Raw genomic sequence first — 55188 nt, 5'->3', positions numbered from 1 at the left:
GAATTGCGCAAAAGGCGCGGGCGGCCGGTATCCACCTGATTCTGGCCACGCAGCGCCCCTCGGTCGACGTCATCACCGGTCTGATCAAGGCGAACGTGCCTACGCGGATGGCCTTCCAGGTGTCGTCGAAGATCGATTCGCGCACGATTCTCGACCAGCAGGGCGCGGAATCGCTGCTCGGCATGGGCGACATGCTCTATTTGCCGCCCGGCAGCGGTTTGCCAGTGCGGGTACACGGCGCGTTCGTGTCCGATGAAGAAGTGCACCGCGTCGTTGAAAAGCTCAGGGAGCAGGGCGAGCCGAACTACATCGAGGGCATCCTCGAGGGCGGCGTCACCGGCGACGGCGACGAAGGTTCTGCGGGCGCCGAGGGAACCGGAGCCGCTGGCGGCGAGTCGGACCCTCTATACGATCAGGCGGTGGAAGTCGTCATCAAGAACCGCCGCGCGTCGATTTCACTGGTGCAGCGGCATTTGCGGATCGGCTACAACCGCGCCGCGCGTCTGCTCGAGCAAATGGAGCAATCCGGGCTCGTGTCGGCGATGTCGTCGAACGGCAATCGCGAAATTCTCACGCCCGCGCGTGAGACCGATTGAGCGGCTCACACCCTTCGCCTCGACAGGCGGTAACGCTCAACCCGCGTTCTACCGCCTGCGTGCCCGGTCCGATTCAATCCACGGAGAATGATATGCAGCAATACGCCGGGCACAGTGCCCATCCTGGCCGCCTCGGTCATCTGGTTCGCGCGCTCGCGCGCGGGATCGGCAGCGTGGCGATCGGCGCGTCGTTGCTGGTCGCGCAACAGGCGTTTGCGAGCGGCACCGAGCAACTGAAGGCGTTCGTCGCCCAGGTGCATTCGGCGCGTGGCGATTTCGTGCAGCAGGAATTGCGGGCGCCCAGCAAAGCGCAGCAGGCCGCGAGCGACACCGCGCAGGTCATGCCGAAAAACGCCACGTCGAGCGGCACGTTCGTGTTTGCGCGTCCGGGCAAGTTTATCTGGTCGTACGAGAAACCTTATGAACAGATCCTGCAGGCCGACGGCGACAAGCTTTACGTCTACGACAAGGACCTGAACCAGGTGACCGTGCGGGCGCTAGGTGGCGCGCTCGGCGCAAGTCCGGCGGCGATCCTGTTCGGCAGCAACGATCTGGACAAGAACTTCACCCTGCACGATGCGGGTGTGAAGGCCGGCATCGACTGGCTCGAACTGATCCCAAAGGCGAAAGACACGCAGTTTCAAAGCGTGGGTATTGGCTTCAAGGACGGCAATCTGCAAGCCATGGAATTGCACGACGTGTTCGGCAACGTGACCTTGCTGACGTTCTCGAACATCCAGAAGAACCCGCCGCTGCCGGCGGATGCATTCAAGTTCACGTTGCCGAAGGGCGCGGATGTGATCAACGGCTAGGCGCGTACCGCGCTGGACGTTGCACAAGGCCACGCAGACTTTGCGTGGCTTTTTTGTTGGGCGCGTTAGTCGTGCGCCTCGACGCCGAACGAAGGATGCGCGGCCTTCATATCGTCGATGAACGCCTCGACGATCTCAGTGCGGTGCTGACGCGCGCGCGTGACCATGTGGAACGCCACGCGGTACTTCATCCGAGCAGGATTGAGCGCCGCCAGGAGACCTTCCTTGACGTACGGCGCGGCGAAATGTCCGGGCAGATAGCCGAGGTGATGGCCCGACAAAACCAGCATCGCGACCGCTTCCATGTTGTCGGCAACGGCGGTTACGTTGTGCGGTGTCGTCGAACTTTCGGCCTCGGGGAGCGGGTAGCTGCGCCAGGCCCATTCGAATTGCGCCGCGTCAGCAGGGGCGATTTCGCCAGCCTGCTCGAACAAGGGGTGGCCCTTCGCGCAATAGGCGAATTGCTCCTCGGCGAACACCTCGGTGTATTCGAGCGACGGCACCCGATGCCAGAAGTAGCCTATGCCCACCTGAATGCGCCCATTCAGCAGCAATTCTTCCAGCTCGCCCGGCGAGCGGACCAGAACTGAAAACCGCACCGATTGATCGCGGGTGCGAAACCGCCCGATCGCGCTGCTGATGCGCGCACTTGCCGACACCGGCGTGTGCCCGATCATGCCGATATCGAGCGTGCCGACCAGCTTGCGGCCGACGTTGCGCGCCTGCATGCCGAAGGTATCGACGGCGGCCAGCAGCGCGCGGGCCGCTTCGATGAACTGCTCGCCGCGTGCGGTCAGGCTGAAGCCGCTGCGGCCGCGTTCGCACAGCCGGTAGCCGAGGCGCGTTTCCAGCGTGGCGAGCTGGGTGCTGATGGTCGATTGCCCGACATTGAGCGTCGCCTGAGCGGGCGAAACGCCGCCAGCATCGACGATCGCGAGGAAAACGCGGATCAGGCGCAGGTCGAGATCGGTAAGTTGCGAGAACATGGTGAAGAATACATCGCTTGGTATCGATGTGAAGTTTATTCCGTCGGCATTTTATATTGATACGAACTGCTCAAAAATGGGAATAAGTCCTGCAAACCCGGCAAGTCTTTGCGCGGTTTGCCCGCATTTTTATTTCATTGCTGAGCCACGATGAATACCTCTTCCTTTATTTCCCCCGACCTCGCCGATCGCCTCCAGCCCCTGTCAGGCAATGCGATGCCTCGCTGTGGCGGCATTGCCACGATGATGCGCTTGCCGAATGTGGACTCCGCCGCAGGGCTCGACGCCTGTTTCGTGGGCGTGCCATTCGATCTGGGTACGTCGAACCGGACCGGTGCGCGCTTCGGGCCGCGCCAGATTCGCAGTGAATCGGTGCTGCTGCGCCCCTACAACATGGCCACGCGTGCTGCGCCGTTCGATTCGCTGCGGGTGGCGGACATTGGCGACGTCGCGATCAATCCGTACAACCTGCTCGATTCGATTAGCCGCATCGAAACCGCTTACGACGAGATCCTGCAGCACGGCACCAAGCCAATTACGCTCGGCGGCGATCACACCATCGCCCTGCCGATTCTGCGCGCGATTCACCGCAAGTACGGCAAGGTTGGCCTGATTCACGTCGACGCGCACGCGGACGTCAACGACACCATGATGGGCGAGAAGATCGCGCACGGCACGCCGTTCCGCCGCGCGGTGGAAGAGGGCTTGCTGGACTGCGAGCGCGTGGTGCAGATCGGTTTGCGCGGTACGGGCTACGAGGCCGAAGACTTCGACTGGTGCCGCGACCAGGGGTTCGAAGTGGTGCAGGCCGAGGCGTGCTGGAACCAGTCGCTCGCGCCGCTGATGCAACGCGTGCGCGAACGGATGGGCGATGGCCCGGTGTACATCACGTTCGATATCGACGGGATCGATCCCGCGTTTGCGCCGGGCACCGGCACGCCGGAAATTGCGGGGCTGACTGTGCCACAGGCGCTGGAGATTATTCGCGGCTCACGCGGCCTGAATATTGTGGGCTGTGATCTGGTTGAGGTCGCGCCGCCCTATGATCCCTTCGGTACAACGGCCTTGCTGGGGGCGAACCTGGCGTTCGAACTGCTGTGTGTGCTGCCGAGCGTGGAATATCGGCCTGCCACGCGCTGAGGACTCAGGCAACGAGGTTTTCGAGCTGGCGGTTGATCTGCGGCTCGAGTTCGCGCGCTTCTTTCGCGAGGTTGACCTGCTTGGCCGATTTCGCTACTTCGAGGACGTTGGACTGGATGTCGTAGCCGCCACGCGTGTCCAACCACGCGAGAACGTCCCACAGGTGCCAGACCGACGGGTTGCCCTCGTGGACCGGAATCGGGAAATCGGCGGCGTGACTGAGCATGAGTTTGCGCATGTTCTGGCGCGACACGCCGGCGACGTCCGCTACATCTGTGAGGCCGACGAAGTCCGGTGCGGCTTCGACGAGACGTGCGCCCGGCAATGCGCGCTTCACGTCTTCGAGCGCGCTCATGAGCGCGGCAAGTGCCGTTGCGCCTTCGCGGGCAAAGACGAGCGCGATGCGCCCCGGTTGCCCGACGCCGATGGTGGCGTCGTCGCATCCTGCTTCAGCCAGGCGTTCGACGATCTCGTCGTGGTCGCTGTCGTCTGCTGCAAGCTGGTATTTCAGCGTGAATTCGTATTCCATACGTTACTCCTGCGTTTCGGCCTGCGGGTTCGCGCCTTGAGGCGCGCGCTTTTGCCGATGTGTCGTGCAATTGTCGACCACCCCCTTGAGCAGCCGCGCGTGATTCCCCGGATTCCTGGGCGTACTCAAGACACTGGTGATGCAGAACTCTCCGCAGCGGCATTCCGAGTCGTTGTACGGACAGTACATTTTTCCCCAGGCGTGCCCTTTGCCGCCGCTTCTGATGCGCCAGCCGGATGCTTCGGCATAGGCCAGCGCGTCTTCCCCTTCCTTCTTTGAATGCGTCCCTCGAATCCTCAATGAGCTCATGTTAAGTTCGTTGATTATGGTTGTCAATTGACAACCTGTTGCGATCAAGGCACGCACCGAGTGCGTTAGCGATTCGTTTTTCGAAGTAAGGGGGTGAGAGAAAATCTATCTCGCAAAAGTGCGTGCCAGATAGTGACTACATCATGGGGTGGGGTCTTCTGCAATGGAAAATACTTCGGCAGAAGTCATAGGAAAAACGGAATATCGGTGCGTGGCCGAATGGCAGAGTGCAGCATGCGGCGCCCCGACGAACCAGCAGGCAAACGGCCCGCGTTGCACGGGCCGTCGAATCCTCGCAGCTTAGGCGTAGGCGGTCTTGCGGGACGACACCATGAGGTAGTAGCAGAGGGCGCCGACAGCCAACGCCGGCAGCGTCGCACCCAGATTCGGCAACCATTGATTGATGACCTGGTACGCGGCGATCCCGATTGCCCATGAGATGAAAGCGCTCAAATGCCATCCGCCCGAGAAGCCGTATCGGCCTTGCAGGTCGGCGAGGGCAGCCGCTTCGATGCGGCGCTTGCGCAGGATGAAGTGATCCACCAGGACGACGCCGAACAGTGGCGCGAATACCGAGCCGATCAGGAGCAGGAAGTTCTGATACTTCGCCATCGGCACGAGCAGGGCGATCGCCGTGCACAGCGCGCCGAATGCCGCCGACAGCATCGGTACCGTGGCCCGCGTCCAGAAGGTGCCGGTCGAGACAGCTGCGGAGTGGATATCGGCGAAGGCGTTGTCCACTTCGTCGATCAGGATCAGCAGCAGCGCGAAGCCGCCGCCCGCTTGCGCGAGCGCGCCGGTCAGGAGCGCATCCCCGCCGCCTGCCGCGAGGCCGTAGATCGCACCGAGCGCGTAGAACCAGATGTTGGCGATGCCATAGCCGAGCAGCGTGCCGCGGAACGACTCGCCGGCGCGGCGGCCGAAGCGCGTGTAGTCGGCGATCAGCGGCAGCCACGACAAAGGCATGGCGACGACCAGGTCGATGGCGCCGCCGAACGACATATCGCCGGTCCCGGGGCGTCGCATCAGCGCGCCCAGATCGTGCCTGGCCAGCAGGTTCCACGACAGCCACGCCGCGCCCGCCAGCAGCAGCCAGATGCCCCAGGTCCGCAGGAAGCGGCGCACGAACGACAGCGGGCCGCTGATCGCGAGCAGCGTCGCCAGCAGGCCGAAGACGATCGTCCAGATGAGCGGAATCGACAGACCGAAGGCCTGCTTGGCGAGGGCGTCGGCGGAGTCGCGCATCACGATCACTTCGAACGAGCCCCAGCCGACCAGTTGCACGGCATTGAGCACCGCGGGCACCGAGGCGCCCCGCACGCCCAGCGTGGGCCGCAACGACGACATGGCCGCAAGCCCCGTATCCGTGCCGATCACACCGGCAAGCGCGAGCAGCACCACGCCGATCACGCTGCCGATGCCGATCGCCGCCAGCGCATGCGGCAGCGACAGACCCGGCACCAGCAACGCGCCCGCCTGGGCGACCAGCAGGCCGATGCCGAGCGAGAACCACAGCGCGAAGGCGTCGCCGGTGCGGAACGCGCGGCGCCCGTCAGGCACCGGCGTGAGCGGGGCGTAGGTAGAACCGGCGTCGCCGGCGAGTGGATCTTGTGCCATCTGGTGGTATCCCTTGTTTTGTAATCTGTACACGCTCGCGGGTCGTCGCGGCGCGGTCACTGTCATAATGCAGCACCGGGCCGCAGACTGCGCGCCGGCTCTTTCGCTGGCCGGGCGCGTGTCGTGCTGGGTTCGCGTGATGAGCCGAGCCACGCCTGGAAAGCCGAGATTATCCACAAAACATCATGTTTGAAGAAACCCGTGCCAATGTCCCGCTCGCCGAGCGACTGCGCCCCCGCAACATCGACGAAGTAATCGGCCAGAAGCATCTGCTGGGTCCGAACAAGCCGCTGCGGGTCGCTTTCGAGTCGGGCGAGGCCCATTCCATGATCCTCTGGGGGCCGCCGGGCGTCGGCAAGACCACGCTCGCGCGGCTCATGGCGGATGCCTTCCACGCTGAATTCATCGCGCTGTCGGCGGTGCTTTCGGGCGTCAAGGATATCCGCGAAGCCGTCGAGACCGCGCAAGTGCATCGCGCGCATGGGCATCAGACACTGGTGTTCGTCGACGAAGTGCACCGCTTCAACAAGAGTCAGCAGGACGCGTTTCTTCCGCACGTCGAATCGGGACTGTTCGTGTTCGTCGGTGCGACGACCGAGAACCCGTCGTTCGAAGTGAACAGCGCGTTGCTGTCGCGAGCCGCGGTGTATGTGCTGAAGAGTCTCGACGACGACGAGCAGCGTGAACTGCTCGAGCGGGCGCAGCGGGAACTCGGCGGCCTGACCTTCACCGACGAAGCGCGCGACGCGCTAATCGGTTCCGCCGATGGCGACGGCCGCAAGCTGCTCAACAACCTGGAAATCGTCGCGCGGGCGGCGGCGCAGCAAAAGACCACGGAGATCGACGGCGCGCTGCTGGGCAGTGCGCTCGCCGAAAACCTGCGCCGCTTCGATAAGGGCGGCGACGCGTTCTACGACCAGATCAGCGCGCTGCACAAGTCCGTACGCGGCAGCAATCCGGACGGCGCGCTGTACTGGTTCTGCCGCATGCTCGACGGCGGCGCGGACGCGCGCTATCTCGCGCGCCGCATCGTGCGGATGGCGTGGGAAGACATTGGACTTGCCGACCCGCGCGCCGCGCGCATCGCACTCGACGCCGCCGAAACCTACGAGCGGCTCGGCACGCCGGAAGGCGAACTGGCGCTGGCGCAGGCCATCATCTATCTGGCGGTGGCGCCCAAGTCGAACGCCGGCTACATGGCGTACAACGAGGCGCGGCGTTTTGTCAGCAAGGATCAGTCGCGCGGGGTGCCGGTGCATCTACGCAATGCGCCGACCAAGTTGATGAAGGAACTCGGCTACGGTCACGAATATCGCTACGCGCACGATGAACCGGACGCGTACGCGGCGGGCGAGACCTATTTGCCCGACGGCATGCGTGAGCCGCACTGGTACGCACCCACGCCGCGCGGACTCGAAGGCAAAATCGGCGAGAAGCTGGCGCGGCTTGCCGACCTCGACGCGCAATGGCGCAACGAGAACAAGGCAAAAAAGAACTGAGCGCCCAATGCGCCGGTGGCCCACGCGGGTGCGTTAAAATCCCAGCTTCACACAACGAATACCCGCCCCATCCCATGCTCGACATCCAGTTGCTGCGCAAAGACCTCGACGGCGTCGCGAAACGCCTCGCCGACCGCGGCTATACCCTCGACGTGGCGGTGTTCACCGCCCTCGAAGCGGAACGCCGTGCCGTTCAAACCCGCACCGAAGACCTGCAGGCGCGCCGCAACACCCTCTCGAAGCAGATCGGCGCAATGAAAGGGCGCGGCGAGGACACCTCGGCGGTGATGGCCGAAGTGGGCGGTATCGGCGACGAGATGAAGGCGTCAGCGGTTCAGCTCGAAGAGATCCAGAACCGGCTGTCCGATCTGATGCTCGGCATGCCGAACCTGCCGCACGAAAGTGTGCCGGCCGGCAAGAGCGAGGCCGATAACGTCGAAGTGCGCCGCTGGGGCGCGCCGCGCCAGTTCGATTTCGAAGTGAAGGATCACGTGGATGTCGGCACGCCGCTCGGCCTCGATTTCGAGACGGGCGCGAAGCTCTCCGGTGCGCGCTTCACCATGCTGCGCGGACAGATTGCGCGGCTGCATCGTGCGCTGGCGCAATTCATGATCGACACGCACACGCTGCAACACGGCTACACGGAAATCTATACGCCGTACATCGTCAATCCGGAGATCCTGTACGGCACCAGCCAGTTGCCGAAGTTCGCCGACGACATGTTCCGCGTGGAGAAGGGCGGCGGCGAAAATACGGTGACGCAGTATCTGATCTCCACTTCGGAAATTTCGCTGACCAACACGGTGCGCGAGAGCATTGTCGAAGCAGACACGCTGCCGATCAGGCTGACCGCGCACTCGCCGTGCTTCCGCTCGGAAGCGGGCACGTATGGGCGCGATACGCGCGGGATGATTCGCCAGCATCAGTTCGACAAGGTCGAGATGGTGCAGATCGTCGCGCCGGAAACCTCGTACGACGTGCTCGAGCAGATGGTCGGCCATGCCGAGGCGATCCTGCAGAAGCTCGAATTGCCGTATCGCGTCATTACACTGTGCACGGGCGACATGGGCTTCTCTGCCACGAAGACCTATGACCTCGAGGTCTGGTTGCCGGCGCAGAACACCTATCGTGAAATCTCGAGCTGCTCGAATACCGAGACGTTCCAGGCGCGTCGGATGCAGGCGCGTTATCGCAATGCGCAGGGCAAGCCGGAACTCGTGCATACGCTGAATGGCTCGGGGCTGGCAGTGGGCCGTACGCTTGTCGCCGTGCTGGAGAATTTCCAGAATGCGGACGGCTCGGTGACGGTGCCTGAAGCGCTGCGCCCGTACATGGGTGGCGTGGCTCGTCTCGAAGCGGCGTCCTGACCGGCACCTCGTTGCCGCTCGGGCGATTTGAATTTTCCGGGCCTCGAATTTGTTCGTGGGAGGGCTTGTAAAATTCAAAAAATGTTCTATAATCTTCGCTTCTCCGGTTGCCGACCAATGCCGGAGAAGTCGTAAAAATGCAGTATCCCGGAGAGGTGGCAGAGTGGTCGAATGTACCTGACTCGAAATCAGGCGTACGGTTTCCCCGTACCGTGGGTTCGAATCCCACCCTCTCCGCCAAGATTCTAAAAAGCCCCGCAGAAGAAATTCCGCGGGGCTTTTTGCTTTGCGCGACGTTTTTCCTTGACCGGAAATCGACCCCGCTTGCTGTGTACGCACCGGAGTAAAATTAACGGGTCAGTAACCCGCAACCACTCATCTGGTGCTGCAATGAAAACCCATCCCACCGACCAGCATCCGCGCAAGCAGCCCTCAAAGCTCACGCTGACTATCCTGACGTGGCTCGTTGCGATCGCGACACTCGGCGCGGGCATCGGTTGGCTGGTCTATCGCTACTACGTGGATATGGAAGTGCCTTACTTCGCGATCCCGCTGGTGCTGTGCGTGCCGGTCATCGTAGCGGTGGCCTTTCGGAACATGTGGGACTAGCGCTTGGTCAGATCCCGCCCGTGACCTTCTCGATCTCCTTAGCCGCACAGAGCGTTTTCTCTTCTTTCTGATCCTTCCCGAAACCGCCTGACCCCCGGCATGGCGGTGTTCGTCCCGGGCGCTGCCCGTACGGCCGCGTTAGCAATCCCCCGCCCTGCATCCGATCCCGCACTTGCTGCGTATTTCGAACATGGGCGCGCAATCCAACCCATCCTGAACTCACGCGCGCCCGGTTCATCCCGGAGACGCAGCCATGAGTCACGCCGCTTCGAATCCCCAGCCACGCGGTCAACGGATCGCCGTCGTCGGCGCCGGTATCTCGGGACTGGCGAGCGCCTACCTGCTGTCGAAGCACCATCACGTGACGCTGTTCGAGGCCGGCTCTTACCCCGGCGGGCACACCAACACGGTCGATGTAAAGCTCGAAGGGCACAGCCATCCCGTCGATACCGGCTTCCTCGTCTTCAACGATCGCACCTACCCGAACCTGATCGCCCTGTTCGCTGAGCTGGGCGTAGAGGCGCATCCGAGCGAGATGACGTTTTCCGTGTCGCTCGACGAAGGGCGTCTCGAATGGGCGGGCACCAACCTCAACACCGTCTTCGCGCAACGCCGCAACATGTTCTCGCCGAGCTTCATTGGCATGCTGCGCGACATCATGCGTTTTAACGGCAGCGCCGAGCGCAATCTGGACGTCGCGGTGCAAACCGGCGGCTCGATGGGCGACCTGCTGAGCGCCGGCGGCTACGGCGGCGCGTTTCAGCAGCACTACCTGCTGCCGATGGCCGCCGCGATCTGGTCGAGCGCGACCGCCGACGTTCTGAGCTTCCCCGCGACGACGTTCCTGCGCTTCTGTCTGAACCACGCGCTGCTGCAGGTCAACCGGCGTCCTCAATGGAAGACGGTGATTGGCGGTGGCCGCGAGTACGTGCGAAAAATTGTCAATACGCTCGACGACGTCCGCATCGGGACACCCGTGCGCGGCGTGCGGCGCGACGCGGATGGCGTCGACGTATTGACTGATCACGGCCCGCAGCGCTTCGACGCGCTGGTGCTGGCCACCCACGCGCCCGACACGCTGGCCATGCTCGACGACGCGGACGCCGCCGAACGCAGCGTGTTGCGCGCCGTGCGCTATCAGCCGAATGTCGCGGTACTGCATACCGATACGAATCTATTACCGCGCCGCCGCCGGGTCTGGTCGGCCTGGAATTACCTGGGCGGTCGTCATCTCGACGGGACGCGGCCGGTCTGCGTCAGCTATCTGGTCAATCAGTTGCAGCCGCTGCCGTTCGACACGCCGGTCGTCGTCACGCTGAATCCAGTGGTCGCGCCGTCGCCGGGCACCGAACTGCGCCGCTTCGTCTACGATCATCCGCTGTTCGATCTGGCCGCCATCGACGCTCAACGTCGTTTGCCCTCGCTGCAAGGGCGGCGTCGAACGTGGTTTGCGGGCGCATGGACCGGCTATGGTTTCCACGAGGACGGCCTGAAATCGGCGTTGCGCGTCGCGGCGGATTTCGACGCACTGCCGCAATGGGCCGCACGATGAACCGGGCGCCACTCGAACTGGCGGATAGCGCGGCATGGCTGATGGTGGGTCGCGTGATGCACGAACGGCTGCGGCCGCGTCATCATCGCTTCGCCTATCCGGTGTTCTACGTGCGCTGCAACCTGGCGCGCCTCGCCACGCTCGACAGCTGGTGGTTCGGTATCGACCGCTGGGGGCCGCTCAGTCTTTTCGCGCGCGACCACGGCCCGTGCGACGGCAGCGATCTCGACACATGGATGCGCGCGCAACTAACCGAAGCGGGTCTGCCCGCCGACGGTGAAATCTGGCTGCAGGCCTTTCCTCGTGTGTTCGGCTACGCGTTCAATCCGGTCAGCTTCTGGTTTTGTCACGATCGTGACAGCGCGTTGCGCGCGTTGCTGGCCGAGGTGCGCAACACGTTTGGCGCACGTCACAGCTATCTGTTGACTGCCCCAAACGGCGCGCCGATCGAGGCATCGACCGAGCTGGCTTGCCGCAAGGTGCTGCATGTGTCGCCCTTTTGCCAGGTTGAAGGCGGCTACCGCTTCCGGCTGCGCGAGACGCATGCAGCGTCGTCCGTGGCACTCGACTATCACGATGCCGACGGCCTGCTGATCCGCACGGTGCTCGGCGGCCGGCTGTATCCGTTGACACGCGCCGCGGCGCTAGGCGCGCTGGCGCGGCAGCCGTTGCTCACGCTCGGCGTGGTGGTTCGCATCCACTGGCAGGCGCTGCGGCTCTTCATCAAACACGTGCCGTTTTACGGCAAGCATCCTGCGCCGGGTCGCGCTGCCCACGTCCCGGACCCTCTTCATGAAGCCGATTCTGAAGCCGATTCTGAAGCCGCTTTTGAAGCCAACCACGCACACCATTCTTCGTCGATTGAGGAGATTCAGCCATGACGCTTTCAAGGACCCTGAGCGGACCTCAAGGCGCCCCTGCGTCGGGCCGTCTGTTTTTGTCGTTGCTCGAACGGATTCGCGTCGGACACCTGGTGCTCATCACGCCTGATGGCCAGCCGCGCGTGTTCGGTGATCCGCACGCCGCGCCCGGCGCGCGCCTGGAGTTGCGAGACTGGCGCGCATGCGGGGCGATTCTGCGCAAGGGCGATATCGGCTTTGCCGACGCATGGCGGCAACGCTGGGTCGATACGCCGGATCTCGCCGCACTCCTGCGCGTGGCGATCCGTAACGAGCGTGCCTTGCAACGCACCGTCTACGGCGGCTGGCTCGCGCAGATCTGGTACGGCATGCGGCACCGCCTGCGTCGCAATACGCGCTCCGGCAGCCGGCGCAACATCCACGCCCACTACGACATCGGCAATGCGTTCTACGCGCAGTGGCTGGACCAGAGCTTTACGTATTCGAGCGCCGTGTTCGACGGACACTTCGAGGCCTCGCTCGAAGAGGCGCAGGACGCGAAATACCAGCGGATCATCGATACGCTCGGACTGCGTGCCGGCATGCGGGTCCTCGAGATCGGCTGCGGATGGGGCGGCTTCGCGATTTACGCGGCGCGCCAAGGGATTCACGTGCACGGCGTGACCATTTCGCTCGCGCAGCTCGAATTCGCTTTGCAGCGCGTGTATGAACAGCGCCTCTCCGATTGCGTCAAGCTCGAACTGCGCGACTATCGCACGCTGACCGGCCAGTACGACGGCATCGTCTCGATCGAGATGTTCGAAGCCGTCGGCGAGAAATTCTGGCCTGCTTACTTTCGCATCCTGCGTGAGCGGCTCGTGCCAGGCGGCCGGGCGCTGGTGCAGACCATCACGATCGACGATTCGCACTTCGCCGCCTATCGCGCCACCAGCGACTTCATCCGCGAATATATTTTCCCGGGCGGCATGCTGCCGAGCCCGCAGCGCTTCCTTGCGGTGGCGCAGCGCGCGAAGCTCGCGGGTCAGGTGTCGCTTGCGTTTGGCGGCGACTATGCGGAGACGCTGCGCCGTTGGCGCCATGCTTTCGAGACCCAACTCGAGGCCATCCGCGCGCAAGGCTTCGACGAAACCTTCGTGCGGACCTGGCGTCTGTATCTCGCGTATTGCGAGGCCGGCTTCGACGAAGGTCGTACCGACGTGATGCAGTTCGTACTCGCACCGGCCGAGCGGGACTGAAATGCGTACGTTCGCCGCCTTGCTGCTGCTGGTGTGGGCCGTGTCGGCGAACGCCGGCTGGCACAGCGACGTCGAGTCGGCGCGGCTCGTCGGCGAGGGCGATTTCAGCGTGTTCGGTTTCACGCTGTACCGCGCGCAGTTGTGGAGCGAGCGCGAGCCGGTCGACTACGAAGAGCGTTTCGCGCTGCGTCTGACCTACCTGCGTAGCATCAAAGGCAAGCGGCTCGCCGATACCGGTCTGGAGGAAATCAGGCGCCAGGCGAGCGCACCCATTCCGCCTGAGACGCTCGAACGCTGGCGCGACAACATGTTGCGCGCCTTCGGCGATGTCGAGCCCGGCGATCAGCTAAGCGCCGTGTTTCTGCCGGGCAAGGGCGTGCGGTTTTATTCAGGTGAGCAGGAGACCGGCGAGTTCGACGACCCGGCGTTCGCGCGGGCGTTTTTCGGCATCTGGCTCGATCCGTCCACGCGCGCACCGTCGTTGCGCAAGCACTTGCTGGGTGAAGCGGACTGATGCGCAGCCGTTTGCGCGTCGATGAAGCGTGCGCTATCCGCCAGCACCGGTGCAAGCGCACGTAGCGGCGCAGCGAGCGCCGCGGCCAGCAGCACATGTCCCACCAACGGATAGTGTTTCACCTCGACGCTGTCACCGGCCGCCCGCAGCTTCGCAGCGAGGCGGTCGGTATTGCCCGGGTCGACCGTGGTGTCGCGCTTGCCGACGGCGAGAAACATCGGCGGCTCGTCGCCACTCACGAAGTTGATTGGCTGGCTCGCCGCGCGCACGGACAGCGGGAAGATTTCCTCGAGAACCGGGTCGGTGAGTGGCAAAAAGTCATACGGTCCCGCGAGCCCGATGACGCCGCTCAGATCCCGCTTGCTCATCTGTTGTGCGCCGAGATACTGGCCGTCGGTGGCCAGCAGCACGGCAATGTGCGCGCCAGCAGAATGTCCCATCAGGAAAACGCGGGTCGGATCGCCGCCGAACTCAGCGGCGTGATCGCGCGCCCAGCGCACGGCTGCGGCGGCGTCCTCCATGAAGCTGGGGAAGCGGACCTCCGGCCAGGTTCGATAATCGGGCAGGACCGCGACATAGCCGCGCGAGGCCAACGCTTCGCCGACGAACCGATAGTCGCCGCGCTTGCCGTTCTGCCAGCTGCCGCCATAGAAAAACACCACAACGGGCCGGCCACGCTGAGCCGTTGGGTTAGCGGCGCCGGGCGGTTCGTACACATCGAGTTTCTGGCGCGCATCGCGGCCATACGGAATCGCTGTGCTGATCCGAAACGTGTGATTCGGCGTGACGGCGTTCAGTAAAGCGGTCCCGCTGCAGCCGCCGAGCGTGGTAAGGGCGAGTGCGGTGGTCACGGCAAACAGGTGTCGAGGCATGGGTGAGGGCATCGGTCCGAAGGAAAGGTGTCATCCTGTTTACGCGCAGCGGCCGCCAGCGGATGCAAGCGAACGCGCGGAGGGTGTCTCCATCATCCGGATTCCCATCTAGAACGAGAACCCCACGGTCTGCAGCAACAGCACGACATTCAGCGCCAGCACGGCAAGGGTGCCCGCCACCGCGGCGAGGTTCGTCAGGCGACGGTTTCGGTACACGCCCATCAGGTCGCCCCGCGACGTGAACCACACCAGCGCGATCATCGGCACAGGCAACGCGATACTCAGGACAACCTGGCTCAACACCAGGGCGTGGGTCGCATCGACGCCCCAGGCCACCACCCCGAAGGCGGGCGCCATGGTGACGAGGCGGCGCACACCGACCGGAACGCGAAAACCGACGAAGCCCTGCATGATCATCTGGCCCGCCATGGTACCCACCACCGAGCTCGAGATTCCGGACGCAATCAATGCAGCAAGAAATAGCCCTGCCGCGGCGCTGCCGAGCAAGGGCGTCAGCGTATGCCAGGCGGTTTCGATGCTGGCGATTTCCGGGTGAGCCTGATGAAACGCACTGGACGCCATGATGACCATCGCCATATTGATCAGGCCCGCGGCACCGAGCGCGACGACGACTTCGATGTTGGAAAACTTCAGCAGCCTCGCTCGATCCCGCTCGTTGCGCGGCGTGACGCGATTTTGCGTGAGGCCGGAATGCAGAAACAGCACATGAGGCATCACGGTAGCGCCGATGATGCCCACGCAAATGGTGAGCGCGTTGCGATCGGGGATGTCCGGTTTGACGGTATGCAGAAACACCGCAGGCCAGTGCACGAGCGCGATCAGCAGTTCGGCCAGATACGACAGGCCGATTACCCCCACGAGTGCGGCGATCACCAGTTCCAGCGGGCGGAAGCCTTTTTTCTCGAACTGCAGCAGTCCATAGGTCACCACTCCCGTGACGACCATGCTCGCCATCATGGGCAGATGCAGCAGCAACGAGACGCCGACGGCGCCGCCGACGAACTCGGCCAGGTCGGTGGCCATCGCGGCGATCTCGCTCATGCCCCACATGGTGTACACATAGCGGCGCGGCAGCGCATCGCGGCACAGTTCGGCGAGGTTGCGTCCGGTGACGAGACCGAGCTTGGCGGACAACGACTGAAACAGCATGGCGATGATATTCGCCACGGCCACCACCCACAGCAGCGTATAACCGTATCCGGCGCCCGCCTGGATGTTGGTCGCGAAGTTGCCCGGGTCCATGTAAGCAATCGAGGCGACGATCGCGGGCCCGGCAAATGACAGCATTACGCGTGCTCCGCGGCGCCGGCCGGCGAGCGCTTCGCGCACGTGGAAGCAGGTCTGCTCGGTCAGGGTCTGCGGCACGACCGCCTGACGCATGGCTTCGTTCATGACATCTCCTGTCCGTCGTCAACCGGGGTCAAGCGCTAGGATGAGAGGGGTTCGGCCAACGGAATCGCAAGCACCGTTCCTGCGATCCGTTGCCGGCCTTTTCTGCAGATACGCCTCAGGCGCTCATGTTGAGCACGCCGTTCACGCCGTTCGGGAAGAAGCCGCCCTTGACCGCCGCCGTACTGGTCAGATAGACGATGTTGAGCACGTCGGAATACGAGCGCCCGAACGCGAGGCCGTTGCTGTCGAGCGGCACGATGTTGGACGTGCCCGCAGTGGCGCCGCTGATGCCCTGGTCGTCGTTGCCGACCTGATCGAGGCTGTCGCGCGCGGCGGAGATCGCGTTGGCCGCGGTGATCAGGCTCGCCGTGTCGAGGCCTTTCGCATACAACGTCGTGCGTACGAGACCCGCGTGATACGCCTCGGCCGCAAGAATGCCTGCGGCGGCGGTGAGGAAGGTCTTGCTCGCGAGCAGCGGCGCGGCGCCCTTATAGGCGGTCACGCCGACGTCCTCGAAGATAAACGCGCCGAGCAGAAAGTTGTTGTCGCTCGCATATGGGTCGAACGCGACGCCTGCTGCAACCAGACCCGCCGCGCGTGCCGCGACGGAAAACGCGCCATTCGGGTTGGTGCCGCTCACGTCGATCGACGGCATCGCGACCGCCGCCGAACCCAGCGCGCTGCGCAGGAAGGCGACGTGCTCGCGCTCGTCGTTGGCGATCTCGTTGGCGTAGGCCTGTACCAACGGATCCTGGAACGGCACCTGAGCGCCGGCCATGACCGTGCCTTGCGTGCCGACGCCACTGAGCATGCTGGCCGGCAGACCGCTGCCGGTTGTCGCGTAGGTATAGAACTGGGCTTCGAGATATTCGAGATTCAGGGCGAAGTTGAGAATTTCCTCGTCGGTCGGTGCGGCCGTCTGCGCCATCGAGGAGATACCGGAGCCGCCGCCGCAAGCGCTGATCAACGTGCCGCCTACGAGTCCTAGGCTCAGGCCGCCGGCATTCCGGAAAAATTGTCTGCGTTGTTTGCGACGCTCGACTCTTCGGTCAAATGTATCGATTAGGGATACTGAATTAATAGGGCTCTGCTTCGACTGTTCGGACATGACCGTGCTCCTCAGGTAATTCGCAGGGAAAGCCGCGCGATTCACGACGCAAACGCGGACACAACGGCGTACACGACGGAACGACTGACGCGTTGCACTGACGCAAATCGCGGACACGAAGACACACCGCCATTCAACGAAGAATCTTTTGCGACCCAGAAGAGGCGAGTCCTCAACGCACTTTACGAGGCGAATCCGATGGTGGATGCAGCGCGTGCAAAAGATATTTGCGTGCGAGTGCAACAATCCATGCGAAAGCGCAGGACGTACCGCACGTTTTTGGCCTCTCGCAAGCTGACGCGCGAGGGCTCGTCATGTGAGCGTTCAGCGCGTCGCTGCACGTCACAGCACGAGCGTGAGGTGCCCAGAACCTGCCCCGCTCGCCATCCTCTGTACAATTCCCCCATCGACGACCGGTTTGGGGCCCTGCGTGCGCTTTGGCGCCGCCTCGCACTTCAGCCGGGTTGCCTTCCGCATCCGGACGCGGATCGCTGTTTGCCGCGACGCGTTCACCAACCGCCTTTGATTTCATGGCCATTACCTACAAGACTCCCGACGACATAGCCGCGCTGCGCATTGCCGGACGCCTCGCCGCCGACGTGCTCGCGATGATCGGCGAACACGTGCAGGCAGGCGTATCGACGGACGAACTCGACGCGCTTTGCAACGACTACATCGTTAATACGCAGAAGGCCATTCCGGCGAATGTCGGCTACCTGGGTTTTCCGAAGACAGTCTGTACGTCGGTCAACCAGGTGGTCTGCCACGGCATTCCGAGCCGGGCTGAAATCCTCAAGGACGGCGATATCGTCAATATCGACGTGGCCGTGATCAAGAACGGCTACTTCGGCGACACGAGCCGCATGTACTGCGTCGGCAAGCCGAGTACGGTGGCGCGGCAACTGATCGACACGACCTATGAGGCGACTCTCGCCGGCATCCGCGAAGTGAAGCCGGGCGCTACGCTCGGCGACGTCGGCCACGCCATCCAGAAGGTTGCGCAGCGCGACGGTTTCTCGATCGTGCGCGATTACTGCGGCCATGGCATCGGCAAGGTTTACCATGAAGATCCGCAGGTCCTGCACTATGGTCAGCCGGGGCAGGGCGTACGGCTGAAGCCGGGCATGGTGTTCACCATCGAGCCGATGATCAACGCCGGCCGGGCCGGCACCACCGTCCTGCGCGACGGCTGGACGGTGGTCACCAAGGACCGCTCGCTGTCGGCCCAATGGGAGCATATGGTGACGGTCACGGAAGACGGTTTCGAGTTGCTGACGCCCTGGCCGGACGGCACCGGCAGTTACGAGGCGCCATAAGGGCGCTGCCACAAGCAGCCGCCGTCAAGACCGTCTGCGCACAATTCCACAAAATAAGGATTTGACTCGCGCGCCGGTTCGGTTAAAGCTACGCCTTAGTGTTACAAGGGGTTTTCGTCTGCATGAGTCCGTCATTGACCGTTCGCCGCATCGCCGCTGATCAGGGCGCAGTTTTACGCGAACTCCGTACTGCGTCGCTGCGGGAAGCGCCCTATGCCTTCGGCGCGACGCTCGAGGACGCCCTCTCGGTCGACGCTGCAACTTTCGATGTCACCGCGGTTGATCATGCGGCTTCGAATGCGGCTGCTTCGTTCATTCTCTACACCGAGGGGCATCCCGCCGGGCTCATCGAAGCGCATTTCGAAGACAGCGCCGCGCCGCGCGCCTTTGTTGGCGAGCTGTGGGTCGCCCCGGCGGTGCGCCATCTGCGCGGTGGCGAGCTGCTCGTCAATACCGCCAGCGAGTGGCTGGCCGGTGCAGGCGCCGAAGAAATCTACGCGTGGGTGGCCGACGCCAACCGCAACGCCATGCGTTTCTACGAGCGCCTCGGCTTCGGCCCGACCGGCGAGCATGCCCGCACGGCGCGTTCACCCGAGCAGTCGGAAAGCCTGCTGGTGCGCCATGTGCAGCGCGCCTCGCAAGCCTCCTCCCAGTGATCCGGCGAGCGGTCCCGCCGGGCGCCGCTCCCTTTCTTCCCCCGTCGCTGCAGCCTCTGCCGCCCCTGATTGGGGCGCGGCGTTCATTCACATCGCCGAAAATACTGGCTCCGCGCGTGGACGCCTGTAAAATACGCAAAATTTTTTGCCGAACGCTATGTCGCCCAAGAAATCGCCATATTTCGAACTCCGCAGTGGCACCGTCGACACGCTCCTGTTCGTGGTCAAGACGACCGACCTCGACGCCATGCGTGCCGAACTGACCCGGCGCTTCGAGGCGACCCCCGAATTCTTTGCTAACGACGTCGTCGCCATCGACGTGCGCCGCCTTGCGGACGACGAGCGCGTGCCGCTCGCCGAGATCGCCCAACTGCTCGACAGCGTGCGGATGCGCCCGGTCGGCGTGGTGGCGAATCCCCAGCAGGGCTGGGCGGCCGAGTCCGCGTTGCCGCTGCTCGAAGCGCGCGACCGGCGCGGTGCAGGCGCCAAAACGGCGGCTGAAGAGGCTGCCGAGGACGCGCAGGGCGCCGGGCGTACCGTCGATGCCGGCAGCACGGTTCCGGTGCAGGGCGAGCTGGCGATGGACGTGCCGGCCACGGCGGTCGAAGTGGTGGCGGGCGGGCCTGTCGCAGGCGGCCAGCCAGGTGCGGCTGGCGAGGGCGCGAAGCTCGTCACCTCGTCGCAGACCACGGTAGTCGACAAGCCGCTGCGTTCTGGCCAGCGCATCTACGCCAAGGGCGATCTGGTGGTCCTCGGCCTCGTGAGCTATGGCGCGGAAGTCATCGCCGAGGGCAATATCCATATTTATGCGCCGCTGCGCGGCCGGGCGCTGGCCGGCGTGCACGGCAACCACGATGCGCGCATTTTCTGCACGTGTCTCGAGCCGGAACTGATCTCCATCGCCGGTATTTACCGGACGACTGAGAACCCGCTGCCGCCCGATGTACTCGGCAAACCGGTGCAGATCTGGCTCGAAGACGAAAAGCTGATGATTGAACCGCTGCGGCTCACCTGATTCTGTTGCGCGCGCCGTGCCCGGCGCGTGCCTGATGCTGGCTGCCGCCGGACTTATTTGAACGAATCTGACGAACACAGGGTAAGGGTAATGGCAAAAATCATTGTGGTGACTTCGGGCAAGGGTGGCGTGGGCAAGACGACCACGAGCGCGAGTTTTGCATCGGCCCTGGCGCTACGGGGCAGCAAGACGGCCGTGATCGACTTCGACGTCGGCCTGCGTAACCTCGACCTCATCATGGGCTGCGAACGGCGTGTGGTGTACGACCTGATCAACGTGATCCAGGGCGAAGCCAACCTCAACCAGGCGCTCATCAAGGACAAGAAGTGCGAGAACCTGTTCATCCTGCCGGCCTCGCAGACGCGTGACAAAGACGCGCTGACGATGGAAGGCGTCGAAAAGGTCATCAACGACCTGATCGCGATGGACTTCGAATTCATCGTCTGCGATTCGCCGGCCGGTATCGAATCGGGCGCGTTGCTGGCCATGCACTTCGCCGACGAAGCGCTGATCGTGACGAACCCGGAAGTGTCGTCGGTGCGCGATTCGGACCGCATTCTCGGGATCCTGTCGTCGAAGACCAAGCGCGCTATCGAAGGCAAGGAGCCGATCAAGGAACACCTGCTGATCACGCGCTACAACCCGAAGCGTGTCAGCGAAGGCGAAATGCTCTCGCTGACCGATATCCAGGAAATCCTGCGCATCGATCTGATCGGCGTGATTCCGGAATCGGAAGCGGTGCTGCACGCATCAAACCAGGGCTTGCCGGCAGTCCACCTCGACGGTACCGATGTCGCTGAAGCCTACAAGGATGTCGTGTCGCGTTTCCTCGGCGAGCAGAAGTCGCTTCGCTTTACCGATTACCAGAAGCCAGGCCTCTTGCAGCGCCTCTTCGGCACCAAGTAAGGGGAGCGCACGTAATGTCGATTCTTTCGTTTTTGCTGGGCGAGAAGAAGAAGTCCGCGTCAATAGCGAAGGAACGCCTGCAGTTGATCATCGCGCATGAGCGCGCCGGCGGCCATGCGCCTGCCGATTATCTGCCTGCGTTGCAACGCGAACTCGTCGCCGTGATTTCCAAGTACGTGAAGATTTCCGATGAGGATATTCGCGTCAGTCTCGAGCGCCAGGATGATCTCGAAGTGCTCGAGGTCAAGATCGAAATTCCCCAGGCCTGATTCCTGACGAAGCTGCCTGTATGAGATGTATGTGGCGCACCCGTTGGCCTGCTGCGAACGGGTGCGCGAGCACGCTGCGGTTCCGTGTCGCTCAGTCCGTTCGGTTGATTCCCCTTACCCTTGTTGTGCCCCGCCTGTTCCGCTGCATTTGCCTCTACCCTGTCCCCGTCGCGTCTGTTCGACAGATTCCTTGCGCGCGAAATATTCCGTTGCACTTGTGGGCCTCGCGTTACGTCTGCGAGGTCAGCCAAAACGTCCTCTCGCGCATTAAAGGGATAACGCCCTCACCGGCGCTTTAACCAAGAGGAAAAAAATGAACAAAACTTTTCGCTTGCTGCTCGCTCAGGCTGTGTTGATCGCCGCGGGCGCCTCGGTTGTCGGTTCGGCATCCGCTGCTGAAGTCGTCGTGATTGCGCCGTCGGCTCCGCCGCCGGTGCGCTACGAAGCCATGCCGGCACCGCGCCACGGCTTTGTATGGGATCAAGGTCACTGGCGCTGGGATCACGGCCGTTATGTGTGGGTGCCGGGTCACTGGCAACCCGAACGCGTCGGTTACCACTGGGTGCCGGGCCACTGGGTCGCACACGGTCCGAACTATCACTGGGTCGAAGGGCACTGGGGTTGAGTATTCACGCCGCGCGCCATCGGTGTGCTGGCTGGCTGCGCGCTCGCGGAGAGTAGCAATGAAACGGAATCTATTGGCTATCGCCCTGGTGGCGATCACGCTGGCCGGTTGTGTCGTGGTGCCGGCTCGACCGGTGTATATCCGGCCGGCACCCGTCGTGATTTATTGACCGGATGATGAACCGCGCGATCTCTACGGCGCGCCGCCGCGGAGATCAGCGGGGCGGAACGTTGGCCTCGTTGGCTTCGTCCGCTTCCGGTTCTTCCCCGATCAGGGCCTCGGGCACTTCCGGGACGGGCGCCGGGGCCGGTTGCGGAGGCGGTGCCAGATAGCGCTGCGACAACGACTCGTACAGCGGCGGTGCAAAGAGACGCGAGACGCGGCTGGCGATCAACGCGGTCGCCATCAACGAGATCACCAGCGCGTGGCCGTTGATCATTTCCATCACGATCACGAACGACGTAATCGGCGCCTGCGTCACTGCGGCCATGTAACCGACCATGGCGAGCGCGATCAGCATCTGCAACTGCATGCTGCCGAACACCATATGCAGCAGATTGCCGAAACCGGCGCCGATCGACAGCGATGGCGCAAAAATGCCGCCCGGAATGCCCGGCAGATACGAGCCGACCATCGAGATCATCTTCAGAAACGGATAGAACACCGACAGGTGTTCGCGACCGTCGAGCAGGCCGCGCGCTTCCGCGTAGCCGCTGCCGAAGGTCATGCCGCCGGAAATCAGTCCGACCACCGCAATCACGAGCCCGCACAACGCACCGAATGCGACCGGCCGCTGGCTATGCAATTGACGCAGCGGCGCGGGGATCCAGCGCGCGGTATTGAGCAGTAGCCAGCCAAAGAAGCCGCCGGCGATGCCGGTCACGATAGCGGTGAGGACGACGGCCACCGCCAGCAGATCCGGAAAATGCGCGCCGATCTCGATCGTGCCGAAATACGTGTAGTTACCGTTGAGGCCCAGCGCAATCACCCCCGCGACGATGATCGCGGTAATCAGCACGCCGCTCGCGCGCGCTTCGAAGCTGCGGGTGAGTTCCTCGATGGCGAAGACGATCCCGGCAAGCGGCGTGTTGAACGCCGCCGACAGGCCCGCCGAGGCGCCGGCGAGCACGAGTTGCCGCTCGATCAACGCATTCGAGCGCGGGTAGAAGCGCCGCAAGTTGAACATCAGGGCCGCGCCGACCTGCACGGTCGGTCCTTCGCGGCCAATCGTAAAGCCGCCGAGGATAGCGAGGAACGAGACGAGCACCTTGCCGAACATGATGCGAAACGACAGCAGACGCGTGCCGTATTCGGCTGGTTTGGCGTGCAGGGTAGCGATCACCTGCGGAATACCGCTGCCCTCCGCGCCGCGAAAGAATTTTCGCGTGAGCCACACGGACAGGGCGGCGACGGACGGCGTCACGATCAGCGGCAGCCAGCTGTGCCGTTGCTGCATCACGCGGAACTCGCCGTAGCCGAAGTCGATGAGCCTGGCATAGAGCACCGCAATGAGGCCGACCGCGATGGCACCGAGCCAGAACACACCGTATTGGCGCCACAGACGGCGCGTGCGCCGGGCGACGGCGGAGGAGAAAGGTGGGAATGCCCGCATGGGATGATCGCTCAGGCAAAGGGTGAATTATAGCGATCGATCGGGGCGCCCGACCGTGCGAAAGGTAAATGAAATAAATGTGACGGGTAGCCTGGTTGAGCGATAATCCGCCGTCCTCTGGCTGGACCTCGCGGCGGCAAACCTGCAGTCGCGCGTATCAGATGAAAGCACGCTCGGCTAAAATGGCGTTGCGACCGAAACTATCACGGGCTACTTAATGAAGCGAATTCTTATCGTCAAGGTGACTTCACTCGGCGATATTGTGCAGGCCCTGCCGGTCATTGCCGACATCAAACGGGCATTTCCGGGCGTGCAGGTCGACTGGGCCGCGGACGAGGCGTTTGTCGAAGTGGTGCACTGGAGCCAAAGCGTGGATCGCGTGCTGTTTGCACCGCTGCGTCGCTTCAAAAAATCGCGCCGCTGGGTCGACCTCAAGGCGATTGCGGCTTCCATCGGCGAGTTGCGGGCCTTTCGCTACGATTGCGTGATCGACATTCAAGGTGTCTACAAGAGCGCGATCATCGCCTTTCTGGCGCGCTCGTCGCGCCGCTTCGGCTATCGCAACAAGGATCTGGGCGAACTCGGGGCCGCCTTCGCCTATACGGGCCGCTTTGGTCCGCGTCCACTCGGCAACGCCTGGCAAGGCATGCGTATCAGCGCGGGCGAAGTGCTGGGCTATCAGCCGGAAGGACCCGCCGTCTACGATATGAAACTGCCCGAGGCGGATGCCGCGCCGTTCGAAGCCGGTGACGCACCGGTCGCGGCGCTGTTTCACGCCACGTCCAAAGACGACAAGAAATGGCCGGTCGCGCATTGGGGCGCCGTCGGCAATGAACTGGTGCGGCGCGGTTTTCGTGTGGTGTTGCCGTGGGGTTCGTCCGGCGAGCGTGAAGAAGCCGTTGCTATCGCGGCGTTGGTGCCGGGCGCCACCGTTTTGCCGCAGATGAGCGTGAACGGCATCGCCCACATGATCGACGCTTGCTCGCTGGTTGTCGGTACGGATACCGGCTTTGTGCATGTTGCCCATGCGCTGCAAAAGCGCACGGTGATGATCTTCGTCGCGACCTCGCCGTCGCATTTCGGCATTGAAGCGCCGTATCGCTCCATTTCCATCGGTGACGGCCATTCGGTGCCGCCCGTGAGCGAAGCCTTGCAGGCCATCGACTACGTGCACAGCAGCCCGCTCGATACCTCTGCGGCGCAGCATCCCGCCACGTCCGCCTGAGCGGTTTCTGCCGGCCCGTCATTCGCGCCTCATGGGCGTGAAGAAGAACAGGCGGCCCGCCTCTCGTACAAAGAAAAAAGGCGTGGCGCACAGCCCGCTCAAACCATCGCGCGCTGCCGCGACACGCCTCTAAAAACGCCCGCGTCGGGGAACGACGGGCGAGAGGATCCTGCAATGAACACAACAGACCTGCATCCATAGAGACTGCTTGCGCAACGCTGAGTTCAATCGCAGCTTCGGGGCAGAGTCTGGTGTTGCCGCTGTGTCGCCTGCGGGAACGGCAGCGGCGCGGGCACATTACACGGCTGTTAAAAGTGTCGCTTTTAGTAGGTTCCCGATACGCCGCACACGAAGGACGTCGGCCTGCGAATCGGGCGCAATTCACCTACATGGAGAGTGACGTTCAACTCACGCTGCGGCGCTGTCAGACGCCGACTGCCTGCCAGAGCGCCTCGCGCGGCGGGCGCTGTGCGTGGTCGTTGCACGATGGGCGTGCATGCGAGGCGGCGCGCGTGATTTTTACTTCGTATCCGACTCGGCGGCCGCCGCAAAACCTGTAACCGTGCACCCATCAACGCTTACAAAATGCAACGCCCGCGCGAGGACGCTTCGTGTCCAATCAACAGCATTCGAGGTTCACTCGAATAACACTGAAACGACTGGAGAACGATGTGAAACGCTTGACGCTAACTTTGATTGCAGGTGTGTTGCTGGCCGCTACGCTGGGTGGTTGCGTGATCGCACCGGCACCGGGTTACTACGGCGGGGGCTACGCCCATCATGGGTACTACTATCGATAGGCGCGGGGAGTCATAGCGTGGGCCTAGCTCAGCATCAACTCGAACGCCACCACCGCGACGATGGCTGCCACGTTGGCGGCGAGCGCTTCGAGCAGGATCGTTTTCCAGCTGGATGGGCGGAAGCGGATGGCCAGCAGCAGCGAGCACAACAGGGCCAGCGCGATGATGATCACGATGTCGGAGTTCTGCAGATGAAGTCTCACCGTGGCCTCCCTGATCATTGGTCTGTGACTTGAGTATAGGCAGGTCAAAAAGCCGTGCAAGCAGGGGAAAGCAGTAGGGATGAGGGCGGCCAGCGAGACTGTCCGCTGCAGGTATGCAGCGGACAGTTCGTGGCGGGTTGGCACTTACATCAAACGGGTGTCGCGCGTCTCGCGCATGCACAGCACGCCGAGCAGACTGACCGCGGCGGCGATCGACACATAGGCGCCGACCCATGTCAGCCCGCCGTGCGCGGCCAGCACCTGGGCAATATACGGTGCGACCGACGCGCCGAGAATCCCGCCCAGGTTATACGACACGCCTGCGCCCGTATAGCGCACGTTGGTGGGAAAGAGTTCGGGCAACAGCGCGCCCATCGGCGCGAAGGTCACGCCCATCAGGAACAGCTCGATCACGAGGAACAGCAGCACGAGCGGCATGGAACCGCTGCCGAGCAGCGGCGCCATGGTGAAGCCCGACAGGATCGCCGCGACGATACCCACGATCAGCACTGGCTTGCGGCCATAGCGGTCGCTGGCCCACGCAGACAGCGGCGTGGCGAGCGCCATGAACAGCACGGCGACGCACAGGAGTCCGAGGAAGCTCTGACGCGGAATATGCAGCACCGATACGCCGTACGAGAGCGAGAACGTGGTGGCGTTGTAGAACAGCGTGTAGCAGACCACCATCGCCAACGCGCCCAGCATCGTCGGTCGCCAGTATTGCGCGCAGAGCGTCGCGATCGGCACACGCACCCGTTCGTCGCGCTCTATGGCGGCGCGAAAGGCCGGCGTTTCGGCGATCTTCAGACGCACGTACAAGCCAAGCGCCACCAGCACCGCGCTGACGATGAACGGGACGCGCCAGCCCCAGCTACGAAACTGCTCGTCGGAGAGCGAGACCGCGAGGCCGAAGAACAGGCCATTGGATGCCAGAAAGCCGATCGACGGTCCAAGTTGCGGAAACATGCCGAACCAGCCGCGCTTGCCGGCCGGGGCGTTTTCGGTGGCGAGCAGCGCCGCGCCGCCCCATTCGCCGCCGAGGCCGATCCCCTGACCGAAGCGCAGGATGCACAGCAGGATCGGCGCGAGGCTGCCGATCGAGTTATAGCCGGGCACGAAACCGATCAGCGTGGTCGAGAGGCCCATCACCAGCAGTGAGGCGACGAGTGTCGATTTGCGGCCGATGCGGTCGCCGAAGTGGCCGAACAGGAACGAGCCGATCGGTCGCGCGACGAACGCAATGCCGAACGTGACGAACGCCGAGAGCGCCTGCGCCGTAGCGGAGCCGTGCGGGAAGAACACCGGTCCGATGACGAGTGCGGCGGCGGTTGCATAGACGTAGAAATCGTAAAACTCGATCGCAGTGCCGATGAAGCTCGCGAAGATGATCCGCGCGCTGCTGTTTTGACCCGCCGCGTCTGGCTGGGCCGCGGAAATCGGCGAAGTGGACATTCAAGGTCTCCAGTTTTTTGACGTTGTGTGGCATCGCCGAGTGGGCGATGCGCCCAGGCAGCGTGCTGCAAGGCGCGCGGGTGGCGCGGCAACGCGAGGGGCGAGCTGTGCGGCGCCGGCGGGTGAGCGGGCGGCGACAGCGGTACCGGAGCGTTCCGGCAGTGGGGTGGGAAAATTATAACGTGAGGGTGCGCAAGCCGTGAGACGCGGCCGCGCGGTCGTGAGCACGCGTTGCTACGTGCGTTCAATCAATCGTTTGAGCTTGCGGCGAGGCGAACTCGCGGAGCTGGAACTTGCCGTTGTCGTTGAACAGCCAGTCTTCGAACAGTTCGACCTGGCCGCGCGCATTGAGCAGTTTCGCGGGCGGCAAAGGCAGCGGCGCTGCGCGCCGCAGCGTGGCGAGCGCAGTGCTTTCGGCTTCGTCGTCGCCGTTGGTGCGATACACCGCAGATTGCAATACGTGGCCTTCGCGGTCGACCGTGAAGGAGACCACCACCAGCGAACGCAGCATCGGTTGCAGCGTGCCTTCCAGCACGTAGGACGGATTGCGATCGAGGATGCGTCGCGCGACCGCGATGCGGTATTGATCGAGCGTCAGGCTGTTCACTGCGGCCGGAGGCGTGATGAGTAGCGGCCGATCCGGCGGCGTGATCGTGCAACCGGTTGCCGCCAACGCAATCGCGAGCGTGAGCGCGGCGCCGCGTGCGCGCAATGACCACGCGTGACGGGCGGATGTCGTGCAACGAAGATGACGTGTGCGGGTGAGCATCGCAGGAGAGGCGCCTGAGCAGAATGTCTTTTGATGGTAGTCAAAAGCCGCCAGGTTTCAATGAGCATTGGCCCTGAATGGTCGGTGGCGCACGCTTGCCGTGCGAGCGACGCATGAGCATTGCAGGTGACATAGATGCGCCTGACTGTCTCTGTCAGAATCGTAGTGTTATCGACTTGTGCGATTTTTTAATCGACGGACGCCATGAATAACACCATCACCCCGCCCATCTCGTTGGTCCTCTTCGACCTCGACGATGTGTTGTGTCACTACGATCGTTCGGCGCGCATCGCGCATATTGCGGCGGTCGTGGGCCGCGATGCGCAAGCCGTTCGTCAGGCGATCTGGGACTCGGGTCTGGAAGGACGCGCCGACGCCGGTTTGGTTAGCGATGCAGATTACATTGATGAACTCGGCGCGCTGTTGAACTACCCGCTCACGCTGGACGATTGGCTCAACGCACGTCGTGCCGCGATGACGCCGGACGTCGAGACGATTGCTCTCGCGAAAGCGGTGGCTGCTCACCACAGAATCGCGGTGCTGACCAACAATTGCTGTCTGCTTGCCGATCACATTCATTATCTGTGTCCACCCGTCGCCGAGGTTTTCGGCGCGCAGGTTTACGCCTCGGCTTCGTTCGGCGCCGCCAAGCCTTCCCCTGATCTGTATCGGCGCTGTGTGGCGCATCTTGGCGTGGCGGCTGCAGAGACGTTTTTTATCGACGATGTCGAGGCGAACGTCGCCGGTGCGATCGAGGCTGGACTGCGCGCGTACCGGTTCACGGGTAACGCGGCGCTCGGGCGCGAACTGGCTTACCATCGCTTGCTATAGTCACGCGGCTGCGGACGCTTGCAGTGAGGCGTCCGATGCTGAGCCATCACGAACGTGATGCTCATCCTGCCTCCGCGATCTCGCGGAACATATTCTGCTAGTCCATTCTTGACAAATACCTTGCGATGTAACGCGCTGAAAAATACACAAGGTCTTAAGTAATTGTATTGCGGCTCGGAGTGGAATAGCGTTCAGTAGTACTTTGGGACACCATGTCGGTGCCGGTTTCTGTCGTGGAGAGTGTTGTGAAAAGGTTGAATATTTTGCTTGGAGTGGCAGCTGCTGCGATGGTCTGTGCAAGCGGCGTGACACAGGCAGCACGTGTGGGGGTGTACATCGGGGGTGGAGGCTACTATTACCCGGCGCCGTATTACTACGCGTACCCGCCGGCGGTCGCCGTGCCGGTGCCGGTTCCGGCAGAACCGCAAGAGTACGTGGAGCAAGGTCAGCCGGGCCCGGCGCCGGTGCAGGCAGCGCCTGGACAGCAGAACGGTACCTGGTACTACTGCGACGACTCGAGGACTTACTACCCGTATGTGAAGTCGTGCTCGTCGGGTTGGCGTCCGGTGCCGGCGCAGCAATCGCAAGGTCCTTCAAACTAAAAAGTGCGTTACCGCAAAGAGAAGCAAATGAAATATTCAAGGTTAGCTTTGATTGCCTCGCTGGGTTTGCTCGGCGCGTGCTCGGTCATGCCTCCCGGCCCTAGCGTCATGGCGCTGCCCGGAACCGGTAAGACTTTCGATCAGTTCCGCGCTGACGACAATTCGTGCCGGCAGTTTGCGTTTCAGCAGGTGGGCGGCACGACGACCAACCAGGCGGCGACCAACAGCGCGGTGGGCAGCGCTGTTGTGGGCACGGCGCTCGGAGCGGCGGCAGGTGCGGCCTTCAACGGCGGTGCCGGCGCGGCGGTTGGCGCCGGTGCGGGCCTGCTGGCTGGCACGCTGTTCGGGGCGAGCGCTTCGCAAGGTTCGGCGTACGACGTGCAGCGCCGCTATGACTATGCGTATTTGCAGTGCATGTATGCGAGCGGCGACCGGATTCCGGTGCAGGGCCGCATGCGCACCATCCAGCCTTCCGACGGCGGCGGTTATGTGACCGCACCGCCGCCCCCGCCGCCGGGTTCCCCGCCACCGCCTCCACCCGGGGCGTATTGAGCGGACCGACCTTACCCGCGGTTGTTCACGTGAACGCGGCTGCCGTTTTCAACGGCGGCCGCGTTGTCATTGGAAGCGGGAATTTGACGCTGCTGCACTGAGCCGGCGCCGGCTCGGCGAGCGAATCGGAGATGCGCGTAATGGTCCGAAACATAGCTGAAACACGGCGACGCTAAACCCTTCTACACTGAAGTCGCCTCTCTCAAGGAGGCATCGGTGGAAGGTCTTGATTTGCCCGCTTCGTGCGGGCATTTTTTTGCGCCCGCCACGAGGAGCACGAAGCGCATCGCACAGCGCCAAAGCGACGCGATGCGCGCATGCTTACCGGTGCCAGCCGCCTCCCCATCCGCCGCCCCAGCCAATTCCAACGTTGACCGCCGGCGGGGCATAGTATCCATATGCCGGTCCGTAGCCGTACCCGTACGGCGTGGGTGCGACGACACACCCGCCGAGACTGGCCGCAAGTGCAATAAGCGCGATGACTCTGAGCATGATGACGCCTCCTGTTGAAACTTGGAGCACCCGTTACCGGGTTCGTTCGGGCTGCCCCGAACTGTCGTGTGACGGCGCATTACTGGGCAAATGCTGCGGATTCCGTCTGCCGTGCGGCTGGGCTGCGCGCAGCGCGAGAAAGGGGGCGAGCCCCATTTACAGATGCTTACGTTCCAGCGGGTCTGACGAACGCGGTATCGTTCAGGAAAACGCATGCTCGTTCGTCGCACGTGTCCTTCTGGAAAGTCCCAGGTGTTGCGCGCGCGCTACCTTGCAACGTGCGCGGCGTTGCTATGATGGAGTCACTGTTCCTCGGGAGCGGACACCATGGCGATCAGAGATTTGACCAAAAGCGAGCGGCAGCATGCCGCCATCGCCGAAGCACGCAAGCTGGCAGACAGCGGTGCGTATCACGACTACACAGACATCGAATACGTATTGCGTTTCGACCAGGGATTGTCGGATGTTTCGGCCTTGCTAGACAGCCAGGCCATTCACCGCGATCTGAATCGCCGCTGCGCGGATGCGCGCGAGAAATCGACATTGGTAGCCGTGTGAGCGCGTCGGGGCGCGTTCGGACGGCACCATAAAAAAGGCCCGCCGGTCGAGGCGGGCCAAGCTGAGGAGATTCACACAACATACCTCACGGGGGATGAGGTGAATCCAGTGTAATGATGTCTGGACTACATTGGGTTTTATAAGCTCTTACAGCTATTACGCTCCGTGACGCGATCATGAATGACCTCGTCACGGAGCGTTTTTACTTTGTTGCCGCACGCTCTGCCGCGAGCAATGCGCGCAGCGACCTGAAACCGACCCATCCCCAGTACACGCGATGATGGACGATCCGTCCGGCGGCGATATCCATCATCTCGACCAGATCCACCTGGTCGCCTTCCGGAGTGTGCCGCGGATACTCCCACGTAAGCTGTTTGCCGTTACAGAAGAACGTGCCGGTGCGGTACCAGCGGCCCAGATCGTTGGGCGGCGCGCGCAGGCCGGCTTCGAAGAATGGTTTGATGGCGGCTTTGCCGGTCAGGATGCCGCTCTGGCGGTCCGCCCAGGTTGCGAGGATCAACGGGCTTTCGAGGATGGCGTCGTCGGCGTACAGCGCCATTAATGCGTCGAGATCGCGCGTCTGGACCGACAGGTGCCATTGGTCGTAGATGAGGCGAATCTCGGCTTGCGTGGCTTCGGTCATGGTCGGTGTCCGGCGTCGTTGCGGAACTTCGAGTCTAGGGTGGTCCCCGGACCGGATGCTTCGACGCGTACCGAACGATGCGGACGCCGTTTAGTGAATCACTAACGCGTTCGACTGCACGTTGCCCGCGCCCGAGACGATATTCACACCTACATTGCCGCTGACGTGCGACAACGCACCTGCGCCAAGGGTAGCGGTTGCGATGCCTGTGACCGAGGCGGTTGCGTGTGCATCCTGCAGGGTGTTGACGTCGGCGGAGGGTGAACTGATCAGGACGATCTGATTCGCCTGCGCATTCAACGCGCCCGCGGCGACATTGACGCCGACGTTGCCGGTCGCGCCGCGCAGCACGTCCGCGCCGACGGCTGCCGTCGATGCGGACATCATCACGGTGCCACCCGTTTGCTGGACGCTCGTGAGTTGGGTGGTGCCGAACAGCGAGGTGGCGTCGGGATCAGTGGAGGCCAGCGCGTTCACCAGGGCTGGCGAGGCGCCGATGGCGACGGAAATGAGCAGGGTGAGGACGGGACGAAGTTTCATGTGTGACTCCCAGACGAGTTTTGACGAAACTCGTAGCTGTGATATCGGCGGGGGTGCGGAAAAGTTAAGCAGGGAATTTACGGAGGGAGATGAAGAGCGGGCATCGCGTCAAAAGCAGGGATTTGTGGCGTGTCAATGATGAAGCGGCTGCTGGACGCACGTCGAAGCTTGCTGTGGATTGTTGCGTCAGATGGCGCGGTGCGATGGGCAAGCTGTCAGGCTTATGCCATGTAGGAGCGCGAGGTACGGAGAAGCTCAGTTGCTGCGACGCGGGGAGTTTGCGTCGCGGAGAAAAGGTGGCGGAGGCGGTGAGATTCGAACTCACGGAAGGATTGCTCCTTCGCCGGTTTTCAAGACCGGTGCCTTAAACCGCTCGGCCACACCTCCAGGCCGGAAATTGTAACCCGAAATCTCCCCGCCACGGCAACTCGACACGCAATCACTGCGTGTCCATCACTCCGGATCTTTCAAAAACAACCCCTGCAGATCGTTCAGGAAAGCTTGCCCAAGCGGCGTCGGCGCGATCTTTTCGTAGTCGCGCACGATCAGGCCGCGCCGTTCCGCTTCCTGCAACGCCGGTTCGATCGACGTCATCGACATGCCGGTGCGCTCGATGAACCGATGCACGGGAAACCCCTCCACGAGCCGCAGCGCATTCAACATGAATTCGAACGGCAGATCGCGCGGCGCGACTTCGTTTTCTTCATGCACGGGCGTACCCGCTTTGGCCTGTTCGATGAAGGTGGTGGGGTGCTTGTAGCGCATCTGTCGGACGATGCGGTTCGGAAACGACAGCTTCGTATGCGCGCCCGCACCAATGCCCAGGTAATCGCCAAAGCGCCAGTAGTTGAGGTTGTGCTGGCTCTGGCGATGTGGCTGCGCATAGGCCGAAACCTCGTAGCGCCCGTAACCGGCAGCAGCGGTGCGTTCGTGAATCCAGTCCTGCATGTCGGCCGATGAATCGTCGTCCGGCAGCGCAGGCGGAAATTTCGCAAACAGCGTGTTCGGTTCGAGCGTCAGGTGATACAGCGAAAGATGCGGCGGCGCGAACGACAGCGCGGTTTCGATATCCGCCTGACATTGCGCGAGCGTCTGCTGCGGCAGCGCGAACATCAGATCGAGATTGAAGTTGTCGAAGGTGGTGGCCGCGACTTCCACCGCGTGGCGCGCTTGCGCCGCGTCGTGAATCCGCCCGAGGGCCTTCAGATGCGCTTCGTTGAAACTCTGGATGCCGACGGACAGCCGGTTCACACCGCTCGCGCGAAACTGCGCGAACTTGTCCGCCTCGAACGTACCGGGGTTGGCTTCGAGCGTGATCTCGGCATCGGCGTCGAGCCGCAACAGCGCGCGCACGTCGGAGAGCAGCCGGTCGAGTCCCGCCGCCGACAACAGGCTCGGCGTACCGCCGCCGATAAACACCGTATGCACCTGGCGGCCCCACACAAGCGGCAACGCCAGTTCGAGGTCGGTGCGCAGCGCGTCGAGGTAGTCGTTCTCGGGGAACGCGTCGCCTTTCCACTCGTGTGAATTGAAGTCACAGTAAGGACACTTGCGCACGCACCACGGGAAGTGCACATACAGCGCGAGCGGCGGCAGGGACGTGAGGTGGATGCGGCCGGGTGCCGTAAAAGCCTTGATCACGCCGGCATCGCTCCGGCCGGCCGGCACGATAGGAATCACGCTTCCTCCGTCAGACGCGCGAGCAGTTGCCGCAACGCGATCGCGCGATGGCTGCTGGTGTTTTTCACGGCCGGATCGAGTTCGGCAGCGGTTGCGTTCAGGTCCGGCAGGAAAAAGTACGGATCGTAGCCGAAACCATGCACTCCGCGCGCCACGTCGACGATCAGCCCAGGCCAGCGGCCCTCGGCGATCAGCGGCTCGGGGTCGTCAGCGTGACGCACGAGCACGAGTGCGCAGAAATAGTAGGCGCGGCGGTCTGCCTGCCCCTGCAGTTGCTCGACGAGATGCGCGTTGTTTGCCGCGTCGCTCTTCGAGCCGCCGGCCCGTTGCGCATAGCGCGCCGAATACACGCCAGGCGCGCCACGCAGAGCCCGCACGCAGAGTCCGGAATCGTCGGCGAGCGCCGGTAGCCCGGTGAGCTTTGCCGCATGCCGCGCCTTCGTCAGCGCATTCTCGACGAAGGTCGGATACGGCTCGTCTGCTTCCGGCACGTTGAGCGTGCCTTGCGCAATCAGTTCGATGCCGGCTGCACCCAGAAGGGCCGCGAACTCGCGCAGCTTGCCCGCGTTGTTCGAGGCCAGCACCACCTTGCCGAGTCCGGCGGATGCGGCTGCAGCGCTCGAGGTCTGCGAAGCCGCGTTGCCGGCGTGTTGACGATCACTCACCCTTCAGCTCCAGCGCTTCCTTCTGTTTCGCGACCAGCGTGCTGATGCCGTCGCGGGCAAGATCGAGCAGCGCGTTCATTTCGTCGCGCGAGAACGGCGTGCCTTCGGCCGTTCCCTGAATTTCGACGAAGCCGCCTTTGCCGGTCATCACCACGTTCATGTCGGTGTCGCACTGCGAATCTTCGTCGTAGTCGAGATCCAGCACCGGCAGGCCGTTGTACACGCCCACCGAAATCGCCGCGACGAAGTCCGTAATCGGCGAGCTTGCGATTTTGCCGCTCGCGAGCAGCTTCGTCACCGCATCGTGCGCGGCCACGAATGCGCCGGTGATGCTGGCTGTACGGGTGCCGCCGTCGGCCTGGATCACGTCGCAATCGATATTCATCGTACGTTGACCGAGCTTCTCCAGATCGAACACCGAGCGCAACGCGCGCCCGATCAGCCGCTGGATTTCCTGGGTGCGGCCGGTCTGCTTGCCGCGCGCGGCTTCGCGGTCGTTACGGGTGTTGGTGGCGCGCGGCAGCATGCCGTATTCCGCCGTGAGCCAGCCCTGGCCGCGATCGCGCAGGAAGCCGGGGACGCTTTCGGCCACGCTCGCGGTGCAGATCACCTTGGTGTCGCCGAATTCGACCAGCACCGAACCCTCCGCATGCTTCGTGTAGTGGCGCGTGATGCGCACATCGCGCAACTGGTCGGCGCGGCGGCCGCTGGGTCGGCCTTGGGAAATCGAGGTGGTGTCGGTCATCGTTCGGGATCGGTGGGGAAAGAGGGCGGGAGGAAACCGCGATTTTACCGCCGATCGGTCTGCCCGGCTCTCCGCACGCTCCGGAAGTCTCCGCTGGACGGCCCCTTTCGCCAAAAATGGGATAATGCCGGATCCACGCCCCGCGTCTCGTACACGCCGGGCGATTCGACTCTTCCGGCCAGCCCATCCAACGGTACGGCCTCCATCGCGAGACAAATGATGATCTACAGCATGACGGGCTATGCGAGCGCCACGCGCGAACTCGCAGCGGCCTCAGGCAACGGCGGCGTGAGCGTGTCGGTCGAACTGCGCACGGTGAATTCGCGCTTCCTCGATCTGAACTTCCGGATGCCCGAAGACGTGCGGGTCTGTGAGCCGACCCTGCGCGAAATGCTGATGAACAAGCTCTCGCGCGGCAAGGTCGATATCCGTATCAATCTGCAGCGTAGCGAACAGTCGGCCAACGCCGGCGCGATCAATCATGATGCGCTCACCCAGCTCGCGCTGCTGGAACGCGCGGTCGTCAACGCGTTTCCGGAAGCCGGCCGCCTGCGGACCGGCGAAATCCTGCGCTGGCCGGGTGTGCTGACCGAAAGCAGCGTGTCTGCCGAAACGCTGCGTGATGCGGTGCTCGCTTGTGGCAAGCAGGCGGTGATCGATCTGATCGACGTGCGCGCCCGCGAAGGCGCGCAACTGGCAACGATGCTGCTCGCCAACGTCACGGAAATGGAAGCGATTGTCGCGAAGATCACGCCGCTCGTGCCGGAGCTCATCACCCGGCATCAGCAGAAGATCGTCGAGCGGCTGCAGGAAGCGCTGGGCATTGCCGCGCCGGATACGGTGACCACCAGCATCTCGCGCGAAGAAATCGCCGAGCGTATCCGTCAGGAAGTGACGATGTACGGCATCCGTATTGACATCACTGAAGAACTCTCGCGCCTGACCGCGCATCTGAACGAAACGCGTCACGTGATCGAGAAGGGCGGCAAGGTAGGCAAGCGTCTCGACTTCATGATGCAGGAACTCAATCGCGAAGCGAATACGCTCGGCTCGAAGGCCGCCGCGAAGGAACTGGCGGATTCGTCGATGACCCTCAAGCTGCTCATCGAACAGATGCGCGAGCAGGTACAGAATCTGGAGTAATTTTCGAGCCACCCTCGGACAACGATTGCAATGACCGACCACACACGCGAAAGCAGCGCACCGCGCAACCCTTACGCCGGGGCGTATCCCGGCAACCTGTTCATGGTGGTCGCGCCTTCGGGCGCGGGCAAATCGACGCTCGTCAATGCGCTGCTGGCAGGCGACGAAGCGATCCGCCTGTCGATTTCCTATACGACGCGCCCGCCGCGTCCAAAGGAAAAGGACGGCGAGCATTACCACTTCACGACGGTCGACGATTTCCTCAAACGTCACGCAGAAGGCGAGTTCCTCGAAAGCGCGGAGGTGCATGGCAACTACTATGCGACCTCGCGTCTGTGGATCGAAGAGCAGATGAAAAGCGGCCATGACGTGCTGCTCGAAATCGACTGGCAGGGCGCGCAACAGGTGAAGAAACAGTTTCGCAATGCTGTCGAGATTTTTATTCTGCCGCCGTCGCTCGAAGCGCTGGAAGAGCGTTTGAGAAAGCGCGGTCAGGATGAGCCGAACGTCATCACGCGGCGCCTGCTTGCGGCAGGGAGCGAGATCGCGCATTCGGCTGAAGCGGAGTACGTGGTGATCAACGAGAATTTCGACCGCGCACTGGCGGAGTTGCAGTGTCTCGTTGCCTCGACGCGCTTGCGCTTCGCCTCGCAATACGCACGCCACACGGACCTTTTTGTGCAGCTTGGCATCCACCTCCCGCACGCGTGATCGCGGCGAGGTCCTGAGCACATAAGGTAGAATAAGCGACATACTGAGAAGGAATCCAACATGGCCCGCATTACCGTCGAAGACTGTCTGAAACAGATCCCGAATCGTTTCGAACTGGCACTTGCCGCAACTTATCGCGCACGCCAGCTTGCGCAAGGGCACACGCCGAAGATCGAAAGCCGCGACAAGCCCACCGTTGTCGCGCTGCGTGAAATCGCGGCAGGCCAGGTTGGCGTCGAAATGCTGAAGAAGGTGCCGGTCTAAGGTACGCTTCATCCGTATTCGATTGCCATGTAATTCATCACACGCGTGCAGACCGGCGTCCAACCTGATACGGAGGCGAACATGAGCACCAATCCCTCGCCCGCCGTTACGGAAGTGGAGCACGAAGCTCACGAAGGCGACTCCCCGGCTTCTGCACGCAAGTACATCGACGCGGTCCTCGAACAGTCGTTTCGCCATCTGTTCGGGCCGACCGCCACGCCGGAGCAGCCGCGCCGGCACGACGTCGTTTCCATTGCCAAGCTGACTTCCGCCTTGTCCGGCTATCTTTCGCCGGAAGAGATCAAGGACGTCAAGGCGGCTTTCCACTTCAGCGACGAGGCCCACCTCGGCCAGTATCGCCAGAGTGGCGAGCCCTACATCACGCATCCGGTTGCTGTCGCGGAGACCTGCGCCAGCTGGAAGCTCGACGCCCAGTCGATCATGGCGGCGTTGCTGCATGACGTGATGGAAGACCAGGGCGTGACCAAGGCGGAACTTGCCGAGCGCTTTGGGGCGAAGGTCGCGGAACTGGTTGACGGCTTGTCGAAACTGGACAAGATGGAGTTCCGGAATCGCGAGGAAGCGCAGGCGGAAAATTTCCGCAAGATGCTGCTCGCCATGGCGCGCGACGTGCGCGTGATTCTCGTCAAGCTCGCCGACCGGCTGCACAACATGCGCACCCTCGGTGCGGTGCCGCCGGAAAAGCGCCGCCGCGTAGCCCGCGAAACGCTGGATATCTACGCGCCGATCGCCCACCGGCTGGGTCTGAACAATACCTACCGCGAGCTGCAGGACCTGAGCTTCGCGAATTTCAATCCGCATCGGTACGCCACGCTCGAAAAAGCCGTCAAGGCGGCGCGCGGCAACCGGCGCGAAGTGGTTGGCAAGATCCTGGAATCGGTGCAGCGCGCCATTGCGGACGCGAGGCTCGACGCCGAAGTCACCGGCCGCGAAAAGACCATCTTCAGCATCTACAAGAAGATGCGCGACAAGCAGTTGTCGTTCTCGCAGGTGCTCGACGTGTACGGTTTTCGCGTCGTGGTCGAGAGCGCGCTGGAGTGCTACACCTGCATCGGCGCGCTGCATGCGCTCTACAAGCCGGTGCCGGGGAAATTCAAAGACTACATCGCCATTCCGAAGGTGAACGGCTACCAGTCGCTGCACACCACGTTGGTGGGCCCATTCGGCGCGCCCATCGAATTTCAGGTGCGCACGCGCAAGATGCACGAGATCGCCGAAGCGGGCGTGGCGGCGCACTGGCTGTACAAGAACGGCGGCGCCGACCTGAACGACGTGCAAAAACGCGCGCATCAGTGGCTCAAGTCGCTGCTCGACATCCAGAGTGAAGCGGGCGATTCGAGCGAATTCCTCGAGCACGTGAAGATCGATCTGTTCCCGGATGCGGTCTATGTGTTCACGCCGAAGTCGAAGATCATGGCGCTGCCGCGCGGTGCCACCGCGCTCGACTTCGCGTATTCGATCCACAGCGACCTGGGCAACCAATGCGTCGCGGTGAAGATCAACAATGAATTGCTGCCGCTGCGCACTGAGTTGAAGAGCGGCGATATCGTCGAAGTGATCACCGCGCCGTATTCCAAGCCGAATCCCGCCTGGCTCGGGTTTGTGCGAAGCGGCAAGGCACGTTCGGCGATCCGCCACTATCTGAAGACCATGCGGCTGAACGAGTCCGTGCAACTGGGCGAGCGGCTCGTCGATCAGGCGCTGAAGGGCTACGACCTGGCGCTGTCGGATGTGACGCCGGAAGCCTGGGAAAAGCTCGTGCAGTGGACCGGCAACAAGAGCCGGCAGGAAATTTTTGCGGATATCGGCCTCGGCCGGCGCGTGGCGGCGGTCATGGCCAAGCGCATCGAGGTGCTGATGAACGGCCACGATGCCGACGACGACAGCCCGCGCTCCGAATCCGGTCACACATCGCACCCGCCGCCGGTGGTGATCACCGGTACGGAAGGGATGTCCGTCCAGTTGTCGGCGTGCTGCCGCCCGATTCCGGGCGACGACATCATGGGCTATATCGGCATCGGCCTGGGCATGGCTATCCATACCACTGATTGCCGCGTGGCCCAGCGCATTCACAAGCGCGATCCGGGCCGCTGGATCGACGTGGCGTGGGCGCCGCAGCCGGGACGTCTGTTCGACGTGGCGGTGAAGGTGCTCGTGAAGAATACCAAGGGCGTCTTCGCCCGCGTGGCGGCGGATATCACATCCGCCGACGCGAACATCGTCCACATCGCCATGGACGAAGACCTGTCGCAGGAATCCACCGTCTTGCGCTTCGTGATTCAGGTCAGCGACCGGGTGCATCTCGCCAATGTGATGCGCCGCGTCCGGACGAACCCGGACGTGATGCGCATCGCGCGCGAGCGGCCGAGCGAGGAAGGGCATCATCGTCACGACGGCGGTATGCGCATCGATCGCGAACGCGCCGATTACTGACATTGAGCCCGCGCTTCACCACGTAAGTCTGAACACTCACGCCGGATTCGAGTCTCACCCTGTTCTTGAGGGGGAATGCGATGAACGTAGCTGACCTGACCGGTATGCCGCTCGACTATTGGGTGGCGCGCAGCCTGCACGGCGTCGTGCGCGAAATTCACTTTACCGACAGCGGAGAGACCGTTTCGATTCGTGGCGAGGATCACGGGCGCCCATGGGATGGACGCTTCACGCCATCGACGTCGTGGGAGGCTGCCGCGGTCGTGTTGGAGCGCGCCCAGCGGCTGGAGGTGCGCGAACATGTCAATCGGCAGAACGCGTACTGCATCGCAGATTTCGAAGGCGGTCACAGGACCGCAGAGGGGCGCGGCGATACGCTGCGTGTCGCGCTGCTGCGCGCGTTTGTGGCCAGCCGCTTCGGCGATACCGTGGATGACGTGCTGCAGCAGTCTCAGGCGCTCGCCGGCCTAAGCGCGGAGCCTATCAGCGAAGAGACCAAGTATCTGGTTGCCGAAGACATCCCGAAGCCCGACGGGCAGATCGGCGACATTCAGTCGGCGCCCCGCTGAAGGGGCTGTAAGGACGGATTTGAAGGAGCGGGCGCATCCGATGCTTCGGACATCAGCAATGGTCGCCGCACCGGATATACCGCACGCCATCCGTCGAACCAAAAACAAAGGGCCTTCCAGATGGAAGGCCCTTTATAGGTGGTGCGGCTGGCAGGATTCGAACCCACGACCCCTTGGTTCGTAGCCAAGTACTCTATCCAACTGAGCTACAGCCGCACGCTAAAACAGATACAACGCAGGTATAAGAACAAACCCGGTGAAACGAAAGGGCCTCCCCGGAGGGAGGCCCTCGAAATAAGTGGTGCGGCTGGCAGGATTCGAACCCACGACCCCTTGGTTCGTAGCCAAGTACTCTATCCAACTGAGCTACAGCCGCACGCAGAAACGGGATTATAGCAAAGCTTCAAAAAAAGGGAAGCCTCAAACTGCGATTTGTCTCATTGTCCTGATCGTGTAACCTTGATAGGCAGGGTTCGCTGCAGTCTATGGAAGATCATGAACAAGGCCTTTGTCAAAGAGTCGAGTGAGGAAGATGACGACGACCTCGACGTCGCGCAACCTGGAATTCCCGCAGGTGCGAAAAACTACATCACTCCCGCAGGCTATCGCCGGATACGTGATGAACTGCTCCATCTGCTCGACGAGGAGCGTCCGGAAGTCGTGAAGCTGGTGTCGTGGGCGGCTTCGAACGGCGATCGTTCGGAAAACGGCGATTACATCTATGGAAAACGGCGTCTGCGCGAAATTGACCGGCGTATCCGCTTTCTGACCAAACGGTTGGACCTGGCGGAGATTGTCGACAGCAGCAAGCAGGAAAACGTCGATCAGGTGTTCTTCGGCGCCGCCGTCGACTACGCGACGCAGGACGGCGAAATGCATACGGTGACGATTGTCGGCATCGACGAGGTCGACCTGGATAACGGGCGGGTGAGCTGGATTTCGCCCGTTGCGCGGGCGCTGGTGAAGGCCAGGATCGGCGACCAGGTCACGCTGCACACGCCGGCGGGGCCCGAACCGATCGACGTGATCGACGTCCGCTATCCGCCGCCCGACACGGGCGGTTGACGGGGCATTGGGGCCTTGCGGTGTCGCTGTCATGGGCGCGGCGCCTTCCGGCCGTTGTCCCGTCACCCTGGCATTCCTGCCTGTCTGGAAACGAAAAAAGGCGCCGCAAGCGGCGCCTTCCAATACTGCGACAACCTGTTGCTTTAGAAGCGGGTACGCAGACCGGCGGTCACCGCAACCTGGTTGTTGTTGCCCGAAGCGGTCAGACCGTTGATGTCCGCGTTCAGACCCGAACCGTCCTGGATCACGTGCTGGTATTCGCCTTGCAGATACACGTCCGTGCGCTTCGAGAGGGCATACGAAGTTTGCAGGTTGACCTGGTTCCACTTCGGATTCGTACCGTCGATGCTCGACTGCGTGAACGTGTAGCCACCCGCGACGCTCAGCGCCGGCGTGATCTGGTAACGGCCGTTCACTTCGAAGTTCTGGAAGTGGCCGCTCGTTGCACCCAGCGGAACCGTCGCCGACGTGCCTGCGGAACCAGCCGCAATACCCGTGAAGTCGTTCAGGTTAGATTGCGTGTACAGGAAACCTGCCGTTGCCGGGCCAAACGTGTAGTTCACGCCTGCACCGAACGTGCGTTGGCGGCCGGCGATCAGCGGGTTGTCGCCACCGACTGCGCCGTTGGGGCCGTTCGTGACCGCGCCGAGTGCGCTCAGCGTGTTATTCAGTTGCAGGTATGCAGCAGCGACGTTCAGGCCGCCGTAGTTATACGACGCGCCAAGGCTGTAGGCACGGTTGTTCGAGAATTCGCCGGCTGCGTTCGAGAAGCCATACAGGCCGCCGAACTTGAAGCCGCCGTAGTTCGCGCTCTGGTACTTGATCGAGTTGTCGACGCGGAACGAGTTGTCCATGTTGTCGTTGTCGAACGGGTGAGCCGTGAACGTGCCGCCGTATTGCGTGCCGGTCAGTGCCAACGGGCCGAGATAATCGACTGCGCTGTCATATTGGCGACCGAGCGTGACGGAGCCGAACTGGTCGCTGGCCAGACCAACGAATGCCTGACGGCCAAATTCGCGGCCCCCTTGGCGCAGCGAACCGTTCATGACGTTAAAGCCGTTTTCCAATGTGAAGATTGCCTTCAGACCGCCGCCCAGGTCTTCAGAGCCGCGCAGACCCCAGCGGCTCGTGCTGATTGCGCCGTCGGTTGCTTGCCAGTTCGAATGACCGGCTTGATTGTTCGTGTAGGTAATGCCTGCATCGATCAGGCCGTACAGCGTCACGCTGCTTTGTGCATGAGCTGCAGTGGCGAAAACGCCCGTGAGGGCCGCGACCATGAGTGTCTTTTTCATCTTTGTAACTCCAGGAACAGGATGGGCTCGAGAGGCCCAGGCTTCGAGGAAACGTCACGCCTACGCTGCGAGAGGCGATGTGACCTGCGTGAAAACGCGCGATACATCAAGCGCGCTCGTTTCCAGACAGGCAAAGTGTAGGGACGCGGGTCGGCCAGAAGGCATTCCGATTTACGCAATAAAGTATTACTTGACGCGCAATTATTGGCGGGTTTGATCGGTGCCTTGCTGGGAAAGGAATTACGCAGAGAACGCGGATGGGGCAGGGATGTGTCAACCTACGCGCGTTGCTCAATTACTACATCAAGCGATGTAAAAAAACAACGCGAAAAGTAAGGACGATGCCGATTGTTGTCGTAAGGGCAATTGATGATTGTCGATTGTGCGGCAAATCATCAGAGAATTCAGGGATATACTGACCTTTCTGCTTTTCGAAGCAGACTTTTTCGTTGCCGAAAAAGATCTCCAAACCTTTGTCGGCGCGACTTCCCAGTCGCGCTTTTTTTTGCATGCAATTCTGCTGCGTTCTTTCTAGCGAATCGGGGCAGCCAGGCCGGCCGGCGCATAAACCGTGGCGATTGCCACGCTCCAGTCTTCCATTACATAGTGACGGGCGTCCATGGGGGAAGACAGCAAGTTTTGCCAATGATCTCCGTGCCACATTGGGTCGAAGTCGAAAGCGGAGCCTGGTGCCGTTGTCTGCCTGATCGCCGCTGTGCGTGCCGTGGAGCGTGAGCGGCCAAGCCAGGCGGTGAAGCGGCGGTAGACATTCCGTAGCATGGCGATCTCCTGATACAACCTGCGTGGAATCATCATGATTGGAGGCCCGCGTCGTAACAAGTCGGACAAACACTTACGAATGTCATGATTTGTTACAGATAACGGAAAAATTTCCTGTGATGATCCGGGTGCTCCATTTCAAAAGTAAAAACGACGCGTAACCTATTCAGTTGTTACTTAATCATTGAGCGGTTATTGAGCCAAATCAGTTGCTATTTCGTTCAGGTTTAAATGGATCAGCGCCTATTCATAATTCGCTTGACGGCCAATCTTTCTTCCCCGTATAACGGCAATGCTGAATTTCCGATTGGCAGATGTGATGATGCAGTGTTCCCGCGTACCATCTATTCAGGTCTATCGTAATCGGCGTTAGGGCACTGCCCGCTTTAATCATAAATCTCGAGGAAAACTGGAATATGGAAACTGGTATCGTAAAATGGTTCAACGATGCTAAGGGCTTTGGCTTCATCACGTCGGACTCTGGCGGTGAGGATCTGTTCGCTCACTTCTCCGAAATTCGCAGCGAAGGTTTCAAGTCGCTTAAGGAAAACCAGCGCGTTTCCTTCGAAGTGAAGATGGGTCCGAAGGGCAAGCAGGCAGCGAACATCCAGCCTGTGTGAGCGGTACCGGCCGCGCAGTCACACGTCTCGCATCGCGGCGCGAAGAAAAAGCCCTCGCTTGGTCGAGGGCTTTTTCGTTTTCTGTATATCGCGCGTTCAAAGTTTATGGCGTCGGCGTGGGATGGTTTGCTTAGGGTTTTCGAGTATAAAAATGCCGCGCTTTCATATTCATTGGACATAAAAATATAATCTCCCGTCGCAGTCAAGCACCGCCAGCACAGGTGTCATTGCCGCGCGACGCTCACGCCGGCGCTAAAAACGGTGATGCCGCCCGCATGTCTGGGTGTCAACTGGTGCATACTTGCCGCAAGCTACGCATCCAAATTTATCCTGCCCCATGTCTGAACAGTTTTTGCAGAATCCCGCGATCGATATGCCGATCGCGTTCGTCGATCTCGAGACCACAGGCGGTTCGACTGGCGAGCATCGCATTACCGAGGTCGGTGTCGTCGAAATAGGTCCAGAGGGCGTGTCGCGCTGGAGTACGCTGGTCGACCCGCAGCAATCCATTCCGCCGTTTATTCAGCAACTGACCGGCATCACTGACGCAATGGTGCGCGGCGCGCCCACCTTCGACGCCATTGCGCCCGCTCTGTTCCAGCGGTTGGACGGCAAGCTGTTTATTGCCCATAACGCGAGTTTCGATCGTGGTTTCTTGCGCAGCGAATTTCGCCGTGCGGGCCTTGCCTTCAATCCGGACGTGCTGTGTACGGTGCGTCTGTCGCGCGCGCTGTTTCCGGCGGAAAAACGTCATGGACTCGACGCGCTCGTCGAGCGTCACGCGTTAGTGCCGTCCGACCGGCACCGTGCGCTGGCCGATGCCGATCTCCTGTGGCAGTTCTGGCAGCGTCTGCACGGCCTTGTGCCGGTCGACGTGTTGCGGGCGCAGATCGAGCGCACGCTGCGCCGTTACCGTCTGGCGGGCGAGATCACCGAAGATTTGCTCGACACGGCGCCGGTGGGCTGTGGTGTTTATGCGTTCTTCGGGGAAGAGGATGCGGCGCTGTATGTCGGCAGAAGTGTGCGGGTTCGGCAGCGCCTGCGCTCGCATCTGACCGGCGAGCGGCGCTCGTCGAAAGACCTGCGGTTGGCTCAGCAGGTGCGGCGGGTCGAATGGTTGGCGACGGGTGGCGAACTTGGCGCCATGCTGGCAGAGGCGCAATGGATCGCCACGCTGCGTCCCGGGCAAAACCGTCTGCCGCGGGTCTCGAAAAGCGATCCCGTCGATGCCCCCTGGCCGTTCGACGGGCCGATCGTCTTTGAAGAGCGCGACGCGGAACTGCAGGCGCGCGCCTTTCACGTGGTTGACCGGTGGCGTTATGTCGGCCACGCCCCGTCGCTTGCGCAGGCCGCGAGCCTGCACGCGTCGAGCGTGACCGCGGCCGCTTTCGAGCTATCCACCTACCGCATTCTGCAGACGCATCTCGCGCGTGGTTTGCGGATGATGCCGCTTGGCGTCTCGGCTATCGCGGATTCTGTCGGTGCGGGCGCTGCGAGCATCGCCTAGCCAGTCGCGCCGACTCCGCCCGATTCGCACACGTGACCGAGCGCGTGCGTGAGCGCGCCGGTGCGCGCCGAGTCGTAGCGCGTCAACGTTTTCCAGTTAGCAATGCCTTGAGCGACGCGTGACGGGCAGTCGGGCGCCGCGCGCAGTGGTTGCACGCGTGCGAGCCCAGCGATCATCGACTGGGTCAACTGGTCCAGCTGAGGCCGGGTGCTGGTAGCAAGGTCAGGCGGCGCGCCCTCGGGCGCCCGGGTACTGCGCCACGTGGCGAACAGCGCATTCTGCACCTCCTTGCTGGCATCGATCTGGTCTCGAAAGAACGCGCGGGCGAATTCGGGATCCACTTGTGCGGCAGCAGCGCGTTTGGCGACGTCGGCAAGTAACGCGGCCTCACGTGGCGGGTCGGTGATCTCCTGGTGATTGGCCCATTTCCAGCGCGCCACCGGCTCGGCCAGCGCAAGCCTTTGCGAGACGAGCGAAATCAGATTGGTCAGCGCGGTGTCGTCGCTATCTGCACGAGCGGGTGCCGGCGTGAGCGTCAACGCGGCACACAACGTGAGCGCGGCCAGCGCGCCACTGCGATACAAGCGATTCATGAGGGAATGGCGACCGAAAGGTCGAAGCGGAAAAGCCTGAAGAATAAACGAAGCGCGGTGGAAGCGGTGCGGCGCTGCTTGCAAGACGCGCGACCACCCGCGCCGCAGCTGACGACCCAGCGCGGGACGATCGACTAGCGCGGTGCGCAAGCACTCGCGTAGTTCGCGCGCATGCACTGACGGGCGACGCACACGGCGCGTCTCCCGAATGTTGCAGCACGCGGGCTAGCAGTTACTTCTGCTCGCACGACTTGCGTTGTTCGTCGAAGAACGCACGAACATGCTCAGGCAGTTCGGCGCCCAGAAACTCAACGCCAGCGGGTTCCGGATCCGGACTGAAGACTTTATCCGGGGTCGGAAGTTTGGGCGGTTTGGCATCCATGATCTTTCTCCTCTACGGACCGATTATCTGCCTCGGTCCCCGTTTTACACCAGTGCTGCAAACCCATAACGCTGCTTTTCATTGGCCATTTGTTGCTTTATCGGCACAGAGTGACTTTGCTTGAATGGGTTTGAATAAAATTTACCGGTTGTCCTGCATGACGAACGATCGCACTGATTTTGTCAGTGTCGTTTGCGCGGTGTTGCTCACGTCGACTGACCACTCACGACATGCAGTTGCGGCAACCTGTCGTACAGCATCTCGAACCTGTTCGCCTCATCACTGTGAAGCTCGCAAGCGTCAGTGACTCGCACTAGAACATCCTACCGTCAAATGCGTTTTACCCTGTTCCTGTAGTACTCATTGATGCGGTGCAGCGTAGTCTGCCATCTCATGATTGCCGCGATCTGAAACCCATCGGCAGGTTATCAGGACCCTTAATCAATCTGTTTCGCTGCAGTGCACACACGTCGAAAAAGTGACTTGGCGTGTATTGCATTCGCGCGCCGCGTCATTCAACCGGGCAGAATGACGCCCTCATTTTTTTGTTAACGATGAATTAGCGCATTCCGTTGACGCGTTTGACGATCTTTTACTTAACCATATGAAAAGACGAATACAGATGAGAGCGAAATTGAATGCGGTGTGCAATTGCTCCCCACGGAAACGGTTTCATCAATTAGCCTGACTATTAAATACATTTGAGTTTTTCGGTGCAGAGATGTGCTTGCGCGTCACGACGCGGCCCGTTGTGGCTCGGTGACGCCGAGACGCCGAGACGCCGCGACGCTCCGCTTACAACGCCAGCCGTTCCCTGAGATATCCCGCTGTGCGGCTGGCGTCGACACGCGCCACCTCGGCCGGCGTGCCGTTCGCCACCACCTTGCCGCCTGCTTCGCCGGCTCCTGGTCCCACGTCGATGATCCAGTCGCTTTGTGCCGCGACGCGCATGTCGTGTTCGACGACCACCACCGCATTGCCCGCATCTGCGAGACCCTGTAGCTGCACCATGAGCCGGTCGACGTCGGCGGGGTGAAGGCCGGTGGTCGGTTCGTCGAGGATATACAGCGTGTCGCCGCGTTGCGCGCGTTGCAATTCGGTGGCGAGCTTGATGCGCTGTGCTTCGCCGCCAGACAACTCCGTGGCCGGCTGGCCGAGCCGCAGATAGCCGAGCCCGATGTCGCGCAACACGGTGAGCGCGCGCATCACGTGCGGTTCTGCGGCGAACAGGTCGCAGGCGGCGTCGACGGTCAGCGCGAGTACTTCGGCGACGTTCCTGTCGCGCCACTTGATCTCGAGTGTCTGCGGGTTGTAGCGGGTGCCGTGGCACGTCGAGCAGGGCGCATAGACGCTGGGCAAAAACAGCAATTCGACGCTGACGAAGCCTTCTCCCTCGCACGTGGCGCAGCGTCCTTGCGCGACGTTGAACGAGAAGCGTCCGGTGCTGTAGCGTCGCTTGCGCGCGGCGGGTGTCGCGGCGAACAGCTTGCGCACATGATCGAAAAGGCCGGTATAGGTGGCAAGATTGGAGCGCGGCGTGCGGCCGATCGGCTTCTGGTCGACCCGCACCAGCCGGCGCACGGCTTCCATGCCGGCGACGATCTGACCGCTGGTCGGCACAACGGGCGTGGTGAAGAGCGGATCCTGCTCGTCGTCGTCAGCGGTCTCGATGACGCGTCCCAGCCGATTCGCAATGAGTTCCGGCAACGCCTGGCTGACCAGACTCGACTTGCCGGACCCTGATACGCCGGTGACGGTGGTGAAGCAACCCAGCGGAAATGCCACATCGAGCCCATGCAGGTTGTTGCGGGTGACGTGGGCGAGCCGCAGCCAGCCGCGTGGTGTGCGGGGCGTACGTGAGTTCGGTGCGGGCGCGGCGAAAAGGTGGTGCCGCGTCTGCGATGCTTCGACTGCCGCGAGTCCGGCGGGCGGCCCGCTGTAGATCACGTGCCCGCCGGCTTCTCCTGCGGCCGGCCCGACGTCGACGAGCCAGTCGGCGCGGCGCATCATCTGCAGATCGTGTTCGACGATGAACAGTGAGTTGCCGGCGGCCTTGAGGCGCTGCAACGCTATGAAAAGCGCTTCGCCGTCGGCCGGATGGAGTCCTGCGGAAGGCTCGTCGAGCACATAAACGACGCCGAACAACTGCGACGACAACTGCGTCGCGAGCCGCAAGCGCTGCAGCTCACCTGAGGAGAGCGTCGGCGTGCTGCGTTCCAGCGCGAGATAGCCGAGCCCGAGATCGATCAGGGTGGACAGGCGTTCCAGCAGTTCGACGGCGATCCTTTGAGCGGCGAGGCGCTTTTCCTCCGAGAGATTCGGTGTGCGTCGAACGTCCGGCGCCGCCTCATGCGCTGAGCCGCCGGTGGCGACCCGACGGGCGCTCGCATCGCGCCGGGCAGGTTTGCTGAGCACATTGCTGTTCGTCGCGGCGCTGGAGTCTGGCCACACGCCCTGCGCCACCGGTTCGAGGATGGCCGCCAGGCGGGCGAGCGGAAGTTGCGCCATCTCGCCGATATCGAAGCCCGCGAAGGTCACCGACAGCGCTTCCTTCTTCAGGCGCTTGCCATGGCACGACGGACATTCGCTGCTGATCATGAATTGCGCGACGCGCTTTTTCATCAGCGGGCTTTGTGTATTCGCGAAGGTGTGCAGGACGTAGCGCCGCGCGCCGCTGAAGGTGCCCTGGTAGCTCGGCTCCGCCTTGCGTTTGAGCGCTGCTCGGGTTTCCTTCGGCGAGAAGCCGGCGTAGACGGGGACGGTCGGCGTCTCGTCGGTGAAGAGGATCCAGTCGCGGTCTTTCTTCGGCAGATCGCGCCACGGGGTGTCGACGTCGTAGCCGAGCGTCACGAGGATGTCGCGCAGGTTTTGTCCGTGCCATGCGGGTGGCCACGCGGCGACGGCGCGCTCGCGAATCGTCAGCGAGTCGTCGGGCACCATCGATCTTTCGGTGACCTCGTAGACCCGACCGAGGCCGTGACAGGTCGGGCAGGCACCCTGCACCGTATTCGGCGAGAAGTCTTCCGCGTACAACATGGCTTGTCTGGGCGGATAGCTGCCGGTCCGCGAATACAGCATACGCACGAGACTGGATAGCGTCGTGACGCTGCCGACCGAGGATCGCGCGCTCGGGGTGCCGCGCTGCTGTTGCAAGGCGACCGCGGGCGGCAGGCCTTCGATGGCATCCACGTCCGGCGCGCCAACCTGTTCGATCAGGCGACGCGCGTACGGCGCCACTGACTCGAAGTAGCGCCTCTGCGCTTCGGCATAGAGCGTGCCGAACGCCAGCGACGATTTGCCGGAGCCCGACACGCCGGTAAACACGACTAGCGCGTCGCGGGGGATCTCGACGTCGACATTCTTCAGATTGTGTTCGCGGGCGCCGCGGACGCGCACGAAGCCTGTGGGGGCGACGGTGGTGGGTGCAGTCCGCTGCGTTGCAGTGGTCGTGCGCGAAGGCGTCTTTTTGTCGGAAGAGGTCATGCCAAACTATAACGGGTTGGCGTATTGGCATCCGGATCGCGCGGTGAACGCTAGCTGGAAAGCAAAAAGCCCAGTCGTAAGGACTGGGCTTTTTGCTTGAATCTTGTGGTGCCGGAAAGAGAAATCGAACGTCGAACTTTACCCGATCCGGTCAGGGGCGCATGTCGGCCTGAGAGCCTTACTGTACAAGGGTTTGCGGTCTCCGGCAATAGGCCGTGCGGTCTAGGGTCCCTTGGGGCCTGTGGTAACTCGGGGGCCTGTCTTTATGGTAACCCGTGGGGACCCATGGCCACCCAGTTAATAGGGACGCACCGAATTTCCCAAGGTGGGCGCGGCCCTACCGGGGGTCCGAGGTTTCATAAACAGGCACCCCCTAGTTGCTAGGGGGCCGTGGGGTCTCTGGCTGAACGGGTTACATAAACCTTTCAGTTCTTCAGGAACTTGGGGGCGGCCCCCCCACTCAATGATTTCCAACAACAACGTGGCGGTCGGCCTCAAGTCGATCTTTTTGAAGTCAATCAGCAGAGAACGAGACCGGTACTATTTCCCGCGCCGAGTTGTCGATCGATTTGGAAAACCAAACGCGAGTGCGATGCGCAGCGCACCGAGCGTGCTGCACGGCTGCGAAATCGCTCTACGGGCGCTTAACCCTCGTCGTTAAGGTCAAGCTGGCCTTGGGCTTTGGCTGGATCGTCAGGTAGCTCGTCCGACGATACGGCGCTTATACCAATAGAGCGGGCGAAGTTGCGAAGGCCCTTGTCGTCAGAATAGATGCACGTCGCAAGACGGCTACGCGCAATCGCTACGATTTGGTGATCGAATTTCACCTTACTCCAAACGGCGCTTTGCTTGCCTTTCTTGTTACCGGAAGACAGCGCCGCCCGAATGCTAATCGAACACTCGATTGCCGCACGTTGGTCGAACGGCACGACTTCGAAGCCAGATGATCTACTAAATTCGTCCGCGAGGTCGGGAGCGTAAACAAGGAGCTCCGACAAAGCAGGTGTCGGAATAAGGATTTTCGTTCGCCCCTGGCTAAGGGTACGCACGAGAAAATCCAAGCGCTCTTTTTTATGTCGCTCTGTCGTGCGGGGCGTGAGGAGACTAATAAGAATTCCAGCATCAAAAACGACCATTAATCGCTTCCCCGGATCCTTTGGTGTTCTTTTATCGGTTCATCAAGTTCCGCCCATCCGTTTCCCGGATGTGATGCGAGCGTGGCAAACACCTCGTTAGGCGGCGTCTCGTCAAGCTCCTCAAAATGAGCAACATGAAAGCTCACCAGACCCCAACCACCTTCACTCCAGCGTTCCCAAAGCCCTTGTCCGTGAATACGAACTGGCTTGCCAAGATAATGGCGAACAAGCGCTCGTGCCGTCTCAGGCGTTGTTTCGATTCCCTTATGAATCGTCTGTCCATCGAGTGATTGCAGCCACACAGGAATCGTTCGGTCCGTACCGCCGATGCGAATGACGGTGCCGTCTAGACAGCCAGCCTCGCGCAACCTGTAAGGCTTTTCATCAGGAATCTCGCGGCCGAGGAACTTGACGTAGACAACGTTCCCCGCCTTCAGCGTGGCCTTGGCATTGTCCGCCTTGAGAAGGCGATTGATCGCCTCGAACGGTTTTCGAATGTCATCGGGGGCATCAACTGAGTGCGCAAGTTGCAGGCGTGCTTGAATCTTGGGTATCGCCGGAAAATCGACCTTCGCCTGCGGAATCGCGCTTCCCTTTTTCACGCTCGTGAAGTGCACGTGTTCATGGCTACCGAGCAGGTCAGCAAGCTGAGTCAAATACTCCGCCAGCCGCGACATCGGGAGCGTGTCCGGCGTAAAAGCGTCGATTCGAAATTGGATGAGTTCGGTCTTGTCCATGGCATGGCCTTCGCTCTGATTATATGGTGAAGAGCCTCAGTGAGCCTACTAACATTGCGCCTCCGCTGAGTTGGCTCACAAGGTATACATTCAGGCTAGGCCGTTCGATAGCCAAATACAATAGCTCAAAAGGTTGACCGTGTTGTGAGCCACCTCTACTATTGAGCCATACCAGTTCTGAGCCACGCACGGATACCGACCATGAACGCAGCCGCCAACACCGCCAAGACCATCACTCTGTACTACGGTCGTATCTCGACCATCGACGGCCAGACGTCAGCGACTCAGTACGACGATGCAGCCAAGCAATGTGTGAGCGCCAAGCACGTACACATCGACGAAGGTGTGAGCGGCTATCACGTGGCCCCTATGGACCGCAAAGAGTGGACGCGGGTTATGGACAAACTGAGCGAGGGTGGCGTGCTGTACGTGCGCTGGCTCGACCGTATCAGCCGCAACTACGACATGCTGTCGAAGACCATGAATGAACTGATGGCCATGGGCGTCAAGGTCGTCTGCACGCTGAACGGGATGGTGTTTGATGGTCGGGCTACGGATGCAATCTCCAAGGCCACCCGAGACGCTGTGCTGGCCTTCATGGCCGCTCAAGGCGAAGCGGACTACCTCAATCGTCGCGAGATGCAGAAGCAAGGCATTGCGACCGCTAAGGCCCAAGGGAAAGAGATGGGACGCCCCAAGGCCGCAGACGCATCCGCAGTGGTCGCATGGCGTACCGAGCATGGCGCAAGCATCAAGGAGACCGCAGAGCATTTCCAGATCGGAGCGGCCACGGTCAAGCGCTACTGCGCCGCTAAGTGATCCGAGGGATCCAAGGGGGGCGCTGTCCCCTTAGTTGGGGACTCTTTTACAGCCACCTTACCGATTATCCTGACTAGCCGCGCCAAAGCGGCGCTTAGCTTTGCCGCGCAAGACCGTCGATCTCATTCGACAGCGAAGCGGCCTTGTCTCCCATGGCTCTGGAATAGATCGCATACGATTGAAACAAATAGTTAGTGCGGGTTCCGTAGAAACCTAGGAGCCGCTTGCAGACCTCGGCAATACCGACACACCTGGCAGTACTCAGGAACCCGGTGTAGCCGCAATAGATCGGTCAGGCGGGGCTGCCTACACCAACGGCTTCTCTTACCTCGGGAACGGCTGTTTTGCGTCTATGGACACGTAACCGGGTAAACCGGCTGGAACGGGCGACCAAGATCGCGCCCACCCGGAACCCTGCGCCCGTCAGATGACCTGCGCGTAATGTGCGTTGCGGAAATGCTCGCCGGGTATTCGAAGGGAAATTGAATGGACGCCGCCTGTTTGTGTCAGCATGCAGCGCTGGAAATGAAATGTTTGCCGACCTTGTATGTGCAAAAAATCCGGAAATGTATTCTGTCGCGGCACCAGCGATAGACGTTCGGTTCGATCATGCTGTTGCGTTCTGGAGCGCATTCTATGTTCGGCTGTTTTCAAGCAACTCCACTTCCATGAACTCGGAGCGCATCACTAAAGCTTTCAAGGCATTGGCAAATTTGTTCGGAGTTCCCACTCATTGGACGCGCAAAAATAAGTCTTCTCAGTGGGAGCATGAGGTTATAAAAAACTAGCACTTCACAACAATGAGAGGTCCGGCGTGGACGTTAGAAAGTTATTATTCTTAATCGCGCTAACAACAGCTTCAACCTTGGCACAGGCACAAGTCAAACTCATGTTGTTCGGAGGGGCGAGCCACGACGTCTACTTGGGCTGTCTGAACTGCTCCGATGTGGCACCCGACTCAGTCCATAATGATATCGGTCAATACGGTTCAGACATTTCGCCGCAGAGCATCTTTAATGACATAGGTCGGTACGGATCGGACATATCTTCTGAAAGCCCATGCAATGATATAGCACCTGATCCTCCAGTTATTGTCGATCAAAATGGTGGATTCTACGGCTATCTGACGCTCAATGATATGCATTCCAAAGCAGTCACCGATCAGAACATCCTCGCGTGGTTAAAATATAACGTCTGTAAGGTGCAACGCTGACTGCCTCGAAGGGCGGCTTTTGAGCGCCGCGGATGGCTGTGACGGGTCGTGATATGCCAGTTGTATCGGTCATAGGACTATGTTTCCGTATAAATCTGTCATGCTCGCCAAGCTCACCCATTTCGGATCATTTCCTGTCTCCCAGCCCGCCGACGTTACATATCTATAAGGCCGCTTTGCTGCTTTCAATGCATCGCGCCACTTCACGGCGGTCTCTACTGTGCCTGACAATTCCACATAACGGTGGTTATTGTCACCGATCCTACCAATCATGCCGAACAACACCTCACCAGCGTCAACAAGCCCAAGGTCAGAGTGTTCGAGTTCAACGCGGGAATGATAGTAGTCACGCGTATTCAACCAGCTGATCTCTTTCTTCTCGGCGCGAGAGTAGATTGCACAGAGGAACGCAGCGAACACAAGGAACGCTACCTTTTCGACCCAACGAGGAATCGGAGGAATCATCTCCAGAATCACATCCATGAAGCGCCAATAAACTGCCAGAGCTGCAAGTCCCGCGATTACGATCAAAGCTAATATAAGAAGGCCGCCGACCGGAGTGTGACCGATGTAGAAGTCTCTGATGTGAATGGCGGTCGAAATCCGACATTGGATGGCGGCGTCGGACAGCCGTGCGACGCGATTGCTGTTCAGCCCGGCGACTCTGGGACGTTTCATGGGGCTCAGATTCGGGTGCGTCGGAGGGAGCCCGTAGGGCGAGCGCAGACGCACCGGGGATGTGCGGTTCGCCAGGGGGATGACGCGGGAATCGGGATGCGGTAGAAGAACGACTACAACTGACCGCCGAAGAAACAGGCCCGACACCGGTCCTAACCGCCAAGTTCATTCCAGTGTCGAGCCCCACACGCGCACAACGGGGTACGGGTGCCGGGCCAGTATGGCACGGCTGATCCGCCTCGTCGATACCGCTTCGGCATTGACGGGGACTGCCGATGCCGGCCACTGGCCGCCTCTTTCTGTGCGCCCGCTGCCGGGCGCAGGTCGTCGTGTGCCGGCGTTGCGATCGCGGCCAGATTTACTGCGGTGGCGACTGCTCACAGGCCTCGCGCCGCGCCCGCCTGCGCGAGGCTGGCCAACGCTATCAACTCAGTCGTCGTGGCCGCTTTGCACATGCCGAACGGATGCGTCGCTATCGTCAGCGCCTCAATAAAGTGACGCATCAGCGTTCCCCGACACCCGTCGCCAATGCTCTACTGCCACTGACTTCGACGACGACGGCCACCGC

Annotated in this window: 58 protein-coding genes, 4 tRNA genes and 1 pseudogene (1 of these 63 only partly in view); 34 read left to right on the top strand and 29 right to left on the bottom strand. The window is 61.9% G+C overall.

Annotated features, from left to right (window positions below; translation table 11 throughout):
• Both P3T43_RS22280 and lolA read left to right on the top strand, forming a co-directional pair.
• Positions 1-596: the 3' portion of a DNA translocase FtsK gene (locus P3T43_RS22280; protein ID WP_429283203.1), read on the top strand. Its footprint begins 1726 nt before the window's first position; 596 of the gene's 2322 nt are visible here — the last part of the coding sequence; its start codon lies off the left edge, out of view; its stop codon occupies positions 594-596.
• Positions 597-688: 92 nt separating this feature from the next.
• Positions 689-1408: an outer membrane lipoprotein chaperone LolA gene (gene lolA, locus P3T43_RS22275; RefSeq protein ID WP_429283202.1), complete on the top strand. Its 720-nt coding sequence runs from the start codon at positions 689-691 to the stop codon at positions 1406-1408.
• A 65-nt stretch (positions 1409-1473) separates the two neighbouring features.
• Here lolA and P3T43_RS22270 read toward each other — a convergent pair whose 3' ends face one another.
• Positions 1474-2394 (bottom strand): LysR family transcriptional regulator, encoded by a 921-nt coding sequence (locus tag P3T43_RS22270; RefSeq protein WP_429283201.1) that lies wholly within the window; start codon positions 2392-2394, stop codon positions 1474-1476.
• A gap of 150 nt (positions 2395-2544) precedes the next feature.
• On the opposite strand from P3T43_RS22270, the gene speB reads away from it, so the two are divergent.
• The gene (gene speB, locus P3T43_RS22265) at positions 2545-3534 is read left to right on the top strand and encodes an agmatinase (protein WP_429283200.1); all 990 of its coding nucleotides are present in this window, start codon (positions 2545-2547) and stop codon (positions 3532-3534) included.
• A gap of 4 nt (positions 3535-3538) precedes the next feature.
• Here the strand turns inward: speB and P3T43_RS22260 are convergent, their stop codons facing one another.
• The 3 genes from P3T43_RS22260 to cytX form a co-directional block, all read right to left on the bottom strand.
• Complete coding sequence (locus P3T43_RS22260; RefSeq protein ID WP_429283199.1) at positions 3539-4063, bottom strand: helix-turn-helix transcriptional regulator; 525 nt, start codon at positions 4061-4063, stop codon at positions 3539-3541.
• A 3-nt stretch (positions 4064-4066) separates the two neighbouring features.
• Positions 4067-4372 (bottom strand): hypothetical protein, encoded by a 306-nt coding sequence (locus P3T43_RS22255; protein ID WP_429283298.1) that lies wholly within the window; start codon positions 4370-4372, stop codon positions 4067-4069.
• A 300-nt stretch (positions 4373-4672) separates the two neighbouring features.
• Positions 4673-5989 (bottom strand): putative hydroxymethylpyrimidine transporter CytX, encoded by a 1317-nt coding sequence (gene cytX, locus P3T43_RS22250; protein ID WP_429283198.1) that lies wholly within the window; start codon positions 5987-5989, stop codon positions 4673-4675.
• Between the two features lie 185 nt (positions 5990-6174).
• Between cytX and P3T43_RS22245 the strand changes: the two genes are divergently transcribed.
• The 8 genes and pseudogenes from P3T43_RS22245 to P3T43_RS22210 all read left to right on the top strand — a co-directional run.
• Entirely contained in the window at positions 6175-7488 is a 1314-nt protein-coding gene (locus P3T43_RS22245) for a replication-associated recombination protein A (protein ID WP_429283197.1), read from the top strand.
• Between the two features lie 74 nt (positions 7489-7562).
• Complete coding sequence (gene serS / locus P3T43_RS22240) at positions 7563-8855, top strand: serine--tRNA ligase (protein ID WP_429283196.1); 1293 nt, start codon at positions 7563-7565, stop codon at positions 8853-8855.
• Positions 8856-9004: 149 nt separating this feature from the next.
• Positions 9005-9095: transfer RNA gene (locus P3T43_RS22235), tRNA-Ser, on the top strand.
• A gap of 150 nt (positions 9096-9245) precedes the next feature.
• A complete protein-coding gene (locus P3T43_RS22230; protein WP_429283195.1) occupies positions 9246-9464 on the top strand; it encodes a hypothetical protein in 219 nt (72 codons plus the stop codon).
• 253 nt (positions 9465-9717) lie between these two features.
• Complete coding sequence (locus P3T43_RS22225; protein ID WP_429283194.1) at positions 9718-11016, top strand: NAD(P)/FAD-dependent oxidoreductase; 1299 nt, start codon at positions 9718-9720, stop codon at positions 11014-11016.
• Positions 11013-11897, top strand: coding sequence for a DUF1365 domain-containing protein (locus P3T43_RS22220; protein ID WP_429283193.1), 885 nt, complete (start codon positions 11013-11015; stop codon positions 11895-11897). Before P3T43_RS22225 ends, P3T43_RS22220 begins: the two co-directional genes overlap by 4 nt.
• On the top strand, positions 11894-13111 hold the full coding sequence (locus P3T43_RS22215; RefSeq protein WP_429283192.1) for a class I SAM-dependent methyltransferase: 1218 nt from the start codon (positions 11894-11896) through the stop codon (positions 13109-13111). Before P3T43_RS22220 ends, P3T43_RS22215 begins: the two co-directional genes overlap by 4 nt.
• Before the next feature lies 1 nt (position 13112).
• A pseudogene (locus tag P3T43_RS22210) lies at positions 13113-13553 on the top strand (chalcone isomerase family protein); the annotation flags it as partial.
• On the opposite strand, the gene P3T43_RS22205 reads toward P3T43_RS22210, so the two are convergent.
• The 3 genes from P3T43_RS22205 to P3T43_RS22195 form a co-directional block, all read right to left on the bottom strand.
• Positions 13496-14497, bottom strand: a complete 1002-nt coding sequence (locus P3T43_RS22205; RefSeq protein ID WP_429283191.1) for an alpha/beta hydrolase — start codon at positions 14495-14497, stop codon at positions 13496-13498. The pseudogene P3T43_RS22210 and the gene P3T43_RS22205 sit on opposite strands and share 58 nt — an antisense overlap.
• Before the next feature lie 108 nt (positions 14498-14605).
• Positions 14606-15910, bottom strand: coding sequence for an Nramp family divalent metal transporter (locus tag P3T43_RS22200; protein WP_429283190.1), 1305 nt, complete (start codon positions 15908-15910; stop codon positions 14606-14608).
• A 115-nt stretch (positions 15911-16025) separates the two neighbouring features.
• The gene (locus P3T43_RS22195; protein WP_429283189.1) at positions 16026-17018 is read right to left on the bottom strand and encodes a ferritin-like domain-containing protein; all 993 of its coding nucleotides are present in this window, start codon (positions 17016-17018) and stop codon (positions 16026-16028) included.
• 530 nt (positions 17019-17548) lie between these two features.
• On the opposite strand from P3T43_RS22195, the gene map reads away from it, so the two are divergent.
• The 6 genes from map to P3T43_RS22165 all read left to right on the top strand — a co-directional run bounded on the left by map (position 17549) and on the right by P3T43_RS22165 (position 21805).
• Positions 17549-18334, top strand: a complete 786-nt coding sequence (gene map, locus P3T43_RS22190) for a type I methionyl aminopeptidase (protein WP_429283188.1) — start codon at positions 17549-17551, stop codon at positions 18332-18334.
• A 122-nt stretch (positions 18335-18456) separates the two neighbouring features.
• The gene (locus P3T43_RS22185) at positions 18457-18990 is read left to right on the top strand and encodes a GNAT family N-acetyltransferase (RefSeq protein ID WP_429283187.1); all 534 of its coding nucleotides are present in this window, start codon (positions 18457-18459) and stop codon (positions 18988-18990) included.
• 157 nt (positions 18991-19147) lie between these two features.
• A complete protein-coding gene (gene minC / locus P3T43_RS22180) occupies positions 19148-20005 on the top strand; it encodes a septum site-determining protein MinC (RefSeq protein WP_429283186.1) in 858 nt (285 codons plus the stop codon).
• A 90-nt stretch (positions 20006-20095) separates the two neighbouring features.
• A complete protein-coding gene (gene minD, locus P3T43_RS22175; protein WP_006048490.1) occupies positions 20096-20911 on the top strand; it encodes a septum site-determining protein MinD in 816 nt (271 codons plus the stop codon).
• A 14-nt stretch (positions 20912-20925) separates the two neighbouring features.
• Positions 20926-21180, top strand: coding sequence for a cell division topological specificity factor MinE (minE, locus tag P3T43_RS22170; protein ID WP_074263652.1), 255 nt, complete (start codon positions 20926-20928; stop codon positions 21178-21180).
• A gap of 313 nt (positions 21181-21493) precedes the next feature.
• Positions 21494-21805 (top strand): YXWGXW repeat-containing protein, encoded by a 312-nt coding sequence (locus P3T43_RS22165; RefSeq protein ID WP_429283185.1) that lies wholly within the window; start codon positions 21494-21496, stop codon positions 21803-21805.
• A 214-nt stretch (positions 21806-22019) separates the two neighbouring features.
• On the opposite strand, the gene P3T43_RS22160 is transcribed toward P3T43_RS22165, so the two are convergent.
• Positions 22020-23417 (bottom strand): chloride channel protein, encoded by a 1398-nt coding sequence (locus P3T43_RS22160; RefSeq protein WP_429283184.1) that lies wholly within the window; start codon positions 23415-23417, stop codon positions 22020-22022.
• A gap of 217 nt (positions 23418-23634) precedes the next feature.
• On the opposite strand from P3T43_RS22160, the gene waaC reads away from it, so the two are divergent.
• Entirely contained in the window at positions 23635-24642 is a 1008-nt protein-coding gene (waaC, locus tag P3T43_RS22155; RefSeq protein WP_429283183.1) for a lipopolysaccharide heptosyltransferase I, read from the top strand.
• 671 nt (positions 24643-25313) lie between these two features.
• Complete coding sequence (locus P3T43_RS22150) at positions 25314-25442, top strand: hypothetical protein (RefSeq protein WP_429283182.1); 129 nt, start codon at positions 25314-25316, stop codon at positions 25440-25442.
• A gap of 23 nt (positions 25443-25465) precedes the next feature.
• Here the strand turns inward: P3T43_RS22150 and P3T43_RS22145 are convergent, their stop codons facing one another.
• The 3 genes from P3T43_RS22145 to P3T43_RS22135 all read right to left on the bottom strand — a co-directional run bounded on the left by P3T43_RS22145 (position 25466) and on the right by P3T43_RS22135 (position 27866).
• The gene (locus tag P3T43_RS22145) at positions 25466-25645 is read right to left on the bottom strand and encodes a hypothetical protein (RefSeq protein WP_429283181.1); all 180 of its coding nucleotides are present in this window, start codon (positions 25643-25645) and stop codon (positions 25466-25468) included.
• A gap of 144 nt (positions 25646-25789) precedes the next feature.
• Positions 25790-27097 (bottom strand): MFS transporter, encoded by a 1308-nt coding sequence (locus P3T43_RS22140; protein ID WP_429283180.1) that lies wholly within the window; start codon positions 27095-27097, stop codon positions 25790-25792.
• A gap of 244 nt (positions 27098-27341) precedes the next feature.
• Complete coding sequence (locus P3T43_RS22135; RefSeq protein ID WP_429283179.1) at positions 27342-27866, bottom strand: TonB family protein; 525 nt, start codon at positions 27864-27866, stop codon at positions 27342-27344.
• 216 nt (positions 27867-28082) lie between these two features.
• Here P3T43_RS22135 and P3T43_RS22130 point away from each other — a divergent pair, with 216 nt between their 5' ends.
• The 3 genes from P3T43_RS22130 (at position 28083) to P3T43_RS22120 (ending at position 29851) form a co-directional block, all read left to right on the top strand.
• Entirely contained in the window at positions 28083-28697 is a 615-nt protein-coding gene (locus tag P3T43_RS22130) for an HAD family hydrolase (protein ID WP_429283297.1), read from the top strand.
• Between the two features lie 245 nt (positions 28698-28942).
• The gene (locus P3T43_RS22125) at positions 28943-29299 is read left to right on the top strand and encodes a hypothetical protein (protein ID WP_429283178.1); all 357 of its coding nucleotides are present in this window, start codon (positions 28943-28945) and stop codon (positions 29297-29299) included.
• Between the two features lie 27 nt (positions 29300-29326).
• Positions 29327-29851, top strand: coding sequence for a hypothetical protein (locus P3T43_RS22120; RefSeq protein WP_429283177.1), 525 nt, complete (start codon positions 29327-29329; stop codon positions 29849-29851).
• Positions 29852-30172: 321 nt separating this feature from the next.
• Here the strand turns inward: P3T43_RS22120 and P3T43_RS22115 are convergent, their stop codons facing one another.
• A complete protein-coding gene (locus tag P3T43_RS22115; protein WP_429283176.1) occupies positions 30173-30343 on the bottom strand; it encodes a hypothetical protein in 171 nt (56 codons plus the stop codon).
• A 327-nt stretch (positions 30344-30670) separates the two neighbouring features.
• Between P3T43_RS22115 and P3T43_RS22110 the strand changes: the two genes are divergently transcribed.
• The gene (locus tag P3T43_RS22110; protein WP_429283175.1) at positions 30671-30901 is read left to right on the top strand and encodes a hypothetical protein; all 231 of its coding nucleotides are present in this window, start codon (positions 30671-30673) and stop codon (positions 30899-30901) included.
• Between the two features lie 202 nt (positions 30902-31103).
• On the opposite strand, the gene P3T43_RS22105 is transcribed toward P3T43_RS22110, so the two are convergent.
• The 6 genes from P3T43_RS22105 to rph form a co-directional block, all read right to left on the bottom strand.
• Positions 31104-31544, bottom strand: a complete 441-nt coding sequence (locus P3T43_RS22105) for a nuclear transport factor 2 family protein (protein WP_429283174.1) — start codon at positions 31542-31544, stop codon at positions 31104-31106.
• Positions 31545-31634: 90 nt separating this feature from the next.
• Complete coding sequence (locus tag P3T43_RS22100) at positions 31635-32084, bottom strand: hypothetical protein (RefSeq protein WP_429283173.1); 450 nt, start codon at positions 32082-32084, stop codon at positions 31635-31637.
• Positions 32085-32381: 297 nt separating this feature from the next.
• Positions 32382-32471: transfer RNA gene (locus P3T43_RS22095), tRNA-Ser, on the bottom strand.
• A 66-nt stretch (positions 32472-32537) separates the two neighbouring features.
• Positions 32538-33764, bottom strand: a complete 1227-nt coding sequence (hemW, locus tag P3T43_RS22090; protein ID WP_429283172.1) for a radical SAM family heme chaperone HemW — start codon at positions 33762-33764, stop codon at positions 32538-32540.
• On the bottom strand, positions 33761-34351 hold the full coding sequence (gene rdgB, locus P3T43_RS22085; RefSeq protein ID WP_429283296.1) for an RdgB/HAM1 family non-canonical purine NTP pyrophosphatase: 591 nt from the start codon (positions 34349-34351) through the stop codon (positions 33761-33763). The genes hemW and rdgB overlap by 4 nt, the downstream gene beginning before the upstream one ends.
• Positions 34352-34421: 70 nt before the next feature.
• Complete coding sequence (rph, locus tag P3T43_RS22080) at positions 34422-35174, bottom strand: ribonuclease PH (RefSeq protein ID WP_429283171.1); 753 nt, start codon at positions 35172-35174, stop codon at positions 34422-34424.
• A 219-nt stretch (positions 35175-35393) separates the two neighbouring features.
• Here rph and P3T43_RS22075 point away from each other — a divergent pair, with 219 nt between their 5' ends.
• The 5 genes from P3T43_RS22075 (at position 35394) to P3T43_RS22055 (ending at position 40315) form a co-directional block, all read left to right on the top strand.
• Positions 35394-36317: a YicC/YloC family endoribonuclease gene (locus P3T43_RS22075; RefSeq protein ID WP_429283295.1), complete on the top strand. Its 924-nt coding sequence runs from the start codon at positions 35394-35396 to the stop codon at positions 36315-36317.
• Positions 36318-36347: 30 nt separating this feature from the next.
• Positions 36348-37028, top strand: coding sequence for a guanylate kinase (gmk, locus tag P3T43_RS22070; protein ID WP_429283170.1), 681 nt, complete (start codon positions 36348-36350; stop codon positions 37026-37028).
• Positions 37029-37088: 60 nt separating this feature from the next.
• Positions 37089-37292, top strand: a complete 204-nt coding sequence (gene rpoZ, locus P3T43_RS22065) for a DNA-directed RNA polymerase subunit omega (protein ID WP_006025620.1) — start codon at positions 37089-37091, stop codon at positions 37290-37292.
• 81 nt (positions 37293-37373) lie between these two features.
• The gene (locus P3T43_RS22060; RefSeq protein ID WP_429283169.1) at positions 37374-39746 is read left to right on the top strand and encodes a RelA/SpoT family protein; all 2373 of its coding nucleotides are present in this window, start codon (positions 37374-37376) and stop codon (positions 39744-39746) included.
• Positions 39747-39826: 80 nt separating this feature from the next.
• Entirely contained in the window at positions 39827-40315 is a 489-nt protein-coding gene (locus P3T43_RS22055) for a phage protein NinX family protein (protein WP_429283168.1), read from the top strand.
• Between the two features lie 139 nt (positions 40316-40454).
• On the opposite strand, the gene P3T43_RS22050 is transcribed toward P3T43_RS22055, so the two are convergent.
• Together P3T43_RS22050 and P3T43_RS22045 are read right to left on the bottom strand one after the other, a co-directional pair.
• Positions 40455-40531: transfer RNA gene (locus P3T43_RS22050), tRNA-Arg, on the bottom strand.
• 83 nt (positions 40532-40614) lie between these two features.
• Positions 40615-40691 (bottom strand) — tRNA-Arg (locus P3T43_RS22045).
• 119 nt (positions 40692-40810) lie between these two features.
• Here P3T43_RS22045 and greB point away from each other — a divergent pair.
• A complete protein-coding gene (greB, locus tag P3T43_RS22040) occupies positions 40811-41380 on the top strand; it encodes a transcription elongation factor GreB (protein WP_429283167.1) in 570 nt (189 codons plus the stop codon).
• Between the two features lie 143 nt (positions 41381-41523).
• Here greB and P3T43_RS22035 read toward each other — a convergent pair whose 3' ends face one another.
• The 3 genes from P3T43_RS22035 to P3T43_RS22025 form a co-directional block, all read right to left on the bottom strand.
• Entirely contained in the window at positions 41524-42672 is a 1149-nt protein-coding gene (locus P3T43_RS22035) for a porin (RefSeq protein ID WP_429283166.1), read from the bottom strand.
• 298 nt (positions 42673-42970) lie between these two features.
• Entirely contained in the window at positions 42971-43183 is a 213-nt protein-coding gene (locus P3T43_RS22030; protein WP_429283165.1) for a hypothetical protein, read from the bottom strand.
• Between the two features lie 20 nt (positions 43184-43203).
• Positions 43204-43452, bottom strand: coding sequence for a hypothetical protein (locus tag P3T43_RS22025; protein WP_429283164.1), 249 nt, complete (start codon positions 43450-43452; stop codon positions 43204-43206).
• Between the two features lie 416 nt (positions 43453-43868).
• On the opposite strand from P3T43_RS22025, the gene P3T43_RS22020 reads away from it, so the two are divergent.
• Both P3T43_RS22020 and P3T43_RS22015 read left to right on the top strand, forming a co-directional pair.
• Positions 43869-44072, top strand: coding sequence for a cold-shock protein (locus P3T43_RS22020; protein ID WP_429283163.1), 204 nt, complete (start codon positions 43869-43871; stop codon positions 44070-44072).
• A gap of 337 nt (positions 44073-44409) precedes the next feature.
• Positions 44410-45579 carry an exonuclease domain-containing protein gene (locus P3T43_RS22015; RefSeq protein WP_429283162.1) on the top strand — a complete coding sequence of 390 codons (1170 nt, stop codon included), beginning with the start codon at positions 44410-44412 and terminating at the stop codon, positions 45577-45579.
• Here the strand turns inward: P3T43_RS22015 and P3T43_RS22010 are convergent.
• The 5 genes from P3T43_RS22010 to P3T43_RS21990 form a co-directional block, all read right to left on the bottom strand.
• On the bottom strand, positions 45576-46172 hold the full coding sequence (locus P3T43_RS22010) for a chorismate mutase (protein WP_429283161.1): 597 nt from the start codon (positions 46170-46172) through the stop codon (positions 45576-45578). The genes P3T43_RS22015 and P3T43_RS22010 overlap by 4 nt on opposite strands.
• Positions 46173-46404: 232 nt before the next feature.
• A complete protein-coding gene (locus P3T43_RS22005; RefSeq protein ID WP_429283160.1) occupies positions 46405-46554 on the bottom strand; it encodes a hypothetical protein in 150 nt (49 codons plus the stop codon).
• Between the two features lie 795 nt (positions 46555-47349).
• The gene (locus tag P3T43_RS22000) at positions 47350-50037 is read right to left on the bottom strand and encodes an excinuclease ABC subunit A (RefSeq protein ID WP_429283159.1); all 2688 of its coding nucleotides are present in this window, start codon (positions 50035-50037) and stop codon (positions 47350-47352) included.
• Between the two features lie 644 nt (positions 50038-50681).
• Entirely contained in the window at positions 50682-51173 is a 492-nt protein-coding gene (locus tag P3T43_RS21995) for a hypothetical protein (protein WP_429283158.1), read from the bottom strand.
• Positions 51173-51910, bottom strand: coding sequence for an MFS transporter (locus P3T43_RS21990; RefSeq protein ID WP_429283157.1), 738 nt, complete (start codon positions 51908-51910; stop codon positions 51173-51175). The genes P3T43_RS21995 and P3T43_RS21990 overlap by 1 nt, the downstream gene beginning before the upstream one ends.
• 201 nt (positions 51911-52111) lie before the next feature.
• On the opposite strand from P3T43_RS21990, the gene P3T43_RS21985 reads away from it, so the two are divergent.
• Positions 52112-52729 (top strand): recombinase family protein, encoded by a 618-nt coding sequence (locus P3T43_RS21985; RefSeq protein WP_429283156.1) that lies wholly within the window; start codon positions 52112-52114, stop codon positions 52727-52729.
• Positions 52730-53543: 814 nt separating this feature from the next.
• On the top strand, positions 53544-53942 hold the full coding sequence (locus tag P3T43_RS21980) for a hypothetical protein (protein ID WP_429283155.1): 399 nt from the start codon (positions 53544-53546) through the stop codon (positions 53940-53942).
• Between the two features lie 69 nt (positions 53943-54011).
• On the opposite strand, the gene P3T43_RS21975 is transcribed toward P3T43_RS21980, so the two are convergent.
• On the bottom strand, positions 54012-54620 hold the full coding sequence (locus P3T43_RS21975; protein WP_429283154.1) for a hypothetical protein: 609 nt from the start codon (positions 54618-54620) through the stop codon (positions 54012-54014).
• A 275-nt stretch (positions 54621-54895) separates the two neighbouring features.
• On the opposite strand from P3T43_RS21975, the gene P3T43_RS21970 reads away from it, so the two are divergent.
• A partial coding sequence (locus P3T43_RS21970) for a hypothetical protein (protein WP_429283153.1) occupies positions 54896-55188 on the top strand: 293 nt, incomplete at its 3' end.

This window comes from Paraburkholderia sp. GAS41 (genome assembly GCF_050436545.1).
Taxonomy (GTDB): Bacteria; Pseudomonadota; Gammaproteobacteria; order Burkholderiales; family Burkholderiaceae; genus Paraburkholderia.
The sequence above is the reverse complement of the archived record's forward strand: the minus strand, read 5'-3'. Positions and strand labels throughout refer to the sequence as shown.

Bases quoted from the DNA above. Each gene is read 5' to 3' on its own strand.
- P3T43_RS22185 (WP_429283187.1), top strand. From the start codon at position 18,457: ATGAGTCCGTCATTGACCGTTCGCCGCATCGCCGCTGATCAGGGCGCA.
- P3T43_RS21985 (WP_429283156.1), top strand. From the start codon at position 52,112: ATGAACGCAGCCGCCAACACCGCCAAGACCATCACTCTGTACTACGGT.
- P3T43_RS22120 (WP_429283177.1), top strand. From the start codon at position 29,327: ATGAAATATTCAAGGTTAGCTTTGATTGCCTCGCTGGGTTTGCTCGGC.
- P3T43_RS22055 (WP_429283168.1), top strand. From the start codon at position 39,827: ATGAACGTAGCTGACCTGACCGGTATGCCGCTCGACTATTGGGTGGCG.
- P3T43_RS22010 (WP_429283161.1), bottom strand. From the start codon at position 46,172: ATGAATCGCTTGTATCGCAGTGGCGCGCTGGCCGCGCTCACGTTGTGT.
- P3T43_RS22205 (WP_429283191.1), bottom strand. From the start codon at position 14,497: ATGCCTCGACACCTGTTTGCCGTGACCACCGCACTCGCCCTTACCACG.
- P3T43_RS22255 (WP_429283298.1), bottom strand. From the start codon at position 4,372: ATGAGCTCATTGAGGATTCGAGGGACGCATTCAAAGAAGGAAGGGGAA.
- P3T43_RS22005 (WP_429283160.1), bottom strand. From the start codon at position 46,554: ATGGATGCCAAACCGCCCAAACTTCCGACCCCGGATAAAGTCTTCAGT.
- P3T43_RS22105 (WP_429283174.1), bottom strand. From the start codon at position 31,544: ATGACCGAAGCCACGCAAGCCGAGATTCGCCTCATCTACGACCAATGG.
- P3T43_RS22015 (WP_429283162.1), top strand. From the start codon at position 44,410: ATGTCTGAACAGTTTTTGCAGAATCCCGCGATCGATATGCCGATCGCG.
- P3T43_RS22000 (WP_429283159.1), bottom strand. From the start codon at position 50,037: ATGACCTCTTCCGACAAAAAGACGCCTTCGCGCACGACCACTGCAACG.
- P3T43_RS22110 (WP_429283175.1), top strand. From the start codon at position 30,671: ATGGCGATCAGAGATTTGACCAAAAGCGAGCGGCAGCATGCCGCCATC.
- P3T43_RS22270 (WP_429283201.1), bottom strand. From the start codon at position 2,394: ATGTTCTCGCAACTTACCGATCTCGACCTGCGCCTGATCCGCGTTTTC.
- P3T43_RS22225 (WP_429283194.1), top strand. From the start codon at position 9,718: ATGAGTCACGCCGCTTCGAATCCCCAGCCACGCGGTCAACGGATCGCC.
- rph (WP_429283171.1), bottom strand. From the start codon at position 35,174: ATGACCGACACCACCTCGATTTCCCAAGGCCGACCCAGCGGCCGCCGC.
- P3T43_RS22060 (WP_429283169.1), top strand. From the start codon at position 37,374: ATGAGCACCAATCCCTCGCCCGCCGTTACGGAAGTGGAGCACGAAGCT.
- P3T43_RS22025 (WP_429283164.1), bottom strand. From the start codon at position 43,452: ATGCTACGGAATGTCTACCGCCGCTTCACCGCCTGGCTTGGCCGCTCA.
- gmk (WP_429283170.1), top strand. From the start codon at position 36,348: ATGACCGACCACACACGCGAAAGCAGCGCACCGCGCAACCCTTACGCC.
- P3T43_RS22215 (WP_429283192.1), top strand. From the start codon at position 11,894: ATGACGCTTTCAAGGACCCTGAGCGGACCTCAAGGCGCCCCTGCGTCG.
- speB (WP_429283200.1), top strand. From the start codon at position 2,545: ATGAATACCTCTTCCTTTATTTCCCCCGACCTCGCCGATCGCCTCCAG.
- P3T43_RS22115 (WP_429283176.1), bottom strand. From the start codon at position 30,343: ATGCTCAGAGTCATCGCGCTTATTGCACTTGCGGCCAGTCTCGGCGGG.
- P3T43_RS22245 (WP_429283197.1), top strand. From the start codon at position 6,175: ATGTTTGAAGAAACCCGTGCCAATGTCCCGCTCGCCGAGCGACTGCGC.
- P3T43_RS22165 (WP_429283185.1), top strand. From the start codon at position 21,494: ATGAACAAAACTTTTCGCTTGCTGCTCGCTCAGGCTGTGTTGATCGCC.
- P3T43_RS21975 (WP_429283154.1), bottom strand. From the start codon at position 54,620: ATGAAACGTCCCAGAGTCGCCGGGCTGAACAGCAATCGCGTCGCACGG.
- minD (WP_006048490.1), top strand. From the start codon at position 20,096: ATGGCAAAAATCATTGTGGTGACTTCGGGCAAGGGTGGCGTGGGCAAG.
- P3T43_RS22075 (WP_429283295.1), top strand. From the start codon at position 35,394: ATGATCTACAGCATGACGGGCTATGCGAGCGCCACGCGCGAACTCGCA.
- cytX (WP_429283198.1), bottom strand. From the start codon at position 5,989: ATGGCACAAGATCCACTCGCCGGCGACGCCGGTTCTACCTACGCCCCG.
- P3T43_RS22160 (WP_429283184.1), bottom strand. From the start codon at position 23,417: ATGCGGGCATTCCCACCTTTCTCCTCCGCCGTCGCCCGGCGCACGCGC.
- minC (WP_429283186.1), top strand. From the start codon at position 19,148: ATGTCGCCCAAGAAATCGCCATATTTCGAACTCCGCAGTGGCACCGTC.
- greB (WP_429283167.1), top strand. From the start codon at position 40,811: ATGAACAAGGCCTTTGTCAAAGAGTCGAGTGAGGAAGATGACGACGAC.
- map (WP_429283188.1), top strand. From the start codon at position 17,549: ATGGCCATTACCTACAAGACTCCCGACGACATAGCCGCGCTGCGCATT.
- P3T43_RS22030 (WP_429283165.1), bottom strand. From the start codon at position 43,183: ATGCAAAAAAAAGCGCGACTGGGAAGTCGCGCCGACAAAGGTTTGGAG.
- P3T43_RS22195 (WP_429283189.1), bottom strand. From the start codon at position 17,018: ATGTCCGAACAGTCGAAGCAGAGCCCTATTAATTCAGTATCCCTAATC.
- P3T43_RS22260 (WP_429283199.1), bottom strand. From the start codon at position 4,063: ATGGAATACGAATTCACGCTGAAATACCAGCTTGCAGCAGACGACAGC.
- waaC (WP_429283183.1), top strand. From the start codon at position 23,635: ATGAAGCGAATTCTTATCGTCAAGGTGACTTCACTCGGCGATATTGTG.
- P3T43_RS22220 (WP_429283193.1), top strand. From the start codon at position 11,013: ATGAACCGGGCGCCACTCGAACTGGCGGATAGCGCGGCATGGCTGATG.
- lolA (WP_429283202.1), top strand. From the start codon at position 689: ATGCAGCAATACGCCGGGCACAGTGCCCATCCTGGCCGCCTCGGTCAT.
- P3T43_RS21990 (WP_429283157.1), bottom strand. From the start codon at position 51,910: ATGGACAAGACCGAACTCATCCAATTTCGAATCGACGCTTTTACGCCG.
- P3T43_RS22135 (WP_429283179.1), bottom strand. From the start codon at position 27,866: ATGCTCACCCGCACACGTCATCTTCGTTGCACGACATCCGCCCGTCAC.
- P3T43_RS22020 (WP_429283163.1), top strand. From the start codon at position 43,869: ATGGAAACTGGTATCGTAAAATGGTTCAACGATGCTAAGGGCTTTGGC.
- P3T43_RS21995 (WP_429283158.1), bottom strand. From the start codon at position 51,173: ATGGTCGTTTTTGATGCTGGAATTCTTATTAGTCTCCTCACGCCCCGC.
- minE (WP_074263652.1), top strand. From the start codon at position 20,926: ATGTCGATTCTTTCGTTTTTGCTGGGCGAGAAGAAGAAGTCCGCGTCA.
- P3T43_RS22200 (WP_429283190.1), bottom strand. From the start codon at position 15,910: ATGAACGAAGCCATGCGTCAGGCGGTCGTGCCGCAGACCCTGACCGAG.
- P3T43_RS22035 (WP_429283166.1), bottom strand. From the start codon at position 42,672: ATGAAAAAGACACTCATGGTCGCGGCCCTCACGGGCGTTTTCGCCACT.
- P3T43_RS22140 (WP_429283180.1), bottom strand. From the start codon at position 27,097: ATGTCCACTTCGCCGATTTCCGCGGCCCAGCCAGACGCGGCGGGTCAA.
- P3T43_RS22230 (WP_429283195.1), top strand. From the start codon at position 9,246: ATGAAAACCCATCCCACCGACCAGCATCCGCGCAAGCAGCCCTCAAAG.
- P3T43_RS22100 (WP_429283173.1), bottom strand. From the start codon at position 32,084: ATGAAACTTCGTCCCGTCCTCACCCTGCTCATTTCCGTCGCCATCGGC.
- rpoZ (WP_006025620.1), top strand. From the start codon at position 37,089: ATGGCCCGCATTACCGTCGAAGACTGTCTGAAACAGATCCCGAATCGT.
- serS (WP_429283196.1), top strand. From the start codon at position 7,563: ATGCTCGACATCCAGTTGCTGCGCAAAGACCTCGACGGCGTCGCGAAA.